The organism is Paraburkholderia terricola (assembly GCF_900142195.1).
GTDB lineage: Bacteria > Pseudomonadota > Gammaproteobacteria > Burkholderiales > Burkholderiaceae > Paraburkholderia > Paraburkholderia terricola.
Genome location: NZ_FRAB01000048.1, coordinates 1 through 45,352 on the forward strand (window position 1 = coordinate 1; position 45,352 = coordinate 45,352).

The window sequence follows — 45,352 nt, forward strand, 5'->3', positions numbered from 1 at the left end:
TGGCGGCATTCCGGCGTGTAGAGCGGAATCACGTGATCGCCCTTCTTCAGCGTGCCGACGCCGGGACCGACATCGACGATCACGCCCGCGCCTTCATGGCCGAGAATCGCCGGGAAAATGCCTTCGGGATCGGCGCCGGAGAGCGTGTAGTAGTCGGTGTGGCAGATGCCCGTCGCCTTCACTTCGATCAGCACTTCACCGGCGCGCGGCCCTTCCAGATCCACTTCTTCGATCGTCAACGGGGCGCCGGCTTTCCATGCGATAGCTGCTTTGGTTTTCATTGGTTACCTTTAAAAAGCTGGCGCATTAGCGCTCGCTCATGTACGCGAGGATGCGCGATTTGAGTCCGGGGCGCGACGCGGACCGAACCAGATCGGCGAGATCCTGATCCGGCCGCTCCCTTTCCAGTACGCGATACAGATGCTGTTGCGTCGTCGGATCAAGCAGTGTGGCAACCTGCAGCGCTTCGGCGACTGCATCGGCGCGTCCGTCTGCTTCGACCAGCCTCGTGACGAGGCCAATATCCGCCGCCTCCGTTGCGCTCATCTGCCGGGTCTGTTCGAGAATTTCGCGAGCCTTTGTATAGCCGACGACGTCGCCAAAACGCCGCGTGCCCAGCACAAGGCCAAAGCGCAAGCCGGGCATCCGGAAACTCGCATCGGCCGCGCTATAACGATGCCGGCATGCCGCAAAGAGATCGACACCCGCGCCGAAGTTGCGTCCATGGGCGAACGCAACCGTCAGACAGGGGGACGACGCCACGAGATGAAGCAATGTCTCGACCCTCACCAGTCGCAATAGCAGGTCTGCGTCGCTCTGGCTATCTAGGTCACCCTGATCGAAGCCCGCACTGAAGTTCCTTCCCACGCCCTGGAATACGAGCATTCTGGCGCCACTCGCATGCGCGTCGCCCACGCCCTGCAACAGCGCTTCGACAAGCGGCGAGTTCAACGCATTCATCTTGTCGGGACGGTTCAACGTGAACGCCCAGGATTGCGCGCTTCTCTCGATTTGGAGCTGGTCCGTCATTGTTTCTCCACTGCATGGCGCGCGGTGATACCGGCAATGATCTCTTCCGAATGTTCGCCGAGCCCCGGCGGCGCACGGCGTATTGGCAAGCCGTGCCCCGACAGGTTGATCGGCGATCCAAAAGTACGAGTCTCGACGCCGTTGGGCAACGTGAGCGGCTGGACCCACTGCATGTGCTCCACCTGCGGATCGGCGAGCACATCCGAATAATTGTTGATCGGCGCACAAGGCACGCCGGCCGCTCGAAACCGCTCGAGCCAGAATGGCGCGGGCTCGTCGGCAAAGATTGTCTCAAGCATGAGTCTGAGCTGGTCCTGATGACGCGCGCGATGGCTCGGCGTGGTGAAGCGGTCATCGTCGGTCCACTCTGGATGACCGAGCACCCGGCATACAGCGACCCATAGAGCGTTGTTGCCGGCGGCCATGCCGAAGTAGCCGTCACGGCAACGAAACACCTGGTACGGCGCATTGCGCGGATGAGCCGAGCCCATTTTTACCGGATCGCGACCGCTGCCGAAATACTCCGACGTCTGCAACGCGGCAATGCCGAGCGTCGCACCAAGCATCGAGATGTCGATATGCGAGCCCCGACCCGACTGCGCGACGCGCCGCAACTCAGCCGCAATCGAAAATGCGGCATACAAACCCGCAGAAAAATCGGCTAGGGGCACACCGCATTTGACCGGCGCACAGCCCGGCTCACCAGTGATACTCATGATGCCGCTCATCGCCTGCAAGGTCAGATCGAAACCACCTTCCTGAGATCGCGGCCCACTCTGTCCATACGCAGAAATGGAGCAATACAGCAGGCTAGGATTGATGCCTGCAAATGCGGCATAGCCAAGGCCTAACCGGTCCATAACACCTGGGCGGTTGTTTTCGATCAGCACATCGGAGTCACCTATCAGCGCTTTGGCAAGACTGACGTCTTCCGCGTCTTTGAGGTTCAACGTAATCGAACGCTTGTTGCGATTCAAAGAAGCGAAGTTCTCGCTGAATCCATCCGTGATCGGCGGCCATGAACGCAACGAGTCCCCGCCTTCCGGATGCTCAATCTTGACAACGTCTGCGCCCATGTCGGCCAACAGCATGCCGCAGAACGGCCCCGCTGCCACATTGCATATCTCGATGACTCTCACGCCCTCGAGTGCGAGCTGGTTATTCATTACTATTCCCATGGAATGTCAGTAGGCGCTCGTGCGCAGAATCACGTACCGGCGAAAATCGGCACGATGAACAGATAGACGAATCCGACAAAGCTCCCGGCCGTCAGAAAGATCACCAGGGTGAAGCCAAGCACCCGCTGCACGCCGACGCCCGCGATTGCCACTACGGGAATCGCCCAGAATGGTTGGAGCAGGCTGCCCGCCATCTCGCCAGCGGCGATCGCCATGGACGTGCCGGGCAACGATGCGCCTAGATGCATGGCCGCAGGAATGGTGAAAGGCCCTTGAACCGCCCAGTGGCCGCCGCCGCTCGGAATAAACAAAGTAATCAACCCCGACGCGAGATAGCTAAGGAACGGCAGCGTAGCCGTCGACGCGACATGGATGTAGGCATTGGCAACCACTTCCGCGAGTCCCGTTGCAGCCATGATTCCCATAATTCCGCCATAGAACGGATACTGAAGCAGCATCGGACCGGTCACCTTTGCCGCCTCGGTCACCGCGCCGACATAGCGACGTGGGCTTCCATGCAGACACAAGCCCGCCAGCAAAAAAATAAAAATCACAGTGTTGATATCGAGGCTGACGCCATGACGCGTCCACTCAATGGCGAGGTACGCCGCGCCCGCCACGACGAACACCAACGCACACAGACGAGAGCCTTCGAGCATGCCGGCGAATGAGTTTGCTCGCGACGAGTCGCCGAGATCAGGGGTCTTGTCAGCGGCTTCGAGCGCATCTTGCCCGGCCGCGATGATGTCGCCCTCTGCGGGCCGCATCAGAATGAAGATGACGGGGATTAGCACCATCGCCGCAAAGCCAGTCAGCAGATTCCACGTTGAAAAAACCGTATGAGACAAAGGCACGACGCTGTGCGTATGGTGCTCAACCAGATTCAGAGGATTGCCCGGAGAAGCAATCGACAACGCGATCGAACTGGACATACCGGTGAACGCCCACAGCACCCAGGAACTGTAGCCCGCTGCGACGAGCCAGGCGAAGTCCACGCGTACGTGCTTTGCCACCTGCTTCGAGAGCATGGCGCCGACCACGAGTCCGAAGCCCCAGTTGAGGAACGTCGCAATTGCACCGACTGTAAACACCAGAATGACAGCCGAACACGGCCCGACCGCAAGCCGGCTGAGGCGTTCCAGACCGGACTTGATGATCGGGGCACTCGCTAACGCATAACCGGTCACAAGCACTAGCACCATCTGGAACGCAAACGTGAAGATGCCAAAAATCCCCTTGTACCAGCCGCTTAGAATTACGTCTGGTGTGGCTTTCGGCGCGAACGCTATCGCGAATAACGCGGTCATGATGGTCAGCAGGATAACAATCACGAAGGGATCGGGCATCAGTCGTTCGAAGAGGTACACACACGAACCAACCGCCCTTTGCATCAACGACTTTCCCCCACGCCGGCCATGCGATGACGGTGGCGATGCGACGCCTAGCGGCGCCGAAGTTTCATGAGTTTTCACGATTTGTCTCCAGGCATTGAGCCAAATATTTATGGTGCGCCGGACGTTCGCTCGCACGTGGCGGGAGCCGGCACCCGCCACGCCGTCCACGTGAAACAGCTATTCAGGTCGTGACCGGCTCCTTGACGGCGGTCGGTCTATCGGCTGGCACGATCTGCAACTCTCGCTCTTTACGCTGAAGGCCCATCAGGATCTGGCGGGCGCGACGCAAAGCCTTGTCAGTCTTGAGGAAGAGTTCGGAATATCCGTCGTCCGGAAACTCCATCATTGTTTGCTGGCGTTCCAGCGCCCACTGATCCTGTGCGACAACTTCCGGGAACATTTCCGCGACGCGTTGCGCCGTTGGCATCGTCGGGTCGCTCAAGGTTCTGTGCCAGTTCTTGCACGACACGGACCAACGCCAGACCAGATTGCGCTCGTCGACCGGCAAATGGAGATGCAACAGTGTGTATCCGCGCTCCTTGTCTGTTCCGAGTTCACCTGGCGGCGCAACGCGCATCACGACTCGCGTGAGTCCCGGGGTCACCATGCAATGCGTATGAATCCGCTCTACCGTGTCGTACAGAAACCATTCCTTCAGATACGGCGGTTGCTGGTAGCTGTCGACGTGTCGGGTGGTTTTTACATACGTATATCCTTCGCTTTCGCCTTCTTCCAGTTCCACCGGAATCTTGCTGTTCTCCTTGTCGCCGATATTGCCGTCGTGCAATGGATAGAAATGTGTGATGTCGAGCAGGTTTTCGATCAGCAGAAGATAATTGGCGGGCACGTGCAGTGGGCCTGGAGAACCGATCGAAAGATTCGCAGGCTCAAGAATCTCCGGCGTGCGCGGTGGCGCCACGCGTTGCGCCGCTGCGGGGTTGCCCGGCCAGATCCACACTACGCCGTCCTGTTCCGTCACCGGGACCACGCTGAGACGCGCTTGCGAAGGAATCGCCTTATCCGGCTGGGAAGGAATCGCAATACATTGTCCGCTCGTGTCGTAGCACAATCCGTGGTATGCACACTCCAAACGTCCGCCGTCGAGCAGTTTGCTCTGCGAGAGCGGGAAGCGCTTATGGCAGCAACGGTCGTCGAACGCGACGACTTCACCTTTATCGGAGCGCCACATTACGACCGGCCGTCCGACTATCTTGTGCCCTTGCAATTCACCCTCGGGAAACTCGGATGAGAAACCAATGGGATACCAGCAATCCTTAACATATTCGAATGTGCTCATGATAAAACCGTCTCCAGTGGATTTTTTTGAGCAGGCGCATTGCACTGCGCCGGCTGAATGTGAAGAACCAGAAGCGCTGAACTAAAGGTCTAGAACAATTGACACGCTCTTTGCACGACTGCAGCAGATCATGATGAATTCTTCCCGATCGTCTTCATCGAGCACCGAGTCGCGGTGAAGTGGGTCACCCGAGAGATAGCGGGTCATGCATGTGCCGCAATAGCCTTCGCAGCACGAGGTGTCGACTTCGACTCCTTGCAGTTTCAGCGCATCGACGATCGTCTCACCCGGATGCACGGTAAGGCGCTTCTTCGAGCGCGCCAGTTCGACTTCGAACGGCGTGTCGGGATCGTCGCCAGCTGTCCGCACCGGCGAGCCCGATGCGGAGAAACGCTCGCAATGGACAGCGTCGCGCGGCCAGTGTCCGCTTGCCGCTTCGATAGCGTCCATGAGTCCTGCTGGGCCGCAGTAGTACAAATGCGCACCATCTGGACGGCTTTGCAGAGTCGCCTTCAGATCGAGTCCCTTGCTGGGGTCGCCGTTGTCGTAGTGGATCGACGCTAGCCCGCTGGCAACAAGACCGCACAATTCACGCGTGAAAGCGGTTCGTTGCGGCGTGCGGGCGCAATAGTGCAGATGAAATGCTTCGCCGCGACGCTGAACTTCGGCGACCATCGACATGAGCGGTGTGATTCCAATCCCGCCAGCGATGAAGATATGTCGGGTGGCTGAATTCGACAATGCAAAATGATTACGGGGCGCGGACACAGTGACGATCTGCCCGGCTCGTAACACATCGTGCATCGCCACTGATCCGCCTCGGCCGAGCGGATCACGCAGCACGGCAATCACATAACGATGACGCTCTGTGGATGGATTGCACAGCGAATACTGGCGAATCGCGCCGTCGGGTAAATGAACGTCAATATGCGAACCCGGGGTAAACGCAGGTAACGTGTCGCTGTCCACGCTAACAAATTCGAACGCATTGATGTCGTCCGCCAGATAGGAGACGGACTGCACGCGCACCTGCAGTTTCGAGGGCGCAATAGAATCCTGGCGCACGAGTGGGGCTTCGTGCAGAGTGATTGCATTCATGTCTTCCTCCATATGCTGCTCTGGATGGCAACTTCGGTGGCTCGGATCGTGTCGATCAGCGCGCCGTTGCTTTAGAGAAAGAGTAGAGGCGTCGACTTATAAGGACAAGCGAGTAATTTTCGAGTGCATACATCAACTTTCTTGAACTTATTTGACGCAATGCAACATATTGCGGACACCTATTGTCTGTCGAAAGTGCTCACCTCGCGGGCGAGTTCAGCCACAGTCCGGGCCAGCGAGAAGGAGTGTCCCTGGGGGAAAACGGCGACAAACTGGACAGGTTCGAGTCGTGGAGACGTTGTGACGATTTTAAGCCTGCCACTTTCTATTTCGCCCGCGTAATGTTTTGCTGGCAGGTACGCGACGCCCATACCAGCCATCGTCATTGAAGCCGCCACTGCTACGCTTTTGCAGCGCGCGAGATAACGGCCGCGCACATGTTCATTCTGGAACCAGTCCTCGATCGCCGAATAGTGAAATGACTTCGGCTTCATCCCGATGATCGGGTAGCCCGCCAGCTCTGCCGGGCCGTATACGCGATCCTCAAGCCCCAACGCAGGGCTCGCCATCCACTCGAAGGCAACCGCGCCGAGCGACAACGTCGAGAGCTCTTGCGCACGCGAGTGACCGGGCGCAAGGACAAGCTCAAGTTCGGCTTGCGCAAGGCTTTCCATGAGCTCTGCTGTGAGCGCCTCCTCAATTTCAAGGCGTACGTTGGGATAGCGCTCCGCGATGGTGCGTATCAGTTCAGGCAACCACGTTGTCGTAATGACTTCGGCGACACCAAAACGCACCGTGCCGAACATCGATTCCGGCGCAGCGATGCGATGCTCGAGTTCTGTCGACAAATCGAGAATTCGGCTGGCGTATTCCATCAGCTCTCGTCCCCTCGGCGTGAGCCGTGCCGTTCTGTGGGTACGATCGAATAGCTCAACGCCAAGCGTGCGCTCGAGTTCGCGCACCCGCATGGACACTGCGGACTGTGTAGCATACAACCTCTCGGCAGCCGCCGAAAAACTGCCTAGCGTTACCGTCCAGAAAAACGTCTCCAGTTGTTGCAAAGTCACGTTTGCCTCCGCACGCTTCGTATTGAGGAAGTTCAGCCAGATCATTTCTGATCAGTGTACGCAGTGGCGCGGCATCCGTAAGCGGTGGAAAATCCTGGTGCTTTGCTAAGGCTGCGTGAGGGTTGCATGCTCGACGGGCTTCAGGGCGTCGAGCATCCTCAACGCCAGCTCATTGAGACGCTCGTTCGAACAGTGTGGTAAGGGAGGCGAGGCGAGAGGCGTCGCACGCCACAGGTTCGCGACCTACTGTTTTATGGCATTCCGGCTGGGACTTCGCTTGACCGGTTTGGGCCGCAAGTACGCATCCGCTTGCGGTGAGACCGGTCATTCGCAGCGCCGACATGCGAATGACAGGAAGGCGATCCGTAGCCGCCTGACGAACGCCGACACTCGAATGTCGGCAAAGGCCGAACTATTGTCCCAATGACTCGGGCTTGATTGACCGGACTGAACCGCCCCGGGAATCGTGGAGGCTGGTTGGTTTAAGTTAATACGGGTTCAGCGGCAGCTGTTTCAAGTTGCCGATAGTAGTTTGCCTCAGCTTCGGCGGGCGGGATATAGCCGAGGGGTCCCATCAATCGATGATGATTGAACCAGGCCACCCACTCCAGCGTTGCCAGTTCAACGGATTCCCGCGTTTTCCAGGCGCGGCGATGAATCAGTTCAGCCTTGTACAAGCCGTTGATCGTTTCAGCCAAGGCGTTGTCATAGTTGTCGCCCCGGCTGCCGACCGACGGTTCGATGCCCGCTTCGGCCAGCCGTTCGCTATAGCGAATGCTGACGTATTGGGACCCTCTGTCCGAATGGTGTATCAAGGTCCCGTCGTCGCCCGGGCGTCGCGCGTAAAGCGCCTGTTCAAGTGCATCCAGAACGAAGTCAGTGGTCATCGAGGTGCTGACGCGCCGGCCGACAATACGGCGAGCGAACACGTCGATCACGAAGGCCACGTACAGCCAGCCCTGCCACGTCGAAACGTAGGTGAAATCCGAAACCCAGAGCTGGTTTGGCCGTGCCGCCTTGAACTGGCGATTGACCCGATCGAGTGGGCGCGGGGCTATGGCATCAGGAACAGTCGTGCGAACACGCTTGCCTCGCATCACGCCGCGCAAACCCAGTTGCTTCATCAACCGTTCGACCGTGCAGCGCGCCACCGCGATACGCTCCCGGTTCATCTGCTTCCAGACTTTATCGGCGCCGTAGACCTGCATGTTGGCCCGCCACACACGCTCGATCTCCGGCCGCAGACGTTCATCGCGGATTGCGCGAACAGAGCGCCGCGACGGATCACGAAGCTGCGCGGCATGGCGTCGGTAGCCCGACGGGGCAATCCGCAAGACCTTGCAGATCGGCTCGACCCCGAAGGTGTCGCGATGCTGATCGATAAAGGCCTTCAGGACTTGAAACGGCGGTCGAGTTCCGCCTGGGCGAAAAACGCGCTCGCGACCTTGAGAATCTCGTTGGCACGACGCAACTCCTTGACTTCGCGCTCCAGGGCCTTGAGGCGCTCGCGCTCGTCTGAGCTCACGCCATCGCGCTCACCGTGGTCGACCTGGTCGCGCTTGACCCACTCGTGCAGTGTCTGCGGTGTGCAGCCGATCATCGGCGCAATCGATTCGACCGCCGCCCACATCGACGGATGTTCGCTACGCTGCTCGCGCACCAGGCGCACTGCGCGCTCCCGGACTTCCGGGGAAAACGTGGTTACCTTCTTGTTCATGGCTCCATTCTGGTAAGAAGCCCTTATGACGGAGAAGCTGGCTGCACCGGATATCCAAGATCCGTGAGGCGTTTTAGCAATCGCTTGACGGTGTTCTGCATGTCATGCCGGGCGAAATAGTCTGCACCGAGATCTGCATATTCCACTCCATTACGAAGCAAGTGCCACGCTGCCGTGAGCATTGATGCAGCCACTGCGATGATTGCCTTCTTTGAGCCGCGCCGCGCCTTGATGCGAGTAAACTGGGCGAACAGGTAGCTGTTCTTCGTACGTACTGCGGCCCATGCGGCAGTCACGAGTGCCGTCTTGAGCCATGTGCCGCTCTTGCGAACGCGCGTACTGCGGCGCTTACCGGCGCTCTCGTCATTGCGGGGACACAGTCCAGCCCACGATATGAGGTGAGCGGAATCGGGAAAGCGCATCATGTCGACGCCAATCTCGGCCACCAGGACCCGGGCGGTCAGGTCACCGACGCCGGGAATGGTTTTCAGCAGTTGAACGTGCTGCCGGATTGGCGTCAGCGCGAGTCCCACCGCCGCATCCAGATCAGTCAGCGCGTGCTCAAGGGCGTCGATGAGCTGCAAATGGAGCGCGAGCATCGTACGGTGATGGGACGTTATGCGTCCGCGCAATGCTTCGCGTAGTTCACCCGTCTTCTTGCGCGCGTGACCTTGCGCAAGTGCCGCGAGCAGCACCGGATTGTTCTCGCCCGAGATGATAGCCTTCAGGATCGCGCGCCCGCTGCCGCCAAGTACGTCAGAAAGGACGCTGCCCAGTTTGAGATTGGCATCCTCGAGCAGCTTCTGGATACGCAGACAATGCTGGGCGATCTCACGCGTCAGTTGTTTGCGTGTGCGTGTCAGATCACGTAACTCCTGGATCGCCGCAGGCGGAACGAAGCTTGAGCGGATCAGCCCATGTGCGAGCAGGTCCGCGATCCACGTCGCGTCATTCACATCGGTTTTACGGCCCGGCACGTTCCGGATATGCGCAGCGTTGCCCAGCACGAGTTCGAAGGAGCCCTCGAGCACGTGCCACACTGGTTTCCAGTAAACGCCGGTGGCTTCCATGGCCACGTGGGAACAGCCATGGGCGGCCAGCCAGTCCGACAGCGCCAGCAACCCCTTCGTGGTACTGCAGAAGCTCTGCACTTCATGATGCGCTGGCGCAGACACACAACGGACGCAGGCGACGATGATGTCCTTATGGATGTCCAGTCCTGCACAGCGCGGATAGAGTACCTGCATGCTGCCCTCCTGCAAGATAGAGAATGGCAGCGGCGACAACCCTCGTTATCGGATTCTGGTAAGCGTGCTCCGGCAGGGCAACATGTGCCCTCGGTCACAATTCGGGGTGCTCGCAGGGTTGCGGGTCCAACTCTCAAACGGGCTCAGTGCACCAGATAATGGGCCGACCTCGACCACCGCTGCCTCATGATCGTATTCCTTCCCAGATCCGCCTGCAGCAGTCGTGCGCTTCATCCTTCGGGGTCGGGCAAAAACCCGATGAATCACTCTCAAGAGTTGGAGCCTCCACAAAATCCGGGGCGGTTCAGACCACTCCGTTAGCTGCCCTTGAGTGCTCGACGGCGCGACCGGCGGCAGTGGGTCGCGTGCTGCCGATCACAGGCTTGCGAGGTTCAAGTGCGCATGCCTTTTGCATGAGGCAGCGCGCGGCCATAAACAGCCTTTCGCGGTTGCGCAAAGATCGTCATTCAAGTGGCTGCTCCATACCGGTCAACGGACCTTCAACGCGGACATCCACTTCGTAACCTGCCGCCGTCGAATGTGTTCTCGCTAGAACTGCTTGTTTGCGCATGTTAACTGGCGGGTAACCGGCTGACGGGCAGCCGGTTACCGTGCAGTCGTGGTGAGTGCAGCGAGAACTCGAGCACCTCCTTGATACTGCCGGTTCGCGCTATTTCACCGCTTCCTCAAACATTTCCAGGAGCGATGTAAGCGGTTTTCACAGTCGTATAGAACTCGCGCGCATAGGTGCCTTGTTCACGCGGACCCAGGCTCGAACCTTTGCGCCCGCCGAACGGAACGTGGTAATCGACGCCCGCTGTCGGCGTATTGATCATCACCATGCCGGCCTGTATGTGGCGCTTGAAATGGCTCGCATATGCCAGCGACGTGGTGCAGATGCCGGCGGAAAGGCCGAATGGTGAGTCGTTGGCTACGGCAAGCGCTTCCTCGTAATGCGCGACCTTGATGACGGAAGCGATTGGACCGAACACTTCCTCCCTGTTGATCGTCATCGTCGACGTCGTGTTGGTCACGAGAGCCGGCGCCAGGAAGAATCCTTCGGTTGCCGAGGTAGCACGTCCACCGCCAAACACCGAACCACCTTCGGTGCGTGCGAGTTCGATATAACGCTCGTCCTGTTCCAGCTGTTTGGCATCGACAACGGGACCGATCTGCGTCGCCGCGTCCAGCGCGTTACCAATCCTGAGACTGCGCCTGCGCGCCTGCATGGCCTCGACGAAACGGTCGTGGATGCCGCCCGTCACGATCAGGCGGCTCGATGCGGTACAACGCTGGCCGGTGGAGTAGAAGGCGCCGTTGATGCAGGCCTCGACCGCGACGTCCAGATCCGCATCGTCGAGCACTACCATCGGGTTCTTGCCACCCATCTCGAACTGGAACTTCTTCCCGGTGGCGACGCATTTCGCGGCGATCGCCTGGCCGGTCGCAACCGAGCCCGTGAAGCTGATGGCATCCACGTCAGCTGATGTGACGAGTGTTTCGCCGACGATCGAACCCGTGCCCATGACGAGGTTGATTACGCCCGCGGGTGCACCGCTTTCGGCGACGATCCGGACGAGTTCCCATACGCTGCCCGGCACGAGTTCCGCCGGCTTGATGACGACGCAGTTTCCATACGCGAGTGCAGCCGCGATCTTCCAGGCGGGAATAGCGATCGGGAAGTTCCACGGCGTAATCAGACCGATGACGCCCAGCGGTTCGCGTGTGACTTCAAGCGTCAGTCCCGGGCGAACGGACGGCACGATCTCGCCGCCGACCCGCAATGCCTCGCCCGCGAAAAATTTGAAAATCTGTCCGGCGCGTCCCACTTCGCCGACTGCTTCGGCGAGCGTTTTTCCTTCCTCGCGTGCCAGCAGCTTACCGAGTTCGTTTTTGCGCGCAAGGATGGTGCTGCCGACCTCGTCGAAACCATGCAGAACGTCGGGTCGGCGATCCAGCGCTTAACTGACATCATGGGCGAGATCGCGGCAGCGTCGCACGAGCAGACTCGCGGCATTGAGCAGGTGAATCAGGCCATTGCCCAGATGGACCAGATCACGCAGCAGAATGCGGCCCTCGTTGAGGAGGCCGCGGCCGCCGCCGGGTCGTTAGAAGATCAGGCTCAGCAGCTGCGCGCTGCTGTCGCTGTGTTTCGCACTCGCTAGACTGAAGTGATACTCCGGTGAAGAACGCGGCTCGGGCGCAGCGAACGCTCGTTGCCGATGCTATCTGGAGATTCGGAGGCAGCCAGGGCGGCGCCCCGGCCGTCTCGGTGTCGAGACGGAATGGTCACCGCCCTCCCTTCGGGGAGCTGGGCATGATTGAGGGCCTCCAGAACCGAACGGCATCAATGTGCCAAATCTATGGTCCACCCCATTTTTGCAACCCTGATCTTCGATGGAGAGTCGGCTTGCTTAAATCTATTCGGCGTCGTTGTGGGGATTGCTCCCCGCGCCACGATGAGATTCGCGCCTGACGATCCTTCACAGTGGGTCGGCTGCGAAAAGCCTGTCTGGCACTCAGGTTCTTCGCCAGGCCGGTGTGCCGTTCACGTCATCAATTTTCAACCGCAAAACCAGTTGAATGATTTCGATTACCCCAACTCTCGAATATCTATTTGGGAGACCCGAGGAACTGGTTGGAGCATTACATCGATATCGAGACCGGAGCTATGGTCGCGGCGAAGTGCTAGGGAGCACTGTCCTCAAAAGTGCGGTCAGTCTCCGGCCGAGGCTGTGTGAAAACGCACGTTGAATAAGGTTCTCAAAGAAATCGACCCTTCAGATCGCGCTGTGTTGGCTTGGCAGTGACTTGGGAAGGGTAAAACGACACCCGAAAACCGAGTAGTTTTGTGTTTTCACACAGCCTCGGCCACCTTCCGCCTCTCGTCGGCGTATTTAGACGGACAGTCAAATGTCAGCTCTGCACGCCTCAGCGGAAGTTTGCAGTCGCGCGTCGCGAACCTGGTGTCGCAATATCATGAGGCAGCGGCACGTTAGTCCGCCGTCAGAGATCGTCGGTCGAAAGCATTATCCGCTCGCCCGTACCCGGCAACGCTTTCTGCTCCACAGTCTGCAAAAGCCGGCGCTTGCCAAGCTCGAAGGCAAGCATCAATTGTTTCGGGGTCTCGTTCACAGCGCCGAGTTTTTCACAAACCGTTTCAGCAGGAAGCGCAAAGGCGCAGTATCCCCAACCGAAAGCGTAGGCCGAAAACCATAGTGTCGAGTCGACGGTAAGGAGCGGTGCCGTAAGGTTCGTATGAGGCTGGCCCATGGCTGTCACTTCCTGACCGATAGGGGCGGTTTTTGATTTTCGCATAGCGGCCTTACAAGAGTTGTTCTCCTGCGGACTCGGTGACGAGTGGGCCGCATGTGCCACTACCCGCCAGGTTGACCAGCGCTTGACGCCCGTCCCTGCGGGCGGCGTTCTCAGTCAGGAAGGTTTTCTCACTGAAAGCAATGAGCTTGAATCCGCTCCCCCGTGCACGCGGGATGGTGATACCCCAATGCCAGCCTCCGGCTTGCTCGAAGACATGCAATACAGGGGCGATTGGCCCGTAAGCCTGGGAAGTCGTCATGGTGCGTTCTCCTGTCAATTCTCCTGTCACATTGCGACCGTGGGGCGAACGATTGCCGACGCTCCGCCTTTAGACTACCGCTATTCTGCTGCGCAGCAATGTATCGAGCACTGTTGTAATATCAAACGTCCCAGCGATCACCGCGCCGGCTCATCGACGAGCGCATGCCGTGGGCGTCCCGTACCAGGCGACGAGGACCACCCAACCTGGCAAGGCCAGGCGCCGCCAGAATATCGCCATACGCTTTGGGGGGTCCCGATACATTGCTCCTCACCTCGCACACATCCGAGCCTCGACGACCAACGTAAGCCGACCCGCTGTTCTCTTCCATTCCTGTTACCGACAGTGTCGCCACCTTTGATCGTGGGTACATTAGCCCCGCGAGGCCGGCACCGCGTGGTAGTGCGAGGACGCGCCTGGGAACCCGAAACCCGCGATCCGGCTCGACTGTACGTCGTTTCCAGACGAAGTGGTACATCGGCAGGGGATCAAGCGCCAAGGCTGCAGCGGACTGGCTGCTACTGATTCGATGAATGGAGCACAAAGAATCGGGGTAATAATCGTCAGTCCTGTTACTGATAGGGCGCCAGGCCTTCGCTCGATCCTGCGAGCGCTTGCCAGGCTCCGTCCGCAATCGCGCGCCGCTCAGCGGCCAACGCTGTTCGCGCGGCACCTGGCGTACGCGTGCGCCAACACATCTTCTCGATGGATCTTGTCGTGCAGCGCATGGAAGCGAAACCCGGCTTCTTTTCTTTGTTTCTAGCGTTGGCGGGTTATGCAATCGAAAGCGTCGATTCATCCGGACGACTCAATTCCACTGCACATTCATTCCCGGATTACCGGATATTCCGTGGCGAACTATAAAAGGATAGGAAATGAAGACGATCAAGATGTGGAAGCCTCGTACGCAAAGCGCCGTTAGCGTAAGCGTTGCCTTGCTTGCCGGGCTGTACTCGGCGGGCGCAGCGGCGTTCGACGTACATGATCACGAGCTTGAGTCAGTGAAGCATGTGTTGTTGATCAGCTTCGATGGTTTGCATGAGCAGGATGTCGCACGCTGCGTCGGTTCGAATGCGTGCCCGAATCTTGCATTGCTGGCCAGGTCGGGTACGACCTACACCAACGCGCACACGCCGGGTCTTTCCGATTCGTTTCCGGGCCTCGCCGCGCTCGTCACCGGCGGCTCGCCCAAATCCACGGGCCTGTTCTACGACGTGTCCTATGACCGCACACTGTTCGCACCGTCCGATAGCAATTGCACCGGCAAGCAAGGCTGGAACGTCGTATTCGACGAGACCACTGGCATCGATGGCGAAAACGGCGGTGCACTGACGCATCTCGACGGTGGTGGCGCGTTCAATCCGCAAGCAATTCCTCACGCGTTGATCAACGGAGTCTGTACGCCAGTGTATCCGCACAATTACGTAAAGACCAACACGATTTTCGAAGTGGTCAAAGGCCACGTGAAAGGCGCTCGCACCGCCTGGGCGAACAAACATGCGTGGGGCTACGACTGGCTGAATGGACCGTCCGGCACAGGCGTCGACGATCTTTCGCGCACCGAGATCAATTCGATTGATCCCGCTACCAATACGAGCTACACCGACGTCTATACGCACACGGAACAGTTCGATAATCTGCATGTGCAGTCGTTGATCAATGAAATTGACAGCAAGGATTCGACAGGTCAATCCAGCGCCGACGCGCCCACGGTGTTTGGAACCAACTTCCAGACATTGAGCGTCGCCCAGAAAGCAGCGGTTGCGACGGGTGGCGGCTATCTGGATGCGAGCTTCACGCCTGGTCCGCAGGTAGCCAACGCAATTGCTTATCTGGATAACGCGTTGGGTCGCATCGTGTCCGAACTCAAGCAGCGCAACCTTTATTCGTCGACGGCGATCATCGTCACCGCGAAGCATGGGCAGTCCCCGACCGACCATTCAATGCTGGTGAAGAACGGCGATACACTCTCGAAACTCCTTGAAGCAAGCAACTATCTGGATCCGAACGGCAACTTCGGGCAGAACAGTACGAAGAGCGGCAACCTCAATGATGGAACCGGGCTCGTCGGTACGGGTTTCGTGCAGACCGATGACATCGGCCTGATCTGGTTGCGCGATCAGAGCCAACTGCCTGCGGTCGTGAAGACCCTGAAAGACAACCTGAACTGCAACGCACCCGGCATTTGCGCGGACGGCCCGCAGGCATACATTCTGTACGGCCCGCGGTTGAACGACCGATTCGGTGAACCTGCCCGCGGCCGCACGCCTGACATCGTCGTCCAGCCGAACCCGGGGGTCATCTATACATCGAGCAAGACCAAGGACGAAGAACACGGCGGCAACGCCCCCGACGACAGCCATCTCGGTCTCGTGGTTTATGTGCCTCACGGCCGTCACGCTGGACGGACCAACGGCGAGCGTGTGCTGACCACCCAGGTTGCGCCGACGATCCTGCGTTTGCTCGATCTGGATCCTGAACTGCTGCACTCGGTCGCTACTGAAGGAACGCGTACGCTGCCGGAGTTCGATGGCGAGCGCTTTTAGGTGAATGGCTGTACCCGCCGTGTCGTGCCTATTGCGGTCGGTGCCAGTTGAGCCATGGCGACCGGTCGATGCACATGCGGCGGCCGGTGCATATTCCCACGGATAACCGATCCCTGGAAGACGACGTCGCGGCTCGCGCAGCTTTGTACAGGTTGCGCGGGATCTTGCACCGACTATCCAAAGTGCCTGACGCACTCCAAGGGAAATCCACGAGAGCGCGTCACTACGGAATACCCGCGCCTTCATCGCGCGCTCAGGCAGGCTTCAGATCGTTTACAACTATAGCGTTCGCTCAATGCAGACCATAAATAAGTTTTACTTTCCGATTCACCATTGCAAAGCCATTGTGTGAAGCGTACTGCCGACCCCTCACTACCATTTCTTAAGATTCCTTAATGAATGAGCTGTCAGGTCAATAAACGGAAAGGAGACGACTGGATGGAAAAGCACCTGATGACCTCGATCTTGCTCGGAATGGCCGCGTTGACCGGCTGCGGCGGCGGAGATAACGTCAGCGGCCCCACTGTGCCGAAGCTCGTGGCGAATATCGCCGTGCCGAATGCCTCAAGCCCGTCGTTCAGTTTCGACATCGGCTACGTTGAAGCGGGAACGTACTTTCTCGCCGACCGCAACAACAAGGCAGTGGATGTCGTCGATACAAAATCGAACACGCTGGTCGCGCAGATCCCCGGACCGTTCACTGGTGCCGGCGCAACGACAAACGAGTCGGGTCCCGACGGAATCGTGGGCATCACCGGCACGAGCACGATTTATGTGGGTGACGTCGGCTCTGTCAAAGTGATCGATACCGCTGCGCGAAAGACGGTCAACACCATTGCCATCAACACGTCCGGATCGCGCGTCGATGAGGGCTGTTACGATCCGGATGATCATCTCGTGATGTATGCGAGCCCTGGAGAATCGCCGCCTTTCGTCACGTTTGTTTCCACGTTGACCCAGAAGGTCGTGGTGACACTTCCCTTCAACGGTTCATCCGGGCTCGAAGCATGCACCTATGATCCTGCCTCGAAGAGCTTTCTGATCAACAACGATGGGACCACCGCCAATCCCGACGGCGAGCTCGATGTCATCGCCGCCAGTTCCGCAGCAGCGGGAAATCCATCTGTCGGCAAGTCGTTTGCGCTGGGCAAATGCGCACCGACGGGAATCGTACTCGGGCCGAATAACGACGTGCTCGTTGGATGCGATCCGTCAGCCGGCGATCCCCTCATCACGCTCATTCTGGACCGCACGAGCGGCGAGATTCGGGCCAGCCTGCCATTTGGCGGTGTGGACCAGGTTGGCTATGATCCGGCGTCCAACCGCTATTTCCTGCCTGCCCGGCACTACGTGTCGAGCGGAATTGCTGCCGAGTCGGGCTTCAGTCCGCAGATGGCGGTGATAGATGGCGCGTCACGGCAGTTGCTCTTCAAGATTCCAGTCGGCACAGGCGCGCATTCTGTCGCCATCGACAGCACGCGTGGACAGGTGTATGTGCCGTTCCAAGGCGGCGCGACCGACTTTCCCAACGGCGGCGTCTCGGTGTTCTCGACCCGCTAGCCAGTTCCGTTCGAGAGCTTCGACGAATGATTCCAGTGGAGCCACGAACCGTCGGATGCGCGTCGAATCGACCCGCATCCGGCGCGACAACCAGAGATTGAGAATCATCCAATGTGTGCAAGCACGATCAACGTCAGCGTGACGATAATTGCGCCGCCGATTCGCGTGGCGATCTGAGCGAATGGCATCAGTTGCATACGATTGGCTGCCGTCAGGATGGCAACGTCGCCCGTGCCGCCCTGACCGCTGTGGCACGCGTTTACGATCGCCGTATCGATCGGGTACATCTTCAACCGGCGACCCACCAGGAATCCGGTGCCCATCAGGGTTGCCACCGTGGCCACGATGGTCACGATGTTGGCGATGGTGAACGCGGCCATCAGTTTGTCCCAAGGTGTCATTGCCACGCCGATCGCGAAGAGCAGCGGATAGGTAACCGCAGTCGAGAAGAACTTGTAGACGACGAAAGCCCCCTCCTGAAGTGGCGGAGACACTGCCCGGGCGAGTTTGACCAGCACCGCGAGAAACAGCATGGCGACCGGCGCGGGCAGCCCGAACAGGTTCCGGCACATCAGCCCGAGCAGGTATAACGTGATCGCGGTAATGCCCGCCGCCGCGATGTGCGTGACGTCCACATGTCCGCGTATTTCCTCCTGCACCGGATCCATTGCGTCTTCCTCGCCAACTTGCAGCCGCCCTTCGCCGGTGAGATGAGGAAACCGCTTTCCGACCCTGTCCAGCAGGCCGGAGAATACGATCGCCGTGAGACTGCCGAGCATTACCGGCGGCAGGACCTGCGCAAACAGGTCGCCCTGCGGCAAGTGAAGGATCTCCGAATAGCCGACAGACAACGGGATCGCGCCTTCCCCGACGCCGCCCGCCATGATCGGTGCCACGATATAAAAGAACGTATGGTGCGCACCGAGTCCGAGCGCCATACCCACGAGCGTGCCGACGATACCGGCCGCGACGGAGCCGAGCGCGAGCGGAATGAAGATCTTGATGAAGCCCTGGATCAGTACGCGCCGGTCCATGCTCAGAATGCTGCCCACGATGATCGACGCAATGAACAGGTACAGAAAATTGGTCGACTTCGTGAAATCCGTCGTGAGCGTAAGGATCGGTTTGGGCAACAGGTGGTAGTAGCTTAGCGCGGACGGAATGAAGGTCGCGAAAATGGCGGCGGCGCCGATGTTGCGCACGATTGGCAGGCGCTTGCCGAGCTCGGCGCAGGTGAAGCCGAAGAAGGCCAATACTGCGATGGCCATCGATATCTCGCCGGGCACCTTGCCGGTGACCGCGAAGCCTGCAATCAGCGCAAGCAGAATCACGTAGACGGGCAGCGGAATGATGCCTATCCGGTATTCCATCAGCTTCCACCAGCCTTCGGGCCAGAAGCGCGGTTTGACTGCCAGTTGTTGCGCCGGCGGCGGTGCGGGCGGTGAGGTGTGTGAAGTGGCTTGCACGAAGTGTCTCCTCGCGGTTGAAGGCTGGCGGCTGCGTTGCAGCGAAGCGTCGGAATGCGCTCCCGCCATTCTGTTCAATGGATCCTGGTGGTGGCTTCGGCGCTCAGGCGAAATCGTCGATGGATGCGAAATCCATCTGAAGATCACAGCGCATCATGCGCCCTGGTGCAAAGTAATCATCGCAGGGCGTTGCGCCTCTGGGGAAAGACATTCCGCCTTCAGTCATCGCTAGATCCCGTGTCAATGAATGATGTAAGCCATCTCGATTTCCTCCTTCATGTCCCCCGGCAAAAGAGGATCGCAGCGCCGATGATCCCCGCGAGGAACACCCAGAAAAGCGTGCTCTCAACCCTTGCGGGACCGAAGAGCCTGATACAAAGAAGCCCGGCACTGCCAACACCGCCGAGAAAGACCAGCAGGTCGCTACATGTAAGAGCTACCGCACCATCAGGCGGGGAAGCGTATTGCCCGAACGCATACGCCCTCAACATCAGGCCTCCAAGACAGACGCAGATGAGGACCGCAAATGGCCACCGCTCGATTTCGGTATCTTTCATCGCTGTCTCCACACGTCGCGTTGATTGCAGGCCTGCGCCAGGGAGTGATTCCGGCACCGTGGGGGCATCGTGGGTAAATGGCATGTCCACTCATTGCTCCCCGCTGCTGCCGTATGGTCGATGAGCTACTGTCAACCTGCGGCGTGACGCCGCTCTCCAAGGAGCGGCGCTTTTCTGGACGATTTGCAATGGATTATAGAAACCGGATGCCTTCTGCCAGCTTTCTGTGCGGCTGCGAAATCGTCGGCGTTAACCCGCAACGCCCGGTTTTCTGTTCCATCCGGACCGTAAGACACACGATATACAGCCGCGCGTGTACCTTTCATTCCTCTTGATCATTGTCTGCCCCCGCCGTCAGCGGAATGCGTAACGAAATGGCTGTGCCCGTGCCGGGTGCACTGTCGATTGTCATCGACCCGCCGATCAGGCGCGCGCGTTCCCGCATGCCGAGCAGGCCGTACGAATTGCCGCTGTACGCCGTCGCCGGATCGAAACCGCGGCCATCGTCGCTGACACAGAGGTCGAGTGCCGTCGCGGTGCTGGTCAGCGTGACGTCGGCACGGCTCGCACCCGCATGACGCAAAACGTTGGTCAGCGAAGCCTGCACAATCCGGAACACCGCGGTTGCGCAGGCCTCAGGCAGCACCGGCTCGCCGCCATTGATGCGCAACTGGCACGGAATGCCGTTGCGCCGGCCGAAGCCCTCGACCAGCCACTCGAGTGCCGAAACGATCCCGAAGTTCAGCGCCGCCGGCCGCAGATGGTTCGCGACATTGCGGACCATCCAGATCGTTTTCTCGACGAGTTCGCGCATGTCGTCCGCCTTCTGTTTCGCGTCGGGGTTATCGCCAAGCCGCATCTTCAGCAGAGCAACGTCCATCTTCAATGCCGTCAGCAACTGGCCCAGTTCGTCGTGAATTTCCAACGCAATGCGCTTGCGTTCTTCTTCCCGGATAGCCTCCATGTGCGCGGACAGTTCGCGTAACTGCTCGCGCGATTCGACCAACTCCTGCTCCGCGCGCGTGCGTTCCTCGATCTCCTGCTGCATGCTTTCGTTGGCCTGTGTCAATGCTGCCGTGCGTTGCCGAACCGTGACCTCCAGCCGGTCGTTGGCGCTGCGCAACGCGCCTTGTGCCTTGAGCTTTTCGGTGATCGCACGCCGACGCTGGATCGCGTAGAGACAGTAGAGTCCCGCGATCAGGAAGCCGCCCGTGACAAACGCGAGCGCGATGAACTGCTGACGCCGCGCTCCGGCGACGTCTAGCAGGACCATGATCGATTCGTCACCCTGAGGCGCTGGTCGCGTCACTACCAGATAGCGCCTGTCATGGTTGGGGTGGGTCCAATCGGGAAAGCGCGCGAACCAGGCCATGGAACTCCAGTCGCCAAGACGGCGATGGGGCAGCGCCTGAACCGTGCGGCCCGCGTACTGTCGCGATGCCCGGATCTGGCGCTGCTGCTCCGCCGTGACGGATCGGAGCGCCATGAATTTCCACCCAGGCACCGTCGAAATGACGATTACGCCATTGCCGTCGACCACCATGGCTGCTTCAGCCGGCGTTCGCCATGCAGATTCGAGCGCATCGAGACTGACCTTGACCGCCGTTACGCCGATTGGCACTGTGCCGTCGTGCACCGCGCTCGCGAAATACAGACCGGGTATGCCCGTATTGGTGCCGATGCCGAAAAACCGGCCCGAGCCGCGTGCCAGCGCGTCCCTGAAATACGGCCGGTACGCTACGTTGGTGCCAATGAAGCTTACCGGCTGATTCCAGTTACTCGCTGCAATGACCGACCCGTGCAGGTCGATGACGTCCACGGCGACGCTGCCGGCTTCGCGATTCACTGCCTCGAGGTAAGTATTGACGGTTTGCAGCAGTTCCGGCGGTGCGGGGGACGCCGCGCTCAACAATGCCCGCACGCTCTCCTGGCGCGCGACGATTGCGGGCATCATCTCGTGCCTGACCAGTTCGCTCTGCAGATCGGCAGCGTACAGGGCGAGCCGGTGGGCACCGACCTCTGTCAGCGCGTCGATCGCGCGCTCCCACACGAATTCGACGGCGACCGCTGCGACGCCAAAGTACAGCGCCGCCGCGGCCGACCAGCCCCATAAAGGGATACCTCTCATCTTCATGTGCACGTTCGACTCCGGGTGCCCTCAAGGACCGGACTGTTACATACATACGCGACTTGCCGCCATCCCGAAGTATGCTGGCTTGCTGCCGGATCGGACCGATCCTCGATGAGAACGCCTGCGTGCGTTCCCCCGGCACCACGCGAGCATCGCCGGAGAACAGGCAACGTTCACCGACGGCCCTCGAGAACTGTGTGCGTATATGCACGGAGAAGTCAACCCGGCTTCGGCGTGGCTCGACCCTCGTTCAACGGCACGATAACGCAGACACACAGCCCTGAACGTAACGTTTCATCGGAAAACCCAAGCCGAATTTCTGCGCCAATCCGATCCGATATTGCCTTGACGATGGAAAGGCCCAGACCAGAACCGACCTGCCCGCTTCCGAGAGAGCGATAAAACGGGTCGAACACCCGCTCCCGTTCGCTGACTTGAATGCCTGGCCCCGAGTCCCGGATTCTCAATGTTGCGCGGCCTTCCGCTGTGGCAACAGACAGGTCTACCCTTCCATCGTGGGGGGTATAACGGATGGCGTTATCGACCAGGTTCCTGACCAGGGCCATCATGTCAAGTTCACTGCACCACACTTCAGCGTCCTGGACTCCCTCGACGCCGATGTCGATGCGCCTGGCCTCGGCGAGAGGCATGAGGTCTTCCAGCACACGGCGGTAGATGCTCTGAATGGACACCAGCGAGTTCGGCGACTCCGAAGCGGATTGCGCCCTTGCCAACGCAAGGAGTTGATCCAGCAAACTCCTGCCACGCTCAATGCCCCGCCGCAATGCGGTCAATCGCTCACGCGCCTGGCTGGACATGTCCGCTTCCGCCAACCGTTCGGCTTGCAGCGACAGGGCCGTCAACGGCGAGCGCAGTTCATGGGCCGCGTCGGCGACAAAACGGCGCTGGCTGTCCATCGAGGTAGAAACGCGTGCCAGTAGCCGATTGATTGCCACCACAAACGGGCGCACTTCGGCGGGCAGGTGGCTGTCTTCAATGGGGTGCAGTTCCTGCTCGGAACGCTGGTCGATTTCCCTGGAAAGCACGGCAATGGGCCGGAACATCTTGCGCACCATGTCGGCAACGATCAGCAACAGAACCGGGACGAGAATCAGGAAGGGCATCACGGTACGCAACGCACCGTCGCGCGCAATTTCGTTGCGGAAGCCAGACTCCTGGGCCACCGCAATGCGCTCGCCAGCCGCAGTTGTGCTGACCAGCACGCGGAAGGTCTCGCCATTGACATCCAGCGTATGCAGGCCATCAGTCAGCGTTGTGGGAAGGGGCAGCAGTCCGCCGTTGTCAACGCTCACCATTGATGAATTGCCATCACCAAGGCGCTGGACGATCACACGGGATTCTTCATTGCTATCTTCGCGACGGACATCGGCGCCCGGCAGAATGGGCGACAGATGCTGCCGTTCCGTCAACTGTGCCACCTGTCGCAGTACGTCGTCTTGCAACCCGTGTGCTTCATCGAAAGCGGACAGGAACGAGAACACGCCTGCCGCGACGGCAACGATCAGAATTACCAACGACAGGGTCAGGGACAGCTTGATCTGAATCGATTCGTTCAGCCGCCTTTTGAAACCATCCATCCCACGCCCCTGATGTTCTTGATGATCTCGCTGCCCAGCTTGCGCCGCAAAGCGTGGATCAGGTACTCGACAGCATTGCTCTCGACCTCCTCGCCCCATCCGTAGATGCGATCCTCCAGCTCGCGGCGAGACAGGATGGCGCCGGGTCGAACCAGCAAGGCTTGCAGCAGCGAGAACTCGCGGTTTGACAGTTGCACGGGCGAACCGTCGGTGACGCTGGCCTCTCTGGTGACGGGATCGAGCGATACCGCGCCGTTGCTGAGAACGGGCGCAGCATTGCCAGCCTTGCGACGCAGCACGGCGCGCATACGCGCTAGCAATTCCGCCATCTCGAACGGCTTGAGCACGTAATCGTCGGCTCCGCCATCCAGACCACGCAGACGGTCATCGAGACCATCGCGCGCCGTAATGATCACCAGGGGAACCGGATTGTCGTTGCCACGAATGCTGGAGAGCACGTCCAGCCCGTCCTTGCCAGGCAGACCAAGGTCGAGCAGCACAAGGTCATAGTGCTGGCAACCCAGCGTCGTCAGCGCGCTCTGTCCGCTTTTTACCCAGTCCGTCGCATAGGACGCATCCTTCAGCGCGCTCTGGATCGCTTCGCCGATCATGGGGTCGTCCTCGACGAGCAACACCCGCATTTCCCCTCCGTTCACTTTTCGTTGTTCAATGCGCAGCTTTGGCTGCCCGTTGCCGGAACAGCAGGATACCGGTCAGCATGAAGGCAAGAAGCGCGGCGGATGCCGAATACCGGTTCAGTGCCAAACCTCCCGCGTTCAGCGGCTTGTCCAGCAAGTCACCGACCACGGCACCCAGTGGGCGGGTCAGGATGAAGGCGGCCCAGAACAGCAGCGTTCGGGACACACGAGTCCAGTAATAGGCTGTCGCAATCATGGCGAGCAGTCCGCCGAACACGATTGCCGCGCCGGCATAGTGCAGGCCGGCTGTGTCGGCGGTCCAGTCGCCCAGCGCGGTTCCCAATGTCTGGGAGAACATGATCGTCACCCAGTAGAAAGCTTCCGCCCTGGGCGAACTGACGGTACTCACCGATACCGAGCCAAGGGTGCGATGCCAGAGGAGCAGTGAGCCGAGCAGCAAGGCGAGCAGCAGGCTCGAACCGCCAAGGTATCCGATTCCCAGCGAGCGATCGGCAAAATCAGCGAGCGTCGTGCCGACCGTAGTGGTCGCGATGATGGTGACCCAGTAAAGGAAGGGATGAAACTCCCTGGCCTTGATCTGCCAGATCACAGCGGCGACGAAGATTGCCGCGAAGATAACGGTACCGAGCAGATAGCCAAGGTTCATGGACATCGAGACGGCATCGCCGCCGGTTTCGCCAAGCGTGGTGGCGGCAACCTTGATGAGCCAGAAGCCCAGCGTGACTTCGGGGACTTTGGTTAGAGCCTGTTCTGTTGAAGTTTTCATGGAGCATATTCGTGGATTACACGTTGTTCTGAAGCCTGTTGAAAGTTTCAACAGCGCGATCATGCGTTACCGGACTGACTCGGTGCATCGGCGCGCGGTCGATGGCCTTGTCGGGAACGTGCAATTCATCGTCAGAGCGAGGGCTCAGTTCCTCCCCGGTCGAATCCCATATGACGTCCAGATTCCGGCTTCGGGTCCTCGGCGGACTTTGAGCAGCCAGTTTTTCCGCAAAGTGAAGAAGGCATTCGACAAGCCTAACCAGGCCGACTTAGCTCAGTCATAGGCTGCTTCATTCGCGAACCCATCCCAGTCTGATCAGCCTGCTGAAAAGTATGCGATGCATGCCGACAGCAAGTCGATATACCGGCGGCAGGTACCAATGAGCGGCATTCAACGTCAGCCATGCACTGAGCGCGGCAACCACGGCGGCCCCTAACATGTCGAACGGAAAATGAACGCCCAGGTATATGCGTGCCCAGGCGATGGAGATTCCCAGCAAAGCCAACGCGCACCACGCTCTTCGTGGACCTTGCTGCATGAGAACACTGAACACAGTGGCCCACCACAGCGTCAGATGGTCGCTTGGGAATGATGAATCAGCAACATGCGGGATGAACGTGTGCCCGAGGCCGATCATGAAAGGCCGGGGGTGCGACCACACCAAACCGACGATCTGATTGATGAGCATTCCAACCAACCCTGATGCGGTAGCAACAAGCATCATTTGCCCGGTCTTCCCGTTGCCGCGCAGCCAGCCGGTGCCGATCGCGACAGGTACCGCCCAGATGAGCCATTCCGCCAGGAAGATCGCCAGCGTCGACGCAAGTATGTTCGGCCGCTCTGGCGCATTGATCAAGAGAAAGAGTGTCTGGTTGACCGCTTCCATGAAGTCTCCATGGCCGGATCACCCGTTACAGGCGAGCCGACAGTACTGTTCGGTTATCAGTATTGCTTGTCGTGACCGTCATCGCGGTCGACCTTGTCCTCAGCGGATGAGATCATCCATCCCTTGTTGGCATCGACCTTGACATCGAAGACTTTGGTTCCACTGGCGATCTCCACGTCATACATCCCGCCCTGCTTCGAGTTTTCGTACTCGGCTCTCGACGCCTTGCCATTGGCGTGCGGCTATGCAATTTTGACCGCCAGAGTGAGTGGCATGTTGGCCTTGGCGATCGCCATCGCGTCGTTTTCCGTGCCGACATTGGCGGCGTAGGCGCCGACGCCAGTAGCGGCAATGGTGATGGCAAGCAGAGAAAGTCTGGTGTAGTGGTACATGGTGCCTCTTCAAAAAGAACGCAGGGATTTGCGCAATGAAAGGCTACCGAAGCATACTTAGCCAGCCCTGAGCCGAATCCATTCTTCCTTTCGGGAAGATGTTTGTCTGCTCTGTGCGGTGGTGCTCCGTCATTTCCCGCAGTCATTTGCTCAAAATGACAGCACTGCACCTTGTATCCAACGCGATCGCCATGGATAAAGCCGATGCGGCGCGGGCCTGACCGCGCCCGGCGCGTCGTTGGCGTCATTCTATTCGATGCGCAATGTCGTCCGGAAAAGGATACGGTGCGTGTGGACCTGGCCATTCCGGTGCCGGCGGTCGGCTCAACGCATCGCATCCACCGAGGCTGAAGAGAAGCAAGCCCGCGAGCAGAATGGCTGAAGGCTCGCGAAATTTCGCTCGAGTGTCCATGTTGCATCTCCCGGTGAACCGCCCCGCCCGGATTAGACCTTCAGTTGCATGACAGGTTACGCTGCAATGGCTTTACCTGTCTCGCGAATGTCCCGTGCCCCGTCACGCGGACGCGATCGACAACCATTCCGCGCTGCGTCCCTTTTTGCCCACCCGTAGACGCGGGTGATCCGGCTATCCGCAACACGGCGACCGCATCGTTGAGCGCGCCCACCTGCTCCTCCAGGGCGCAGTTGAGCAACTTTGCGCTGTTACGCAACCGACGGCAGTCGCCCGCCGCCGCCCGTCTCGCAACATTGGCCGATGCCCCCAGCCATCCTCACGCAGTTGCGCTTCGCTCGATGCGATCAACTCGTGGCGGGACTTTCACCCACAAGAGTGCGCCCATGCTGGGCGCACAAAAAAGCGGCGACGGATTTGTCCGTCGCCGCAACCAGGAGCAGTTTTCGTCAATGAATTCGCCAGCAGGCGCGCCTTCCAGCCTCAGATCCAGGCTCAGAAACGGGTGCGGACACCCGTGGTCAGTTCAAGCTGGTTGGTCGAGCCGAAGGTGCTTCCAACCGTATAGCCACCGTGCAGCCGCATATAGTCGCCGGCGAGATACACTTCGGTACGCTTGGACAGGTGATAGAAGACCGAACCGTACAGCGTCTCCTTGAAGCCGTTGTGCAGTCCCGATGTCGGGTCGAAGGCGCCGAGATTCGCATTCGGAATATCGCCGTCGGCGTTATAGGCGGCGTTCTTCACACGCATCTGCTGATAGCCCAGTTCGTAGTCGAAAGCACCCTTCGGCGACAGTTTGAGCGACGCGGTCCACGCGTTGTCCTGGCGCTGGCCGAGCGCGCCCTGATTGCCGAGGTAACGGAAGTAACCCGCGTTGGCACGCAGGATACCGAAGGTGTAGTTGCCACCCACCGAATACGTCTGGTTGGTGATACCGGCGCGGTTCACGTGGCTATAGAAGCCCGACACGTTGAACGGGCCGCCGTTGTAGCCAAGCGCAGCCTGATACGTCGAGTTGGAGCCGAAGCTGGTCGAGTTGCCGAATGCGTAGCCGGCACTGGCGAAGATGCCATTGCTGAAGAGCTTCTTCCACGCAACACCGTTGTTATAGCGTGTGCCGGTCGGCCCGGCCGCGTAAAAAATCATCTGCTTGAAGTTGTTCGAGTTGGTCCAGCCACCCTCTTCCGTCGTCAGCCTCGCGCTACCGTACGGGTCGCCGTAAATCGCTGCCGCATCGCGGGCGATCGAGTTCTGGAACCCGGCCGTAATCTTGCCGAACGTGTCGTTCTCGATACCGACCCATGCGTCCCGGTCGAAAATCTGGCCCGGATCTTCCATCTGGCCGTTGGCGACGACGAATTCACTCTCGAGTCGGAAGATGATCTTCGTGCCGCCACCAATGTCTTCCGCACCCTTGAGCCCCCAGCGACTGCCGCTGAACCACGGCTCGCCGTCGTTGCCCATGCCGATGACATGATTGCCGTTCGCGTCGGCATGCGTCCGATAAGTCGGAAAGCTCAGGTCCATGAGTCCATAGAGCTGGACGCTCGACTGTGCGTACGCGCCGGTCACTGCAACGGTTCCCGCCGCGGCTGCGATAGCCAGATACCCTTTCTTCAAGATCGTCTCCTCAGGTTACTACGTTGAAATCTTCTTTTGCCGTCTGCTGAAACTGCGCTACGGGTGCGCTTGGCGACCGCCACCATCTACAGTGCGTCCTTGCAGCGCAGGATGTAGCCAAGCCCTCGCAAGGTCACGATCTGTGCGCTCGACCTGTAGAGGTGCCGCCGCAACCGGTGGATATAGATCTCGACGGCATCCGCGCTCGGCTCGTCGTCAAGACTGAACATCGTCTCCATGAGGGTTGCCTTCGGCACCGTCTTGCCCTTTCTCAGCATCAGCGTCTCGAGGACTGTGTGTTCACGACGACGCAAGATCAGCGGTTGGCCGTTATGACGGAATTCGCGTGTGTCGGCGATGTATTGCAGGTCGCCACAAGTCAAATGCTCCGACATTGCGCCTGATTGCCTGCGGATCAATCCCTTGATTCGTGCCACCAGTTCTCGCGCATCGAACGGCTTGACGACATAGTCGTCAGCACCCGCGTCGAAACAGTCGACCTTGTCCTCGGTCGATCCGTTGGCAGTCAGCATCAACACAGGCACGGTGTCGCCACGACGACGCAACCGTGCGAGCACGTTCGTTCCGTCCATGCCAGGTAACCGGATGTCGAGCACCACTACGTCATAGCGTTGCGTCATCAATACCAAGTCCGCGCGCTCACCGTCGAGCACAATGTCGACCGTGAAATTTTCATTGCGCAGCAGGTTCGCGACCCAGTGCGCAAGTTCCGCGTTGTCCTCCACCAGCAGCAGCTTCATCGTTTCCCCCGATCCTTCGAGCGGCGCCACGAAAACCTGAGGCTCGGCAACGAGTGGTTGCCGTCCCACAACGCGTTGGTGCCTTCCAGCGAGCGCATGTCGACGAGCACCTTTACGGCACCGGGCTTGCGCAACGCCGGCACCGTCGGCTGTCGCCATGCCCGCGGCGATGCGCTCGACTATTGAGAAGGAGGCCTAATGGCAGACGTGCAGTAAATGCTACGGCACGAGCAAAAGCCCGAGGTCATCGATCGTCTCCGTAATTGTCCGTCGCGGCGCAATGCCGCCCGGCTGCATCGATGAGGCGATTCTAGGGAAGGAAATCCTTCTGCCGACTTACACCAGAAGCCGTTTTTCATAGGGGATTTCCATGACAGCAAGACCGTCCGAAGTACGCATTGTGGAACGCTGGCGAACACGGGGATTTGTCAGACGGTGGCTCGAAGAAGTGAACGGCCAGAGTTGTAGCCGCTCACAGTCCCTGCTTAAGGTTTCCTTCAGCACCGCCAGCTAGAATCAATTGGGTCAAGCCGGGCGGGACGAGAAGTAAGTTGCGCTGATGCCGACGGTCGAAACAACGATGCAAAGGAGAACGAGAGGAAGTGCCATGACGACTGCGCGCATGATTTACATGCTGGAACTGGCTCGGGGATGCTCCCATATTGCCAGCATGCTGACGGCTGAATCCGAGCAGCGAGCCATCACCGATACCCTTGAAGAATTCCTCCGGCTGTACGGCGTCAAGGAAACCACGCTTTTCCAAGAACTCCTCGCTGACGACCTGCATCGGCGCGAAAAAACGGCTGCTGCTTCAGCCGTGCGCAACTTCAAGGCGATCACGGTCTCAAGGGGGCCCTAGCGCCGCCATGTTCTCGCAAGCAATGGTCATAAAGGCCGTGAATATCGCCGCACCGGGTGCCTAGCGATCGAACCCGAGCCGTTATCGGATTCACTTCACGGTGTGAACGTTGCTCGATGACGCAGACCGTCTTTCGACACGCGTCCTGCCGGCTGCGACGCCTTCAGAAAGCACCGGCAAAACGCGAAATATTTTGTAACAATTTGTCAACGGTTACCACCGCAGGGACGTTAACGCGTGAGACTCCACGCCCGGTCGGCGACGGCTAACGCCGCGGCCGCTCAAGCCAATTCCTTGGCTCAGAACGGATCGCGCCGGATTTAATTTCACGAAATGTCACGTCACGACTCCGTCGATAGAAAGGTTGCCAGGGGACAGTCAGCGCATGAAAGCATTAGGTGTTCTCCATAGCGAGTCATCGCGAGGTTGGGGCGGCCAGGAAGTCCGTACGTTGAAGGAAATGATCGCGCTCCGTGCGCTCGGTCATAACGTGGAACTGGTCTGCCCCGACGACGCGACACTTGGCATCCGCTCGCACGCCGAGGGTTTTACGGTCCATCACGCGCGCATGCGCGGCGGCGCCGACATGCGCTCGATGCTCACGATCCGGTCGGTTCTCGACAAGCGCCGCTTTGACGTGCTGAATACGCACAGCGGCCATGACAGCCTCGTCGCCGGGATGGCGGGCCGTCTTGCGCGAACGCCGCTCATCGTTCGGACGCGCCACCTGGCGCTACCCATCACGTCGCTGGCTACGTATAACTGGATCCCGCATCGGGTCGTCGCGGTAAGTCATTTCGTGCGCAAGTATCTGATTTCGGCCGGTGTGCCGGAAAGTCGCGTGGAAACGATTTACGATGGCATCGTCAAACCGGAGCCACTCGCGCACTCCACGCTGCGCGACGAACTTGGACTCGATTCGAGCGCGGTCATCGCGGGAATCGTGGCCATGCTGCGCGGCAAGAAGGGCCACGAAGATCTGATCGCGGCGGTGCGGCCAATCATGGCCGACCGGCCGCATCTTCACGTGGTGATGGCTGGCAGCGGCGGCGAATTCGACAGGCTCAAGTCGATGATCGACGATTTCGGGTTAACCCATCGCATTCATTTGCTGGGCTTCCGCAACGACATCAACAACGTGCTGCGCGGCTGCGATCTCTTCGTATTGCCAACCCATCAGGAAGCGCTCGGACAGGCATTCATCGAAGCAATGGCGATGGGTCTGCCGGTGATCGGCACGCATGTCGACGGTGTGCCCGAGCTGATCGACTCCGGCGTGAACGGCTTGCTGGTGCCCGCGCAAGACGTCGATGCATTGCGCGGCGCGCTCATGCGCCTGATAGACGACGCGCCATTGCGCGCGCGCTTCGGACTGGCCGCGCGCATCAAGACTGATGGCAATTTCACGGTGGAAAGCATGGCGAGCGAGACCGTGGATTTTTACCGGCGCGGCATCGATCGCGCGCGCAGGGTCTGTGACCCGTGGCGGGCCGCCGCATGACCTTCGCCAAGGCGTTACCCGTGCTGATGTACCACCATATCAGCACGTCGCCGGGTATGATCACGGTATCGCCCGAGCACTTCGCGGAGCAAATGGCGCATCTCGCCAACGCGGGTTACACAACGGTCGGCAGCGAGCGGCTATCGGCTTATCTGGCAGGAGAGCCGATACCGGGGAGGTCCGTCGTTTTAACGTTCGACGACGGCTATCTGGACAACTGGGTGCATGCCCATCCGGTTCTGCAAGCGCACGGTTTCACCGCATTGTGCTTTCTGGTGACGAGCTGGATAGGCGATGGACCCGCGCGCCCACATGCGCGCTCGGATGCCACGTTGCCTCGGCTACTCAATCATCGCGACGGCGAAATTGCGATCGAACTCGGCGAAGCCGATCGCGCGATTCTCCGATGGTCCGAGATCCATGCGATGCGCGAGGCCGGAACCTTCGAGTTTCACAGCCATACGCATCGCCACGTGCGATGGGACCAGGTGTCGGCCACAGCGGACGACAAGTGCGCCGCACTCGCGCGCGATCTCAGCGACGCGCGCACGACCTTGAAAGCACGGCTTGGCGCGGTGTCCGATCATCTGTGCTGGCCCCAGGGCTTTTATGACGATGACTACCGGCGAGTCGCCGTTCAGGCGGGTTTCCGGCATCTCTACACCTGCGAGACGGGCTCGAATTATCCGCAAAGGGACGACAATGCCGTCCGCTCGATTACCCGGCTCGAGGTGCGCGACCGGCCCGCGTCATGGCTCGCCTCGCGGCTCTGGATCCATACGCGGCCCGCGATCAGTCGCGCTTACCTCAAGATCAAGCGGTAGCGGATAACCGCGCCGCTACCGGTTCAACACATCGGCGAATCCGCCCAGCCTTGCGCCGAGTCCTCGAATCGAGCGGGCGACGTTCGGCGACAGCAGCGCCTCCAATTCGTCCGCATGCCGATAGTCGCGCATGCCGTCACTCAATACGCACTCTCCCGCAACGGCAGGATGACAGTAAATCTCCGCCACGCCCTCAGGCAGCGAAGCAAGCGCCGCCAGCCACGCCGCTTCGTCCATGCGACCGCTGCCGGCAATGCCGACGACATAATCATTGTGAAGAATGCCCGCGCCGTCGAGCCGCCACTTCACGCTCGAGATCCATGGTCTCAGCCATAGCGGCGCATTGGCCTCGAACGGCAAACGCATCGCCTTCATGCCGAATTCGCGGCCGATTTCAAGGATCAAGCCGAGCACTGTCGGATGCAGATGGAAATGCTTGTGCGTGTTGACATGATCGAGCGCGAGTCCGGTTCTGGCGAACGCCTCGAACTGCGCGCGAATTTCGCGGGCAAGCTGCTTGCGCACATGCGGCAGAAAGAAAAACCGCACGCCGTCGCGCACCATATTGCCGCCGAAGCGCCCATGCTCGTCGAGCAAGGCGGGGATGCCGGCGCGCGGGGTGACCGCATCGCCATCGGCGAGCACGAGATGCAAGCCGATGCGCAACTGCGGCAGAGCGCGGGCTCGCTTCACCGCGTCGCTTGCGGCGGGCGCACCGACCATCAGGCTCGCGGCCGTCAGCACGCCGTCGCGATGCGCCCGTTCGACCGCCTGATTCACCCGTGAATGCCGGCCGAAGTCGTCGGCGGTCACGATCAGGGCGCGCGGCCTAGCGGCCATCGGACGCCTCCATCACGCGCAGCGGCTTTGCATGCGCCGTCGAAGTCGAGCTTTCGACCGGCACGCGCGCGCCACGCCACATCACGTGCGAACCGAAAGCGCCGGCGATCCATTGGAACAGCAGCAGCGTGTCGCGCAACGGCACCAGCGGCAGATCGCGCCAGAACGAAGTCGGGGACGGGTGGCGGAATGCACGCTCATGGCGCGCGGCGCGCGCATGAAGCAGCACGCGCGCGGCCAGCCCCGCAGCCGTACTCGCTGCGCTGACGAGCACCGGCCAGCGCAGCGGACCACTGTTCGCACCTGTCGTCAGCACGTTCGTGAGCCACATGCCCGTGATGAGCCAGGGCGTCGGAAACGTGATGAACAGAAATGCAAAGCCGAGCGGATTCACCGAACGTATCGTGCGCAACCAGCGCGTTTCGCGTTGCCAGAGCGCGGCAAACGTCGGCTCGATCACGTCGGTGGCGACCATGACGCGCGAGAGCACCGTTTGCAATCCCAGCGCACGCACGTGTTCGGCAAGCCAGTAATCGTCGGCGAGGCAATCTTTCAGGGCCTCGAATCCTCCGATGCGTTCGAGCGTCGCGCGCCGCAAAGCGAGTGTGGCGCCGAAGCCGAAGCGGCGCGAGCCGGCCATATGTGCGACGCGCACCGAAGGCGCAAACCATTCGTTGACGAAGAGCGCACCCACGCGCTGCCAGAAGCCGCCCAAACCCTGCGCCACATAAAGACAGGTGACGGCGCCCACCCACGGATCCGCAAGCGGCGCGGCCACGCTGTCGAGATAGTCGGCCTCCACGGCAATGTCGCTATCGGCGATGACAAACACACCGTGACGCGCGTGCTCCGCCATATTGATCAGGTTGCTGACCTTGAGATTGCTGCCGTGCACGCGCGGATCGATAGCGAGCTCGATATCGAGCGCCGGATACGCGGCCTGCAAACGGCGCGCGACGGCAACCGCGGGATCGTCGGGAGAAGACACACCCAGCACGAGTTGAAAATGCCCGTGACGCTGCTCGCAAAACGTCCGCAGATTTTCGTAAAGACGCGGCTCAGCGCCGCAAAGCGGCTTGAGCACGCTCACGCCCATCTGCACGAACGGATAGACAGAACATGCGTCCGCCGCGTCGATGCTCGCGCCGTGCGTGAGGTTGGTGGTATCGGCTGCGCGAACGCTTCGCGCAAGATGAGCGAAACGGGACGGTGCGCCGCAGCGCAGCGTGAAGAACGGCATCGCCAGCACCGCCGCCATTGCGTACAGCGATGCGCCGACGCAGCCAGTGAGCAGAACCCATTGGCATACGGTCAATGTGTGCGCAGCCATCGGCGGATTCCGTCAGTGACTGCCCAATACGAACGGTTTACCCGTCAGGCGTAGATGGAGAATGACGAGCCGCAGCCGCGGGCAACCCGGCGCGATCCTGACAGGTCGCGCGTGAAAGCCGGCCGCGTTCGCATGACGGCCTTCGACCGCATGCTCGAACGCGGCCTGAGCAAACTGGCGTGTGACGATCACGCCGCTCGCCATGACGGCGAGCGCGATCAGGCGGAAAGCCGCGGAAACGAACAGATGGTGCGCTTCCGGCAGGACGAGCACCGTCACGCAGGCAAGCACATCGGCGGCGAGAGCGGTGAGCGAAGCCACCATCAGGTGAGCTCGCAGCATATCGACGGTGAATGGCTTCATGGCTTCGTCTCTGACCTGATGAAAGCATCGCGGGGTCCGCGCGAGCAATTGACGGCGGCGGTTCGCCGCGAGCGTCAGCGCGAGGAGGACGGCCAACGCGAACGTCGTGCGTTCCATCGACGCGCTTATGATCGAGCTTCAACGAGCTATCAGCGATATACGATACTGCGCGCTCATGTCACTAACACGACTGTATGCTGTCGATGGGCGATAGTATCGAGCCAAGCTGAAGGAAACCTTAAGCAAACCCGCCATGAAACGACCCGTGAACAACGTGGCTAGACTTCGGCGTTATGGGTTCGCGCGCGTCGGCCATGCGTGCCGCCGCCCCGTCAAAACATCCAACGGAATTTCTACCCCATGCGTGTGCTCCTCGTAGAAGACGACGACCTGATCGGCTGCGGTATCGAAGCGGGTCTGCGCCAGGCCGGTTTCACCGTCGACTGGGCGCGTGATGGCCACAAGGCCAGTCTTGCGCTCGACACCACCAGCTACGAACTGCTTCTACTCGACCTGGGCTTGCCGCGTGTGTCGGGCATGGACCTGCTCAAGCGGCTGCGCGACGCCGGCAAGGACATGCCGGTGCTGGTGCTGACCGCGCGCGGCACGGTGGCCGACCGCGTCGGTGGTCTGGAGGCAGGCGCGGACGATTACCTCGGCAAGCCCTTCGACCTGGCCGAGCTGATCGCCCGTTGCCGGGCCTTACTGCGGCGCGCGCAAGGCCGCAGTGTCGAAGTGATCCGCTATCGCGATCTGACGGTCAATCCGTCGGCGCAATCGGTCGAACTGTCCGGCACGCGCGTGTCGCTGACCGCGCGCGAGTGGGCAATCCTGTTGCAATTGATCACCAATCAGGGAATTCCCCAGTCGCGCGCGCGTCTGGAAGAAAGCCTTTACGGATGGCAGGAAGAAATCGAAAGCAATGCAATCGAAGTGCATGTATCGAACCTGCGCAAGAAGCTCGGCGCGAAGCTGATTCGGACCGTGCGCAATATCGGCTATGTCGTGGAGAAAGAGTAAATGGGCGCATCCATTCGCCGGCGTCTGATGCTGCTCGTGCTTGCCAGCATTGCGCTCGTCTGGGCCATCGCACTCGCGTCGAGCTATCGTCAGGCCTCGCGCGAAGTCGCTCAGTGGGAAGAGGCCCGCCTTGCCGAACTCGCGCAGATGCTCGCACTGCTCGATCAGTCGAATCTCGCCACGCTCGCCAACGCCCACATCGACGTTCGCGAGGAAGAAAGAGGCGGCGCGACGAGCGCGAACGATAGCGACGACGACGACTCGCTTCCGCGCGACGCGCTGTTCCAGGTGCGCGCCCCCAACGGCGAGGTGATCGCGGGCAGCCCGCCATTGCGCGCGCTCAACGCATGGGATCTGCCGGTGCCGAGCGTCACCGGCACGCAAGACGTGGTGCTGAACGGCGAGATGTATCACTCGTTCACGCTGCGCGACACTGCCTTGGGCCACACGGTGCGCGTTTTCGAGCAGGCCAATACGCGCAGCGATCTGGTGAGCGGCGTGGCGAGCCGCATCGCGCGTCCGGCGCTGATTGCGTTGCCGGTGCTCGCGCTACTGGTATGGTCCTCCATCGGCTGGAGCCTTGCGCCGCTGCGGATGCTCTCGGGCGCGATCCGTTCACGCGGCATCAACCGCCTGGAACCAGTCGATATCGGTCATGTGCCCACCGAGGTACGGCCGCTCGTCGATGCGATCAACCTCCTGCTGTCGCGCCTCCTGCACTCACTCGAACGCGAACGCGCCTTCACCGCCGACGCGGCCCACGAACTGAAAACGCCGCTCGCCGCGATCAAGGTTCAGGCGCAAGTCGCGCTGGCCGAGCCCGATGCGGCGCGGCAGCGGCTCGCCATGGAGCGCGTCGTTCAAGGTGTGGATCGCAGCGCACGGCTCGCGGAGCAGTTGCTGTTGCTCGCACGCCTGGACATGCACGAGAAAATGTCGACAGCGCCGCTCGCGCCCGGCGAGGCCGCGAGAAATGCATGGATCGCGAACGAGCGCAACGCGCAGCAAAAGAACCTGCACGTTACGCTGAACTGCGATATGCGTGCCGCGATAGACGCCGAACCGGTGCTCATCGGCATCCTGTTCGACAATCTTCTGGATAACGCGATCAAGTACGGATGCGAGGGCGGCAGCATCGAGATCGCCGTGCGGACTGTGAAAGACCCGACGAAAGACGCCGTGCAGGGGCGCGTTGTGGTGAGCGTGCGCGACGACGGTCCCGGCGTTGCGCCAGCCGACCTCGCTCGCCTCGCGAACCGTTTTTTCCGCGCGACCGGCAATCAGGCAACCGGCAGCGGCCTCGGATTGTCGATTGTCGCGCGCATCGCCGAGCATTTTGGCGGACGCGTGCATTTCGGCCGTGGCATCGACGGGCGCGGACTCGCGGTCGAGGTGTCGTTTCCCGCTTATACGGCCGTCCCCGACGAGCGGTTGCAGCCGGTTGCCTAGCGGCGGTTCGTTTCACTCGCGATCACGCCGCCTTCCGCGAGCTGCGCCTGCCGCGAGCGACGGCTCGAACGCCGCGCCGCATCCTGACCCGGAGCGCGCCTGGACGCCTCCACGAACTGCCAGGCAATCAGCCCCGGCACGAACATGAGCAGGTCGCGAATCCGCCGCGCGCCCGCCAGGGCGAGACACGTCGACGGATCGAGGCCCAATGCGCCGCCGATCAGAATGAAGCCGCCCTCCTGCACGCCCAGGCCGCCCGGCACGAAGAAGGCCGCGCTGCTGACGGCCTGAATCAACGACTCGATCACCACGGCTTCGACCAGCGTGACCTGGGCGCCGAGAAAATGCAGCGCAAGCCAGATTTCCAGCGAAGTCAGAAAGCACTGCAACGGCTGCCAGAAGAACAGATAGCGCAGCACCACGCCGCGGCGCCGCCAGATCAGCTTGATCGCCTGATCGATTTGCGCCGACTGCCCGACTAGCGCGGCAAGCTGGCCGCTCGTCATGTGGTCGAGCACGCGCGTCATGCGCTCGAAGGGATTGGCATGCTGGACCAGCGCGAACAGGACGAGGAGCGGCGTCAGCACGACTACGCCCCACGCGAGTTGCCCGGCGAGCCTCAGCGTGCCGGAATGCGCATGCGCGAACAGAAAGCCGATGCCCACCATCGTGAACAGCAACTGGCTGATCACGGTAAGCTGCATGTCGGCGATGATGCTGCCCACCGCCGTCGAGGGCCGCACGCGCCAGCGCTTGAGCATGCGAAACGACACCACTTCGCCGCCGATGCGCGCTACCGGCAGCATGCTATTCACCGATTCGCGCACCCAAACGAGATGCAGCATGTTCAGGATGCCCGGCCGGTTCGCGCCGCGAATCAGTGAACGCCAGCCTGACGCGTTGGCAATCATCGGCAGCACGTGCGCAAGCGCCGCGAGCACGAGCCCGGCCCCGGCTGCCCGCAACGCGCCGAGCACCGCGCCGGGGTTGTCCTGCCAGACGAGCCATAGCGACGCGAGCAGACCCGCCAGCGCGGCCACGCGGCCGAGATGCTTCATCATGCGGGCGCCCTGTGCAAGCGCGTCGCACGCGCGGATTGCCGTTCAAGCTTCGAATCGAGGAAAACGCGGATCATTACTGCACTCACTTTCTGTTCGTCGTCATTCGTCCGGCGCGGCCGACAGCAGGCCGTCGCCATCCACCCTGAAGCTGAAGCCACGCCACATGACGCGCGAGGACCAGAAGCTCGCGACGAATATCGCAAAGGAGACAATATCCCATAACGGCAGCAGCCATAGTCCGCCGTGCGCCTGCCGCAGGGCGCGGTCGACGGAACGCTTCAGCGCGAAACGCGCGCAGACGGCGAGCACCGCGACAAGCCACGTCCACCACGCGCCGTCTGAGAACGCCACCGCGAGCAAGGCAAGTGCAAGCGGATACATCAGCGCGGAGCCCAGATGGCCGAGCGGATCGACGCGGCGAATAGTACGGCTCCAGCGGAGCTCGTGCGAAAACAGTTGTGCCGCGTTGGTCTCCGAGCACGCATGCGCGATCGTGAATGGAGAAATCGCCACTGTCTCGCCCGTTGCGCGCACCGCTTCGCCTATCGCATGGTCTTCCGCGAGATGCCACACGAACGGCATGAGACCGCCGATCCGTTCCAGTGTGCGGCGCCGCATCGCAATCGTCTGTCCAAAGCACGGCCGTGCGAGACCGAGCGCGAGTCCGGTGACGACACCGGGCAGAAACTGATAGTTGGTCGCCTTCGCCGACAAACGCGGCCAGAAGCCGGGGTCGGGCCGCCCGCGGTACACGCAGGTCACCAGCCCCACCCCCGGACTCTCCAGCTCGCCGACGATATTGCGCAGATAATCGGGACCGACACTCACGTCGCTATCGGCGAAGATGAGCACGTCATGCCGCGCTTGCGGCAGCATATTGATGATGTTGCTGATCTTGCGGTTCGGGCCGTGCAGGCGCGCGTCGGCGACAACGGTGATGTCCGCGTCCGGATGCAAGCGCCGTAGTTCGTCGACGGCCTCCAATGCCGGGTCCGCCGTATCGTGCACACCGAAGACGAACTGCACGGGACCGGCATAGTTCTGCTTGCAGAAGCTGTCCAGATTACCGAGCAGCGCCCACTCGTCACCATGCAGCGGCTTGACGATCGTAACCGGCGGAAAACTGCCCGGCTCGGTCGCTGCTCGCGCGAAGAACCGCCCGATCAGCACGCTCGCGAGCATCGTGTAGCCGATGCCGAACACCGCGCACGCGCCGCATGCATAGGCGGGCACGGCGGCGAGCCAGTGCGCACCGCTCACGCCTCGTGAGCGCGCAGGAAGCGGAAGAATTCGACGCCTTCACGCAAGCGCCGTTTCATCATGTCCCAGCTCGTGAGCATTTCACGCAGGATTTCCCATATTTTCGACGGGCGGAAATAGAAGCGCTTGTAGAAATTTTCGAGCTGGTGATAGATCTCGTCACGCGACAGATGCGGATAGCCGATTGCCGCGAGTTGTACGCCTTCCTTGCTGACGAGGTTGATGACCTTGTTCTCTTCGAGCCAGCCGTTTTCAACCGCCTGGTTATAGAGCGTCGTGCCTGGATACGGCGCCGCGAGCGATACCTGAATAGTGTGCGGATTGATTTCCTTCGCGTATTCGATGGTCTTCTGGATCGTCTGCTGCGTCTCGCCGGGCAAGCCTAGAATGAACGTGCCGTGAATCTTGATGCCGAGCTTGCGGCAATCTTCGCTGAAGCGGCGCGCGATGTCGGTGCGCAGACCTTTCTTGATGTTCAGCAGGATCTGATCGTCGCCCGATTCGTAGCCGACCAGCAGAAGACGCAGGCCGTTTTCCTTCATGATTTTCAGCGTCGAATACGGTACGTTCGCTTTCGCATTGCACGACCACGTTACGCCGAGCTTGCCGAGTCCACGGGCGATTTCCTCGACGCGCGGCTTGAAATCGGTGAAGGTGTCGTCGTCGAACATGATCTCCTTCACTTCGGGCAGGTTGTCGCGAATCCATTTCACTTCTTCCAGCACGTTCTCGACCGAGCGCGTGCGGTAGCGATGGCCGCCGACCGTTTGCGGCCACAGGCAGAATGTGCACTTCGAGCGACAGCCGCGTCCGGTGTAGATCGACACGTACGGGTGCTTCAGATAACCGATGAAGTAGTTATCGATCTTCAGATCGCGTTTGTAGACAGGCGCGACGAACGGCAGTTCGTCCATGTTCTCGAGGATCGGCCGCGCGTCGTTGTGCTCGATCGAGCCGTCGGCCGCGCGATAGCTGAGCCCTTTGATCTGCGCAAGCGGTTTGCCCGCGGCCACTTCCTGGCACGTGAAGTCGAATTCTTCGCGGCAGACGAAGTCGATCGCATCGCTTGCCGTCAGCGAATTGTGCGGATCCACGGCAACTTTTGCGCCCACCATGCCGATCAGCACCGAAGGCTTGCGCTTTTTCAGATCCTCGGCGAAAAGCGCGTCGGTGGGAAAGGACGGCGTGCTGGTGTGAATGATCACCAGGTCGTAGTGCTGCGCGATGTCGAGGCTCGCGTCGACGGACAGGCCGTCGGCCGGCGCATCGAGTACACGGCTATCGGGAACGAGTGCGGCAGGTTGCGCGAGCCACGTGGGATACCAGAACGAGCGGACTTCACGCTTGGCCTGATAGCGCGAACCCGCGCCACCATCGAAACCGTCATACGACGGCGCCTGCAAGAACAGGGTTTTCATGAACGCTCCAGCGTGCCTTGAACGGACGTTTTCAGTTTTCGGTCGAAACTGGAACTCGCGGGATGGCGAGCGCGACGGCAGGATTCGCGCAAATGGTACGGAGCAAAGCTGAAGGAAACCTTAAGCGCGGCGGCGTGTGGCGTGGCGTGACGGGCGCAGAGGATATCCGCCCGGTCTTTCCTCAGTCCCGTGGTTGCATGATCCGCAGTGTGGGGCTTCCCTGAACGTTCCTGAGTGGCAAGTAGACACGGTGCGTCGAACCGTCGACTGCGACGATATGCGCATTGGGTCCGATGCGGCCATTGCCGATCTTCGACACTTTGCCCGCTTCGGCCTTGAACATCGAGACGATGCCGGCCTCACCAGCGACATAGAGCAGATGCAGTTGCGGATCGAAGGCCAGGACATCCGGACCCTGACCGGCGTCGAAGGATGCAGTGACGCGCATCGTGCGCATGTCGAGCACCAGCAGCTTGTCATTGCCTTCACACGCGATGAAGGCGAGCCGTTGCCGCGGTTCGATCAGCAACCCGTGGTTGCCCTGCGCGCCCGCCAAGCCGATCCGCGCAACGATCCGGTCAGTAGCAGGGTCGATCTCGACCAGTTGCCTTCGGGATTGCACGTTCACGAAAATGTGCCGGGAAACCGGATCGTATTGCGTATTGCCGACTTCGCCACCCAGAGGAATCGTTGCCACACGCGTGTTCGTTCTGACATCGATGACGGTTTCCGTCTCCCCGGTCTCGTCAGACACGTAAAGCTTGTGCGCCTCGGGGGCATAAGCCATGCCGTCCGGATAACGTCCACCCGGCATGCGCGCGACGATTTTTAGCGTTGCTTCGTCGATCGCCACGATTTCATTCGTTCCCGTTGCTGAGGCATAGACGCGCGACAACTCGGGAATGGCAAGCACGCCGTGCACCGACGCGACGTTTGTGATGCGGCCAATGACACGCGACGCAGCCGCATCGAAGACGATGACCTCACCATCGCCCAGGTGAGCGATGAACAGCAGCTTGCGTCCGGGGTCGTAGCTCTCATAGTCTAGGCGCGTCGCGGCACCCGGCAACGGAATATCGGCGATGTGCTTCAAGGGCAGATCGCTCGCCGCCAACTCGTCGGACGCAGCCGATGCCCGAAGGAGGGCAGGCCCCACAGCCGCGAGCGCAACGAACAGGGCGACGAACAGTGGCAAGCCAATGGGTCCAATGCGCGGAGTGTTCATGACGTCCTCCTGTTCAGGCCCGTACGGTCGCGAGCCGGTGGAACTCAGCCGCGACAGTGGTCTAGGAAAAAATTTCCACTCGCCTTTTGCGGCGCGCTATCGCGCCGCTCCGCCCTGCGCGTCCAGTGCGGTCTTAACCGCCTGCCGATGCATCGTTCCGATCAAACGCGAGAATCTCGACGCTTGGCTTGTTCCTGATCCGTCCAATCTGAAGTCGCAATGTTTCAAACCAGCAGAAACTGGCCGATGCTGCGGCGAATCAGTAGGTATCGCGGCAACTCCGGGCCCTTTAAGGTTCACTGTTTTCGGCCAATACCACACGTGTTTATGCCGCATCCGCATAATTCGCCGAGCCGATGGCTAACATTGAGCAAGTTGCGGTTCAGCGATTGATCGAGTGGCGAAGGTCGTCTGAATACTACCAATATAATGGCTGTTATGACAGCGACGGATGCAAGTATGGGCGTCGGGGCATATCTTAGCGTTCCTGTTGGACAGGGACGCCGTTTTTGATCTCGTCGCGGTTAGGTTGACTGCGCGTATATTATACACGGTCCCGGACGTCGCAATCTCTGTCGGGTATCTATAAGTTAGCAGAAGAATGCGATGCGCTCAACCATCAATAGGTGAAGAGGAAAATGACCGTCGATTCCCGTGCTGGGCCACGTTTTGAACCGATTTTTCGGAAAAAGATACTGGCGAAGCGTGTTACCACGAGGAATTTTAGCTATGTAATAACCCGATTGTCGTTTCATTGGCTTAATAGGATAGCGGACGATCATCTTCAGGCACGAGGCCATAAGATGGCCGTCTTTGCGAATGAACATATAGGCGGATTTATCCATGCTTTCGGGGTTTACGAGCAGGAGGAGCTTGACGCACTTTTCAATTTCCTAGAGCCTCTACGTGATGTTTTTCGTGCAGGCATGGCGCTAGACATCGGTGCCAATGTCGGCAATCACAGCCTCTACTTCTCCAGGATATTTAACGCGGTTCAATCCTTTGAGCCAGATCCATCGACTTTTTATTTGCTCAAGTTCAACGTGAGTTTTCGCAAGAAGATCACCGCATACAACATCGGGCTAGGAGATCATAAGGGGACTTTCAGGCTGTTAGAAGTACCGAAGAACATGGGCGCCTCCACTATTGTCGCTGATCAGGTCGAAAGCAAATCCAGCACGGACTACGTCGATGTGCAGATTGTCAGGCTTGATGATCTTGACTATCGCGATGAAGGCCCCTGTTTTATCAAAATTGACGTTGAGGGCTTCGAACCAAGGGTACTTCAAGGCGGCTTAAGGACGATAACGAAGCACTGGCCACTTATAGTATTGGAGCAACATGAAAGTGCCTTTACGGAAGGAAGTACTGAATCGATTTTCATATTGAAGAATTTGGGATATGAATTTTGTTGGCATCAGAGCGGAGTAAGATCGCGAAACACCTTTGTTCGTCGCATTTTCAACATCAAAGAGTTGTTTATTGGGCGTACGCACAGGATTATTACTGCGGAGACGATTCCAGCGGGGGATTATTCAATGCTTATAGCGATACCTCCCCGCTTTAGAGATCTTCTCCATCTTTGACGCGGAGCAAATAGTAGTACACCGGATTATCAAATTTCACGCTCAACGCTTGTTAGTTTTCTGTCGCATTTGCGCACTGATGTAGAATTGAGCGGCGGAATTTTCGAAAGCGAACCTTGAGAAAGCCTATAAAAACGAAGACCGATCGAACGAAACCGCCTGCGGGGAATGCCGCCAATGACCACACGCCGACCGCACGAGACGAGCGACAGCGCGGGTGATGGCGCCAGAAGCGCCCGACCAGCGCAGTCGACGCTGAAAGCGTGGTTGTTGCCCACGCCGATTTCGGTAGATTCGGTCGCCTTGCTGCTGAGACTGAAAGAGTTTGTCGCCGTGGCCACCGAGACCATCGAGAACCAGGGTCTGATGCTTGAGGATTGGAAGCTGCGCGCGGTGCTGATGGACACCCGCCTGTGTTATGCCGACGACTTCCTGTTCGGCATGCGGCGAGCGACGTTGCCTTCAGTGTCCTGCTTGTCACGATGACCAACATGTTTCCCGAGGAGACCGCGAGCGATATCGGGGATGAACAGGGTTGGTGAGAGAAGAACTGGGCCTGTCCGCCACCGTGCGCTTTGGCAGATCGAGCCGCTTCGGCTGGGCCCCCTGATGCTAACCAGACCAACGTACGCTTCCGAGTTCCGATGTTCAGGAAGGTGTTCGCGTTGTCGCAATAGTCATTACTCGCCACGCTCCTGTCGCCTCACGCGCTGGCGTACCGAACGTGATACGCATCGCCCCAGATGCAGGATGCTTCGCATCGCAGCATAGTCCGCACTCGCCCGCTCGACTTCGAGCCGCGGGACGAGGGTTCCCCCGAAACCGCTGAGGAACTTGAGAATGCCGACATTGGAAATGCCGTCGAAATCGAAAGTGAGACTTCTTTCCCGGGCATTGCGCATGGCGTTCCATAACAACAGACCGATAACACCGCCATGGGCATCTTCTTTTCTCGACGACAGCAGGTAATACATTGTGTGCTGATCCCATATCACCGCGATGGCGGAGCACAAACTGCCGTCCGCCTGGTAGGCGCCAAGCACCATACCCGAGCCCCTCGAGATGAAGGCATCGACGAGTTGCTTCATGACGTGCGTGCCGTAGACGTTGTCCCGATTCCGGCGCGTCAGATTGGCATCGTAGAAGCTGACGAACAGGTTCGCGTCCGTTATCTGACGAACGGTGTGCTGTTCGCCGGCACGGCGAACCAGATTGCGGGTATTCGGACGAAGTCCGGCCCATACGTCCGGCTCGGCCCTGCCGGGCTCGATCCGCATCGTATAGCTTACGGCGACCTCGAAGCCCAGCAACGCAAATCCCATGGCATCCGAGACGTACGGATCGAACCGCTGGTGAAACAGCGCGCACTCCGGCAACTGCTCGACCAGGGCTTGCGTTGCACCGAAGCAATGACGCCAGTCATCGTCGCCCGTGCCTTTCGCTGCCGGAATCACGGGACCGAGCGTGCGCGTTAGCGGGGGCAAGGTCGAGAGGCGCCAGATGCCCTTGCGTGTCACGGTGTACGGCATTTCGGCGACCAGTTGACCACGGTCATGAACCGACGCCAGCTTCCAGTTGCCCCCGGTCGCGATATCCAGCCACCAGGGCTCATGGAAAATCGAGCGCCCGTTCAGACCGGCGCGTGCGGCGTGGAT

At 60.1% G+C, this 45,352-nt stretch carries 39 protein-coding genes, 2 pseudogenes and 1 other annotated feature; of the genes and pseudogenes, 10 read left to right on the forward strand and 31 right to left on the reverse strand.

The window, feature by feature from the left end; translation table 11 throughout:
- From BUE39_RS28355 to BUE39_RS28405, 10 genes and pseudogenes are all read right to left on the reverse strand, one after another.
- A partial coding sequence (locus tag BUE39_RS28355) for an alcohol dehydrogenase catalytic domain-containing protein (RefSeq protein WP_159442563.1) occupies positions 1 to 281 on the reverse strand: 281 nt, incomplete at its 3' end.
- A gap of 25 nt (positions 282 to 306) precedes the next feature.
- Positions 307 to 1,029 (reverse strand): enoyl-CoA hydratase/isomerase family protein, encoded by a 723-nt coding sequence (locus tag BUE39_RS28360; RefSeq protein WP_073431988.1) that lies wholly within the window; start codon positions 1,027 to 1,029, stop codon positions 307 to 309.
- Positions 1,026 to 2,195: a CaiB/BaiF CoA transferase family protein gene (locus BUE39_RS28365; RefSeq protein ID WP_073431989.1), complete on the reverse strand. Its 1,170-nt coding sequence runs from the start codon at positions 2,193 to 2,195 to the stop codon at positions 1,026 to 1,028. The genes BUE39_RS28360 and BUE39_RS28365 overlap by 4 nt, the downstream gene beginning before the upstream one ends.
- Before the next feature lie 41 nt (positions 2,196 to 2,236).
- Positions 2,237 to 3,598 carry a short-chain fatty acid transporter gene (locus tag BUE39_RS28370; protein ID WP_073431990.1) on the reverse strand — a complete coding sequence of 454 codons (1,362 nt, stop codon included), beginning with the start codon at positions 3,596 to 3,598 and terminating at the stop codon, positions 2,237 to 2,239.
- A gap of 184 nt (positions 3,599 to 3,782) precedes the next feature.
- A complete protein-coding gene (locus BUE39_RS28375) occupies positions 3,783 to 4,898 on the reverse strand; it encodes an aromatic ring-hydroxylating dioxygenase subunit alpha (RefSeq protein WP_073431991.1) in 1,116 nt (371 codons plus the stop codon).
- An 81-nt stretch (positions 4,899 to 4,979) separates the two neighbouring features.
- Positions 4,980 to 5,996, reverse strand: a complete 1,017-nt coding sequence (locus tag BUE39_RS28380) for a PDR/VanB family oxidoreductase (protein WP_084561509.1) — start codon at positions 5,994 to 5,996, stop codon at positions 4,980 to 4,982.
- A gap of 179 nt (positions 5,997 to 6,175) precedes the next feature.
- A complete protein-coding gene (locus BUE39_RS28385) occupies positions 6,176 to 7,108 on the reverse strand; it encodes a LysR family transcriptional regulator (protein WP_073431992.1) in 933 nt (310 codons plus the stop codon).
- A gap of 437 nt (positions 7,109 to 7,545) precedes the next feature.
- Positions 7,546 to 8,780 (reverse strand): IS3 family transposase gene (locus BUE39_RS28390; protein ID WP_090518841.1). Its coding sequence is split into 2 segments (ribosomal slippage): positions 7,546 to 8,489 and positions 8,489 to 8,780, totalling 1,236 coding nucleotides; the frame shifts between segments, so codons are not numbered across the junction.
- Positions 8,383 to 8,499: a sequence feature (AL1L pseudoknot), on the reverse strand. (Overlaps the previous gene by 117 nt.)
- Before the next feature lie 23 nt (positions 8,781 to 8,803).
- On the reverse strand, positions 8,804 to 10,027 hold the full coding sequence (locus tag BUE39_RS28400; RefSeq protein WP_073431994.1) for an IS110 family RNA-guided transposase: 1,224 nt from the start codon (positions 10,025 to 10,027) through the stop codon (positions 8,804 to 8,806).
- Between the two features lie 686 nt (positions 10,028 to 10,713).
- Positions 10,714 to 11,979: pseudogene (locus BUE39_RS28405) on the reverse strand (aldehyde dehydrogenase family protein); the annotation flags it as partial.
- Here BUE39_RS28405 and BUE39_RS28410 point away from each other — a divergent pair.
- Positions 11,953 to 12,192: pseudogene (locus BUE39_RS28410) on the forward strand (methyl-accepting chemotaxis protein); the annotation flags it as partial. The pseudogenes BUE39_RS28405 and BUE39_RS28410 sit on opposite strands and share 27 nt — an antisense overlap.
- An 841-nt stretch (positions 12,193 to 13,033) precedes the next feature.
- Here BUE39_RS28410 and BUE39_RS28415 read toward each other — a convergent pair.
- Entirely contained in the window at positions 13,034 to 13,300 is a 267-nt protein-coding gene (locus tag BUE39_RS28415) for a hypothetical protein (RefSeq protein ID WP_073431995.1), read from the reverse strand.
- 52 nt (positions 13,301 to 13,352) lie between these two features.
- Entirely contained in the window at positions 13,353 to 13,604 is a 252-nt protein-coding gene (locus BUE39_RS28420; protein WP_073431996.1) for a hypothetical protein, read from the reverse strand.
- Between the two features lie 875 nt (positions 13,605 to 14,479).
- On the opposite strand from BUE39_RS28420, the gene BUE39_RS28425 reads away from it, so the two are divergent.
- Positions 14,480 to 16,150, forward strand: coding sequence for an alkaline phosphatase family protein (locus BUE39_RS28425; RefSeq protein WP_073431997.1), 1,671 nt, complete (start codon positions 14,480 to 14,482; stop codon positions 16,148 to 16,150).
- Between the two features lie 438 nt (positions 16,151 to 16,588).
- The gene (locus tag BUE39_RS28430) at positions 16,589 to 17,710 is read left to right on the forward strand and encodes a YncE family protein (protein ID WP_073431998.1); all 1,122 of its coding nucleotides are present in this window, start codon (positions 16,589 to 16,591) and stop codon (positions 17,708 to 17,710) included.
- A gap of 104 nt (positions 17,711 to 17,814) precedes the next feature.
- Here BUE39_RS28430 and BUE39_RS28435 read toward each other — a convergent pair whose 3' ends face one another.
- From BUE39_RS28435 to BUE39_RS28485, 11 genes are all read right to left on the reverse strand, one after another.
- The gene (locus tag BUE39_RS28435; RefSeq protein WP_073432020.1) at positions 17,815 to 19,176 is read right to left on the reverse strand and encodes a 2-hydroxycarboxylate transporter family protein; all 1,362 of its coding nucleotides are present in this window, start codon (positions 19,174 to 19,176) and stop codon (positions 17,815 to 17,817) included.
- 275 nt (positions 19,177 to 19,451) lie between these two features.
- Positions 19,452 to 19,733, reverse strand: coding sequence for a hypothetical protein (locus BUE39_RS28440; RefSeq protein WP_073431999.1), 282 nt, complete (start codon positions 19,731 to 19,733; stop codon positions 19,452 to 19,454).
- A gap of 322 nt (positions 19,734 to 20,055) precedes the next feature.
- Positions 20,056 to 21,867, reverse strand: coding sequence for a histidine kinase (locus tag BUE39_RS35705; protein WP_073432000.1), 1,812 nt, complete (start codon positions 21,865 to 21,867; stop codon positions 20,056 to 20,058).
- 215 nt (positions 21,868 to 22,082) lie between these two features.
- Positions 22,083 to 23,462, reverse strand: coding sequence for an ATP-binding protein (locus BUE39_RS28450; protein WP_073432001.1), 1,380 nt, complete (start codon positions 23,460 to 23,462; stop codon positions 22,083 to 22,085).
- Entirely contained in the window at positions 23,438 to 24,103 is a 666-nt protein-coding gene (locus BUE39_RS28455) for a response regulator transcription factor (protein WP_073432002.1), read from the reverse strand. The genes BUE39_RS28450 and BUE39_RS28455 overlap by 25 nt, the downstream gene beginning before the upstream one ends.
- Positions 24,104 to 24,128: 25 nt before the next feature.
- Complete coding sequence (locus tag BUE39_RS28460; RefSeq protein ID WP_073432003.1) at positions 24,129 to 24,887, reverse strand: COG4705 family protein; 759 nt, start codon at positions 24,885 to 24,887, stop codon at positions 24,129 to 24,131.
- Between the two features lie 289 nt (positions 24,888 to 25,176).
- Positions 25,177 to 25,773: an undecaprenyl-diphosphatase gene (locus BUE39_RS28470; RefSeq protein ID WP_073432005.1), complete on the reverse strand. Its 597-nt coding sequence runs from the start codon at positions 25,771 to 25,773 to the stop codon at positions 25,177 to 25,179.
- A 56-nt stretch (positions 25,774 to 25,829) separates the two neighbouring features.
- The gene (locus BUE39_RS35950; RefSeq protein WP_268802008.1) at positions 25,830 to 25,958 is read right to left on the reverse strand and encodes a hypothetical protein; all 129 of its coding nucleotides are present in this window, start codon (positions 25,956 to 25,958) and stop codon (positions 25,830 to 25,832) included.
- A gap of 57 nt (positions 25,959 to 26,015) precedes the next feature.
- Positions 26,016 to 26,165: a hypothetical protein gene (locus tag BUE39_RS35710; protein ID WP_227470921.1), complete on the reverse strand. Its 150-nt coding sequence runs from the start codon at positions 26,163 to 26,165 to the stop codon at positions 26,016 to 26,018.
- A 907-nt stretch (positions 26,166 to 27,072) separates the two neighbouring features.
- Positions 27,073 to 28,203 carry a porin gene (locus BUE39_RS28480; protein ID WP_235004989.1) on the reverse strand — a complete coding sequence of 377 codons (1,131 nt, stop codon included), beginning with the start codon at positions 28,201 to 28,203 and terminating at the stop codon, positions 27,073 to 27,075.
- 83 nt (positions 28,204 to 28,286) lie between these two features.
- Complete coding sequence (locus tag BUE39_RS28485) at positions 28,287 to 28,961, reverse strand: response regulator (protein WP_073432007.1); 675 nt, start codon at positions 28,959 to 28,961, stop codon at positions 28,287 to 28,289.
- A 607-nt stretch (positions 28,962 to 29,568) separates the two neighbouring features.
- On the opposite strand from BUE39_RS28485, the gene BUE39_RS28490 reads away from it, so the two are divergent.
- From BUE39_RS28490 to BUE39_RS28500, 3 genes are all read left to right on the forward strand, one after another.
- On the forward strand, positions 29,569 to 29,820 hold the full coding sequence (locus BUE39_RS28490) for a hypothetical protein (RefSeq protein WP_235004986.1): 252 nt from the start codon (positions 29,569 to 29,571) through the stop codon (positions 29,818 to 29,820).
- 385 nt (positions 29,821 to 30,205) lie between these two features.
- Entirely contained in the window at positions 30,206 to 31,321 is a 1,116-nt protein-coding gene (locus tag BUE39_RS28495) for a glycosyltransferase family 4 protein (RefSeq protein ID WP_073432008.1), read from the forward strand.
- Positions 31,318 to 32,145 (forward strand): polysaccharide deacetylase family protein, encoded by an 828-nt coding sequence (locus tag BUE39_RS28500; protein WP_073432022.1) that lies wholly within the window; start codon positions 31,318 to 31,320, stop codon positions 32,143 to 32,145. Before BUE39_RS28495 ends, BUE39_RS28500 begins: the two co-directional genes overlap by 4 nt.
- A 15-nt stretch (positions 32,146 to 32,160) precedes the next feature.
- Here the strand turns inward: BUE39_RS28500 and hpnK are convergent, their stop codons facing one another.
- Genes hpnK through BUE39_RS28515 form a run of 3 tightly spaced genes read right to left on the reverse strand, consistent with a single transcriptional unit; the run spans position 32,161 to position 34,678 of the window.
- Positions 32,161 to 32,985, reverse strand: a complete 825-nt coding sequence (gene hpnK / locus BUE39_RS28505) for a hopanoid biosynthesis-associated protein HpnK (protein WP_073432009.1) — start codon at positions 32,983 to 32,985, stop codon at positions 32,161 to 32,163.
- Positions 32,975 to 34,315 carry a bacteriohopanetetrol glucosamine biosynthesis glycosyltransferase HpnI gene (gene hpnI / locus BUE39_RS28510; RefSeq protein WP_073432010.1) on the reverse strand — a complete coding sequence of 447 codons (1,341 nt, stop codon included), beginning with the start codon at positions 34,313 to 34,315 and terminating at the stop codon, positions 32,975 to 32,977. Before hpnI (BUE39_RS28510) ends, hpnK begins: the two co-directional genes overlap by 11 nt.
- Before the next feature lie 12 nt (positions 34,316 to 34,327).
- Positions 34,328 to 34,678 (reverse strand): hypothetical protein, encoded by a 351-nt coding sequence (locus tag BUE39_RS28515; protein WP_073432023.1) that lies wholly within the window; start codon positions 34,676 to 34,678, stop codon positions 34,328 to 34,330.
- 360 nt (positions 34,679 to 35,038) lie between these two features.
- Here BUE39_RS28515 and BUE39_RS28520 point away from each other — a divergent pair, with 360 nt between their 5' ends.
- Both BUE39_RS28520 and BUE39_RS28525 read left to right on the forward strand, forming a co-directional pair.
- Positions 35,039 to 35,698: a response regulator gene (locus BUE39_RS28520; RefSeq protein ID WP_073432011.1), complete on the forward strand. Its 660-nt coding sequence runs from the start codon at positions 35,039 to 35,041 to the stop codon at positions 35,696 to 35,698.
- The gene (locus BUE39_RS28525) at positions 35,699 to 37,147 is read left to right on the forward strand and encodes an ATP-binding protein (RefSeq protein WP_073432012.1); all 1,449 of its coding nucleotides are present in this window, start codon (positions 35,699 to 35,701) and stop codon (positions 37,145 to 37,147) included.
- On the opposite strand, the gene BUE39_RS28530 is transcribed toward BUE39_RS28525, so the two are convergent.
- The 4 genes from BUE39_RS28530 to BUE39_RS28545 form a co-directional block, all read right to left on the reverse strand.
- Complete coding sequence (locus tag BUE39_RS28530; protein WP_073432013.1) at positions 37,144 to 38,208, reverse strand: lysylphosphatidylglycerol synthase domain-containing protein; 1,065 nt, start codon at positions 38,206 to 38,208, stop codon at positions 37,144 to 37,146. The two genes, BUE39_RS28525 and BUE39_RS28530, sit on opposite strands and share 4 nt — an antisense overlap.
- A 99-nt stretch (positions 38,209 to 38,307) precedes the next feature.
- Entirely contained in the window at positions 38,308 to 39,468 is a 1,161-nt protein-coding gene (hpnI, locus tag BUE39_RS28535; RefSeq protein WP_073432014.1) for a bacteriohopanetetrol glucosamine biosynthesis glycosyltransferase HpnI, read from the reverse strand.
- Positions 39,465 to 40,886 carry a hopanoid biosynthesis associated radical SAM protein HpnJ gene (hpnJ, locus tag BUE39_RS28540; RefSeq protein WP_073432015.1) on the reverse strand — a complete coding sequence of 474 codons (1,422 nt, stop codon included), beginning with the start codon at positions 40,884 to 40,886 and terminating at the stop codon, positions 39,465 to 39,467. The genes hpnI (BUE39_RS28535) and hpnJ overlap by 4 nt, the downstream gene beginning before the upstream one ends.
- A gap of 181 nt (positions 40,887 to 41,067) precedes the next feature.
- The gene (locus BUE39_RS28545; protein WP_073432016.1) at positions 41,068 to 42,111 is read right to left on the reverse strand and encodes a YncE family protein; all 1,044 of its coding nucleotides are present in this window, start codon (positions 42,109 to 42,111) and stop codon (positions 41,068 to 41,070) included.
- A gap of 638 nt (positions 42,112 to 42,749) precedes the next feature.
- On the opposite strand from BUE39_RS28545, the gene BUE39_RS28550 reads away from it, so the two are divergent.
- Both BUE39_RS28550 and BUE39_RS28555 read left to right on the forward strand, forming a co-directional pair.
- Positions 42,750 to 43,697: an FkbM family methyltransferase gene (locus BUE39_RS28550; protein WP_084561511.1), complete on the forward strand. Its 948-nt coding sequence runs from the start codon at positions 42,750 to 42,752 to the stop codon at positions 43,695 to 43,697.
- 177 nt (positions 43,698 to 43,874) lie between these two features.
- The gene (locus BUE39_RS28555; protein WP_073432018.1) at positions 43,875 to 44,183 is read left to right on the forward strand and encodes a hypothetical protein; all 309 of its coding nucleotides are present in this window, start codon (positions 43,875 to 43,877) and stop codon (positions 44,181 to 44,183) included.
- A gap of 194 nt (positions 44,184 to 44,377) precedes the next feature.
- On the opposite strand, the gene BUE39_RS28560 is transcribed toward BUE39_RS28555, so the two are convergent.
- A partial coding sequence (locus tag BUE39_RS28560) for a GNAT family N-acetyltransferase (RefSeq protein WP_235004988.1) occupies positions 44,378 to 45,352 on the reverse strand: 975 nt, incomplete at its 5' end.

Bases quoted from the DNA above. Each gene is read 5' to 3' on its own strand.
- BUE39_RS28360 (WP_073431988.1), bottom strand. From the start codon at position 1,029: ATGACGGACCAGCTCCAAATCGAGAGAAGCGCGCAATCCTGGGCGTTC.
- BUE39_RS28365 (WP_073431989.1), bottom strand. From the start codon at position 2,195: ATGAATAACCAGCTCGCACTCGAGGGCGTGAGAGTCATCGAGATATGC.
- BUE39_RS28370 (WP_073431990.1), bottom strand. From the start codon at position 3,598: ATGCAAAGGGCGGTTGGTTCGTGTGTGTACCTCTTCGAACGACTGATG.
- BUE39_RS28375 (WP_073431991.1), bottom strand. From the start codon at position 4,898: ATGAGCACATTCGAATATGTTAAGGATTGCTGGTATCCCATTGGTTTC.
- BUE39_RS28380 (WP_084561509.1), bottom strand. From the start codon at position 5,996: ATGAATGCAATCACTCTGCACGAAGCCCCACTCGTGCGCCAGGATTCT.
- BUE39_RS28385 (WP_073431992.1), bottom strand. From the start codon at position 7,108: ATGATCTGGCTGAACTTCCTCAATACGAAGCGTGCGGAGGCAAACGTG.
- BUE39_RS28400 (WP_073431994.1), bottom strand. From the start codon at position 10,027: ATGCAGGTACTCTATCCGCGCTGTGCAGGACTGGACATCCATAAGGAC.
- BUE39_RS28415 (WP_073431995.1), bottom strand. From the start codon at position 13,300: ATGGGCCAGCCTCATACGAACCTTACGGCACCGCTCCTTACCGTCGAC.
- BUE39_RS28420 (WP_073431996.1), bottom strand. From the start codon at position 13,604: ATGACGACTTCCCAGGCTTACGGGCCAATCGCCCCTGTATTGCATGTC.
- BUE39_RS28425 (WP_073431997.1), top strand. From the start codon at position 14,480: ATGAAGACGATCAAGATGTGGAAGCCTCGTACGCAAAGCGCCGTTAGC.
- BUE39_RS28430 (WP_073431998.1), top strand. From the start codon at position 16,589: ATGGAAAAGCACCTGATGACCTCGATCTTGCTCGGAATGGCCGCGTTG.
- BUE39_RS28440 (WP_073431999.1), bottom strand. From the start codon at position 19,733: ATGAAAGATACCGAAATCGAGCGGTGGCCATTTGCGGTCCTCATCTGC.
- BUE39_RS35705 (WP_073432000.1), bottom strand. From the start codon at position 21,867: ATGAAGATGAGAGGTATCCCTTTATGGGGCTGGTCGGCCGCGGCGGCG.
- BUE39_RS28450 (WP_073432001.1), bottom strand. From the start codon at position 23,462: ATGGATGGTTTCAAAAGGCGGCTGAACGAATCGATTCAGATCAAGCTG.
- BUE39_RS28455 (WP_073432002.1), bottom strand. From the start codon at position 24,103: ATGCGGGTGTTGCTCGTCGAGGACGACCCCATGATCGGCGAAGCGATC.
- BUE39_RS28460 (WP_073432003.1), bottom strand. From the start codon at position 24,887: ATGAAAACTTCAACAGAACAGGCTCTAACCAAAGTCCCCGAAGTCACG.
- BUE39_RS28470 (WP_073432005.1), bottom strand. From the start codon at position 25,773: ATGGAAGCGGTCAACCAGACACTCTTTCTCTTGATCAATGCGCCAGAG.
- BUE39_RS35950 (WP_268802008.1), bottom strand. From the start codon at position 25,958: ATGTATGACGTGGAGATCGCCAGTGGAACCAAAGTCTTCGATGTCAAG.
- BUE39_RS35710 (WP_227470921.1), bottom strand. From the start codon at position 26,165: ATGTACCACTACACCAGACTTTCTCTGCTTGCCATCACCATTGCCGCT.
- BUE39_RS28485 (WP_073432007.1), bottom strand. From the start codon at position 28,961: ATGAAGCTGCTGCTGGTGGAGGACAACGCGGAACTTGCGCACTGGGTC.
- BUE39_RS28490 (WP_235004986.1), top strand. From the start codon at position 29,569: ATGACGACTGCGCGCATGATTTACATGCTGGAACTGGCTCGGGGATGC.
- BUE39_RS28495 (WP_073432008.1), top strand. From the start codon at position 30,206: ATGAAAGCATTAGGTGTTCTCCATAGCGAGTCATCGCGAGGTTGGGGC.
- BUE39_RS28500 (WP_073432022.1), top strand. From the start codon at position 31,318: ATGACCTTCGCCAAGGCGTTACCCGTGCTGATGTACCACCATATCAGC.
- hpnK (WP_073432009.1), bottom strand. From the start codon at position 32,985: ATGGCCGCTAGGCCGCGCGCCCTGATCGTGACCGCCGACGACTTCGGC.
- hpnI (WP_073432010.1), bottom strand. From the start codon at position 34,315: ATGGCTGCGCACACATTGACCGTATGCCAATGGGTTCTGCTCACTGGC.
- BUE39_RS28515 (WP_073432023.1), bottom strand. From the start codon at position 34,678: ATGAAGCCATTCACCGTCGATATGCTGCGAGCTCACCTGATGGTGGCT.
- BUE39_RS28520 (WP_073432011.1), top strand. From the start codon at position 35,039: ATGCGTGTGCTCCTCGTAGAAGACGACGACCTGATCGGCTGCGGTATC.
- BUE39_RS28525 (WP_073432012.1), top strand. From the start codon at position 35,699: ATGGGCGCATCCATTCGCCGGCGTCTGATGCTGCTCGTGCTTGCCAGC.
- BUE39_RS28530 (WP_073432013.1), bottom strand. From the start codon at position 38,208: ATGATGAAGCATCTCGGCCGCGTGGCCGCGCTGGCGGGTCTGCTCGCG.
- hpnJ (WP_073432015.1), bottom strand. From the start codon at position 40,886: ATGAAAACCCTGTTCTTGCAGGCGCCGTCGTATGACGGTTTCGATGGT.
- BUE39_RS28545 (WP_073432016.1), bottom strand. From the start codon at position 42,111: ATGAACACTCCGCGCATTGGACCCATTGGCTTGCCACTGTTCGTCGCC.
- BUE39_RS28550 (WP_084561511.1), top strand. From the start codon at position 42,750: ATGACCGTCGATTCCCGTGCTGGGCCACGTTTTGAACCGATTTTTCGG.
- BUE39_RS28555 (WP_073432018.1), top strand. From the start codon at position 43,875: ATGACCACACGCCGACCGCACGAGACGAGCGACAGCGCGGGTGATGGC.